The 50,740-nt window shown below is 61.2% G+C and carries 49 protein-coding genes and 2 pseudogenes; 25 read left to right on the forward strand and 26 right to left on the reverse strand.

Annotation, left to right across the window (positions count from 1 at the left end):
- On the forward strand, nucleotides 1-234 hold a 234-nt coding region (locus FGM15_08105; protein MBU3665820.1), incomplete at its 5' end, for a hypothetical protein.
- Here the strand turns inward: FGM15_08105 and FGM15_08110 are convergent.
- On the reverse strand, nucleotides 231-1,775 hold the full coding sequence (locus FGM15_08110) for a 2-isopropylmalate synthase (protein MBU3665821.1): 1,545 nt from the start codon (nucleotides 1,773-1,775) through the stop codon (nucleotides 231-233). The genes FGM15_08105 and FGM15_08110 overlap by 4 nt on opposite strands.
- 79 nt (nucleotides 1,776-1,854) lie before the next feature.
- Here FGM15_08110 and FGM15_08115 point away from each other — a divergent pair, with 79 nt between their 5' ends.
- Nucleotides 1,855-2,076, forward strand: coding sequence for a DUF2892 domain-containing protein (locus tag FGM15_08115; protein ID MBU3665822.1), 222 nt, complete (start codon nucleotides 1,855-1,857; stop codon nucleotides 2,074-2,076).
- Nucleotides 2,077-2,150: 74 nt separating this feature from the next.
- Here the strand turns inward: FGM15_08115 and FGM15_08120 are convergent, their stop codons facing one another.
- The 7 genes from FGM15_08120 to FGM15_08150 all read right to left on the reverse strand — a co-directional run bounded on the left by FGM15_08120 (nucleotide 2,151) and on the right by FGM15_08150 (nucleotide 9,098).
- Nucleotides 2,151-3,161 (reverse strand): YHYH protein, encoded by a 1,011-nt coding sequence (locus FGM15_08120; GenBank protein ID MBU3665823.1) that lies wholly within the window; start codon nucleotides 3,159-3,161, stop codon nucleotides 2,151-2,153.
- Nucleotides 3,158-5,047: a DUF4976 domain-containing protein gene (locus FGM15_08125; GenBank protein ID MBU3665824.1), complete on the reverse strand. Its 1,890-nt coding sequence runs from the start codon at nucleotides 5,045-5,047 to the stop codon at nucleotides 3,158-3,160. The genes FGM15_08120 and FGM15_08125 overlap by 4 nt, the downstream gene beginning before the upstream one ends.
- A complete protein-coding gene (locus tag FGM15_08130) occupies nucleotides 5,040-6,428 on the reverse strand; it encodes an arylsulfatase (protein ID MBU3665825.1) in 1,389 nt (462 codons plus the stop codon). The genes FGM15_08125 and FGM15_08130 overlap by 8 nt, the downstream gene beginning before the upstream one ends.
- Nucleotides 6,429-6,497: 69 nt before the next feature.
- A complete protein-coding gene (gene mnmA, locus FGM15_08135) occupies nucleotides 6,498-7,577 on the reverse strand; it encodes a tRNA 2-thiouridine(34) synthase MnmA (GenBank protein MBU3665826.1) in 1,080 nt (359 codons plus the stop codon).
- Nucleotides 7,578-7,584: 7 nt separating this feature from the next.
- The gene (locus FGM15_08140; GenBank protein ID MBU3665827.1) at nucleotides 7,585-8,382 is read right to left on the reverse strand and encodes a BtpA/SgcQ family protein; all 798 of its coding nucleotides are present in this window, start codon (nucleotides 8,380-8,382) and stop codon (nucleotides 7,585-7,587) included.
- Between the two features lie 15 nt (nucleotides 8,383-8,397).
- Nucleotides 8,398-8,916: a hypothetical protein gene (locus tag FGM15_08145; protein MBU3665828.1), complete on the reverse strand. Its 519-nt coding sequence runs from the start codon at nucleotides 8,914-8,916 to the stop codon at nucleotides 8,398-8,400.
- Nucleotides 8,880-9,098 carry a hypothetical protein gene (locus tag FGM15_08150; protein ID MBU3665829.1) on the reverse strand — a complete coding sequence of 73 codons (219 nt, stop codon included), beginning with the start codon at nucleotides 9,096-9,098 and terminating at the stop codon, nucleotides 8,880-8,882. Before FGM15_08150 ends, FGM15_08145 begins: the two co-directional genes overlap by 37 nt.
- A gap of 133 nt (nucleotides 9,099-9,231) precedes the next feature.
- Here FGM15_08150 and FGM15_08155 point away from each other — a divergent pair, with 133 nt between their 5' ends.
- The 9 genes from FGM15_08155 (at nucleotide 9,232) to FGM15_08195 (ending at nucleotide 18,560) form a co-directional block, all read left to right on the forward strand.
- Entirely contained in the window at nucleotides 9,232-9,747 is a 516-nt protein-coding gene (locus FGM15_08155; GenBank protein MBU3665830.1) for a sigma-70 family RNA polymerase sigma factor, read from the forward strand.
- A gap of 512 nt (nucleotides 9,748-10,259) precedes the next feature.
- On the forward strand, nucleotides 10,260-11,930 hold the full coding sequence (locus FGM15_08160; protein MBU3665831.1) for a VWA domain-containing protein: 1,671 nt from the start codon (nucleotides 10,260-10,262) through the stop codon (nucleotides 11,928-11,930).
- A gap of 226 nt (nucleotides 11,931-12,156) precedes the next feature.
- Nucleotides 12,157-13,632: a hypothetical protein gene (locus tag FGM15_08165; GenBank protein MBU3665832.1), complete on the forward strand. Its 1,476-nt coding sequence runs from the start codon at nucleotides 12,157-12,159 to the stop codon at nucleotides 13,630-13,632.
- On the forward strand, nucleotides 13,626-14,168 hold the full coding sequence (locus FGM15_08170; protein MBU3665833.1) for a hypothetical protein: 543 nt from the start codon (nucleotides 13,626-13,628) through the stop codon (nucleotides 14,166-14,168). The genes FGM15_08165 and FGM15_08170 overlap by 7 nt, the downstream gene beginning before the upstream one ends.
- Before the next feature lie 114 nt (nucleotides 14,169-14,282).
- Nucleotides 14,283-14,534, forward strand: coding sequence for a 30S ribosomal protein S15 (gene rpsO / locus FGM15_08175; GenBank protein ID MBU3665834.1), 252 nt, complete (start codon nucleotides 14,283-14,285; stop codon nucleotides 14,532-14,534).
- A 166-nt stretch (nucleotides 14,535-14,700) separates the two neighbouring features.
- Nucleotides 14,701-16,836 (forward strand): polyribonucleotide nucleotidyltransferase, encoded by a 2,136-nt coding sequence (locus FGM15_08180; protein MBU3665835.1) that lies wholly within the window; start codon nucleotides 14,701-14,703, stop codon nucleotides 16,834-16,836.
- Nucleotides 16,837-16,971: 135 nt separating this feature from the next.
- On the forward strand, nucleotides 16,972-17,208 hold the full coding sequence (locus FGM15_08185) for a hypothetical protein (GenBank protein MBU3665836.1): 237 nt from the start codon (nucleotides 16,972-16,974) through the stop codon (nucleotides 17,206-17,208).
- On the forward strand, nucleotides 17,205-18,170 hold the full coding sequence (locus FGM15_08190; protein ID MBU3665837.1) for a magnesium transporter CorA: 966 nt from the start codon (nucleotides 17,205-17,207) through the stop codon (nucleotides 18,168-18,170). The genes FGM15_08185 and FGM15_08190 overlap by 4 nt, the downstream gene beginning before the upstream one ends.
- A gap of 30 nt (nucleotides 18,171-18,200) precedes the next feature.
- Entirely contained in the window at nucleotides 18,201-18,560 is a 360-nt protein-coding gene (locus tag FGM15_08195; protein ID MBU3665838.1) for a translation initiation factor, read from the forward strand.
- A gap of 15 nt (nucleotides 18,561-18,575) precedes the next feature.
- Here FGM15_08195 and FGM15_08200 read toward each other — a convergent pair whose 3' ends face one another.
- Both FGM15_08200 and rpsN read right to left on the reverse strand, forming a co-directional pair.
- The gene (locus FGM15_08200; protein MBU3665839.1) at nucleotides 18,576-19,958 is read right to left on the reverse strand and encodes an HlyC/CorC family transporter; all 1,383 of its coding nucleotides are present in this window, start codon (nucleotides 19,956-19,958) and stop codon (nucleotides 18,576-18,578) included.
- A 95-nt stretch (nucleotides 19,959-20,053) separates the two neighbouring features.
- On the reverse strand, nucleotides 20,054-20,323 hold the full coding sequence (gene rpsN / locus FGM15_08205) for a 30S ribosomal protein S14 (protein ID MBU3665840.1): 270 nt from the start codon (nucleotides 20,321-20,323) through the stop codon (nucleotides 20,054-20,056).
- A 192-nt stretch (nucleotides 20,324-20,515) separates the two neighbouring features.
- Between rpsN and FGM15_08210 the strand changes: the two genes are divergently transcribed.
- From FGM15_08210 to FGM15_08220, 3 genes are read left to right on the forward strand one after another with little or no spacing between them, the layout of a single operon-like run.
- Entirely contained in the window at nucleotides 20,516-21,424 is a 909-nt protein-coding gene (locus FGM15_08210) for a hypothetical protein (protein MBU3665841.1), read from the forward strand.
- A 29-nt stretch (nucleotides 21,425-21,453) separates the two neighbouring features.
- Nucleotides 21,454-21,783: a thioredoxin gene (gene trxA / locus FGM15_08215; GenBank protein ID MBU3665842.1), complete on the forward strand. Its 330-nt coding sequence runs from the start codon at nucleotides 21,454-21,456 to the stop codon at nucleotides 21,781-21,783.
- Between the two features lie 14 nt (nucleotides 21,784-21,797).
- Nucleotides 21,798-22,808 (forward strand): DUF72 domain-containing protein, encoded by a 1,011-nt coding sequence (locus tag FGM15_08220; protein ID MBU3665843.1) that lies wholly within the window; start codon nucleotides 21,798-21,800, stop codon nucleotides 22,806-22,808.
- 40 nt (nucleotides 22,809-22,848) lie between these two features.
- Here FGM15_08220 and FGM15_08225 read toward each other — a convergent pair whose 3' ends face one another.
- Nucleotides 22,849-23,712 carry an alpha/beta hydrolase gene (locus FGM15_08225; protein ID MBU3665844.1) on the reverse strand — a complete coding sequence of 288 codons (864 nt, stop codon included), beginning with the start codon at nucleotides 23,710-23,712 and terminating at the stop codon, nucleotides 22,849-22,851.
- 213 nt (nucleotides 23,713-23,925) lie between these two features.
- On the opposite strand from FGM15_08225, the gene FGM15_08230 reads away from it, so the two are divergent.
- A complete protein-coding gene (locus tag FGM15_08230) occupies nucleotides 23,926-24,795 on the forward strand; it encodes a 1,4-dihydroxy-2-naphthoate polyprenyltransferase (protein ID MBU3665845.1) in 870 nt (289 codons plus the stop codon).
- The gene (locus FGM15_08235) at nucleotides 24,792-25,784 is read left to right on the forward strand and encodes a hypothetical protein (protein ID MBU3665846.1); all 993 of its coding nucleotides are present in this window, start codon (nucleotides 24,792-24,794) and stop codon (nucleotides 25,782-25,784) included. Before FGM15_08230 ends, FGM15_08235 begins: the two co-directional genes overlap by 4 nt.
- Before the next feature lie 84 nt (nucleotides 25,785-25,868).
- Here FGM15_08235 and priA read toward each other — a convergent pair whose 3' ends face one another.
- The 5 genes from priA to FGM15_08260 are packed head-to-tail and all read right to left on the reverse strand — an operon-like array spanning nucleotide 25,869 to nucleotide 31,806.
- The gene (gene priA / locus FGM15_08240) at nucleotides 25,869-28,094 is read right to left on the reverse strand and encodes a primosomal protein N' (GenBank protein ID MBU3665847.1); all 2,226 of its coding nucleotides are present in this window, start codon (nucleotides 28,092-28,094) and stop codon (nucleotides 25,869-25,871) included.
- Between the two features lie 46 nt (nucleotides 28,095-28,140).
- Nucleotides 28,141-28,560 (reverse strand): YjbQ family protein, encoded by a 420-nt coding sequence (locus tag FGM15_08245; GenBank protein MBU3665848.1) that lies wholly within the window; start codon nucleotides 28,558-28,560, stop codon nucleotides 28,141-28,143.
- Between the two features lie 26 nt (nucleotides 28,561-28,586).
- Nucleotides 28,587-29,735: a beta-lactamase family protein gene (locus FGM15_08250; GenBank protein ID MBU3665849.1), complete on the reverse strand. Its 1,149-nt coding sequence runs from the start codon at nucleotides 29,733-29,735 to the stop codon at nucleotides 28,587-28,589.
- On the reverse strand, nucleotides 29,735-30,199 hold the full coding sequence (locus FGM15_08255) for a tetratricopeptide repeat protein (protein ID MBU3665850.1): 465 nt from the start codon (nucleotides 30,197-30,199) through the stop codon (nucleotides 29,735-29,737). The genes FGM15_08250 and FGM15_08255 overlap by 1 nt, the downstream gene beginning before the upstream one ends.
- 17 nt (nucleotides 30,200-30,216) lie before the next feature.
- Nucleotides 30,217-31,806 (reverse strand): excinuclease ABC subunit UvrC, encoded by a 1,590-nt coding sequence (locus FGM15_08260; protein MBU3665851.1) that lies wholly within the window; start codon nucleotides 31,804-31,806, stop codon nucleotides 30,217-30,219.
- On the opposite strand from FGM15_08260, the gene FGM15_08265 reads away from it, so the two are divergent.
- Entirely contained in the window at nucleotides 31,805-32,605 is an 801-nt protein-coding gene (locus tag FGM15_08265) for a MotA/TolQ/ExbB proton channel family protein (GenBank protein ID MBU3665852.1), read from the forward strand. The two genes, FGM15_08260 and FGM15_08265, sit on opposite strands and share 2 nt — an antisense overlap.
- Before the next feature lie 325 nt (nucleotides 32,606-32,930).
- Entirely contained in the window at nucleotides 32,931-33,272 is a 342-nt protein-coding gene (locus FGM15_08270; protein ID MBU3665853.1) for a hypothetical protein, read from the forward strand.
- Here FGM15_08270 and rdgB read toward each other — a convergent pair.
- Nucleotides 33,269-33,871: an RdgB/HAM1 family non-canonical purine NTP pyrophosphatase gene (rdgB, locus tag FGM15_08275; protein MBU3665854.1), complete on the reverse strand. Its 603-nt coding sequence runs from the start codon at nucleotides 33,869-33,871 to the stop codon at nucleotides 33,269-33,271. The two genes, FGM15_08270 and rdgB, sit on opposite strands and share 4 nt — an antisense overlap.
- A gap of 42 nt (nucleotides 33,872-33,913) precedes the next feature.
- On the opposite strand from rdgB, the gene FGM15_08280 reads away from it, so the two are divergent.
- The 4 genes and pseudogenes from FGM15_08280 to FGM15_08295 all read left to right on the forward strand — a co-directional run bounded on the left by FGM15_08280 (nucleotide 33,914) and on the right by FGM15_08295 (nucleotide 38,589).
- Nucleotides 33,914-36,469: a leucine--tRNA ligase gene (locus tag FGM15_08280; protein MBU3665855.1), complete on the forward strand. Its 2,556-nt coding sequence runs from the start codon at nucleotides 33,914-33,916 to the stop codon at nucleotides 36,467-36,469.
- A gap of 139 nt (nucleotides 36,470-36,608) precedes the next feature.
- Nucleotides 36,609-36,871, forward strand: a pseudogene (locus FGM15_08285) (type II toxin-antitoxin system prevent-host-death family antitoxin).
- Nucleotides 36,868-37,136: pseudogene (locus FGM15_08290) on the forward strand (Txe/YoeB family addiction module toxin). Before FGM15_08285 ends, FGM15_08290 begins: the two co-directional pseudogenes overlap by 4 nt.
- Nucleotides 37,137-37,218: 82 nt before the next feature.
- The gene (locus FGM15_08295; GenBank protein MBU3665856.1) at nucleotides 37,219-38,589 is read left to right on the forward strand and encodes a carbohydrate porin; all 1,371 of its coding nucleotides are present in this window, start codon (nucleotides 37,219-37,221) and stop codon (nucleotides 38,587-38,589) included.
- Nucleotides 38,590-38,608: 19 nt separating this feature from the next.
- On the opposite strand, the gene FGM15_08300 is transcribed toward FGM15_08295, so the two are convergent.
- Genes FGM15_08300 through FGM15_08310 form a run of 3 tightly spaced genes read right to left on the reverse strand, consistent with a single transcriptional unit; the run spans nucleotide 38,609 to nucleotide 41,048 of the window.
- Entirely contained in the window at nucleotides 38,609-39,025 is a 417-nt protein-coding gene (locus FGM15_08300) for a type II toxin-antitoxin system VapC family toxin (protein ID MBU3665857.1), read from the reverse strand.
- Nucleotides 39,022-39,273 (reverse strand): type II toxin-antitoxin system prevent-host-death family antitoxin, encoded by a 252-nt coding sequence (locus tag FGM15_08305; protein MBU3665858.1) that lies wholly within the window; start codon nucleotides 39,271-39,273, stop codon nucleotides 39,022-39,024. Before FGM15_08305 ends, FGM15_08300 begins: the two co-directional genes overlap by 4 nt.
- Before the next feature lie 56 nt (nucleotides 39,274-39,329).
- Nucleotides 39,330-41,048, reverse strand: a complete 1,719-nt coding sequence (locus FGM15_08310; GenBank protein MBU3665859.1) for a 4-alpha-glucanotransferase — start codon at nucleotides 41,046-41,048, stop codon at nucleotides 39,330-39,332.
- 153 nt (nucleotides 41,049-41,201) lie between these two features.
- On the opposite strand from FGM15_08310, the gene FGM15_08315 reads away from it, so the two are divergent.
- Together FGM15_08315 and uvrA are read left to right on the forward strand one after the other, a co-directional pair.
- Nucleotides 41,202-41,522, forward strand: a complete 321-nt coding sequence (locus FGM15_08315; GenBank protein MBU3665860.1) for an integration host factor subunit beta — start codon at nucleotides 41,202-41,204, stop codon at nucleotides 41,520-41,522.
- A 168-nt stretch (nucleotides 41,523-41,690) separates the two neighbouring features.
- Nucleotides 41,691-47,198 (forward strand): excinuclease ABC subunit A, encoded by a 5,508-nt coding sequence (gene uvrA, locus FGM15_08320; protein ID MBU3665861.1) that lies wholly within the window; start codon nucleotides 41,691-41,693, stop codon nucleotides 47,196-47,198.
- 104 nt (nucleotides 47,199-47,302) lie between these two features.
- On the opposite strand, the gene FGM15_08325 is transcribed toward uvrA, so the two are convergent.
- Genes FGM15_08325 through FGM15_08340 form a run of 4 tightly spaced genes read right to left on the reverse strand, consistent with a single transcriptional unit; the run spans nucleotide 47,303 to nucleotide 49,216 of the window.
- On the reverse strand, nucleotides 47,303-47,542 hold the full coding sequence (locus FGM15_08325) for a CDGSH iron-sulfur domain-containing protein (GenBank protein MBU3665862.1): 240 nt from the start codon (nucleotides 47,540-47,542) through the stop codon (nucleotides 47,303-47,305).
- 46 nt (nucleotides 47,543-47,588) lie between these two features.
- Entirely contained in the window at nucleotides 47,589-48,584 is a 996-nt protein-coding gene (locus FGM15_08330) for a FolB domain-containing protein (protein MBU3665863.1), read from the reverse strand.
- A gap of 4 nt (nucleotides 48,585-48,588) precedes the next feature.
- A complete protein-coding gene (locus FGM15_08335; GenBank protein MBU3665864.1) occupies nucleotides 48,589-49,098 on the reverse strand; it encodes a DUF721 domain-containing protein in 510 nt (169 codons plus the stop codon).
- The gene (locus tag FGM15_08340; GenBank protein ID MBU3665865.1) at nucleotides 48,983-49,216 is read right to left on the reverse strand and encodes a ferredoxin; all 234 of its coding nucleotides are present in this window, start codon (nucleotides 49,214-49,216) and stop codon (nucleotides 48,983-48,985) included. The genes FGM15_08335 and FGM15_08340 overlap by 116 nt, the downstream gene beginning before the upstream one ends.
- 124 nt (nucleotides 49,217-49,340) lie before the next feature.
- Here FGM15_08340 and FGM15_08345 point away from each other — a divergent pair, with 124 nt between their 5' ends.
- A complete protein-coding gene (locus tag FGM15_08345) occupies nucleotides 49,341-49,646 on the forward strand; it encodes a hypothetical protein (protein ID MBU3665866.1) in 306 nt (101 codons plus the stop codon).
- A 272-nt stretch (nucleotides 49,647-49,918) separates the two neighbouring features.
- On the opposite strand, the gene FGM15_08350 is transcribed toward FGM15_08345, so the two are convergent.
- Together FGM15_08350 and FGM15_08355 are read right to left on the reverse strand one after the other, a co-directional pair.
- Nucleotides 49,919-50,305, reverse strand: a complete 387-nt coding sequence (locus tag FGM15_08350; protein MBU3665867.1) for a type II toxin-antitoxin system VapC family toxin — start codon at nucleotides 50,303-50,305, stop codon at nucleotides 49,919-49,921.
- Nucleotides 50,287-50,553 carry a hypothetical protein gene (locus FGM15_08355; GenBank protein ID MBU3665868.1) on the reverse strand — a complete coding sequence of 89 codons (267 nt, stop codon included), beginning with the start codon at nucleotides 50,551-50,553 and terminating at the stop codon, nucleotides 50,287-50,289. Before FGM15_08355 ends, FGM15_08350 begins: the two co-directional genes overlap by 19 nt.
- Between the last annotated feature and the right edge of the window lie 187 nt (nucleotides 50,554-50,740).

Here is a 50,740-nt window from a genome sequence, read left to right on the forward strand (position 1 = left end):
CGCCGTCCGCACGGAACTTTGCGCGCCTACCGCGGACAACAGCGCTTAAGCGGCACGGAAATCCTCGACCTGCCCGGACGTCAGGACATCACTGCCGACGTGAATTTTGACGATCTGCGGCAATGGGCGCGGGAACTCCGCTGGAGAACCGGCGAAATGAAACCTCTCGAAGATTTCGCGCCAGGCGCACCTGGAGCGCAGGCGTTCCGCTCGTTGATTTTCTCGCGCGACTAAACGCCTGCCGCCTGCTCGCCGAGTTCGCGGCGGATAAAGGTGCGGTTAATCGCGTTGAGGTAAGCGCGGGCGCTGGCTTCGACGACATCGGTGCTTGCGCCTTTGCCGGTGATGAGCCGTCCGTCGCCGAAATCGACCTTGAGCGTCACCTCTCCGAGCGCATCGTGGCCTTGGGTGACAGCCTGCACATTGTATTCCACAAGGTTGCCGGAACGTCCGGCCACGGCATCGATGGCGCGCATGGCGGCATCGACTGCACCATTGCCATCGGCCTCGGCCTGCTTGGGCGCCCCCCCCCGCACGAGCGAAACTTTGGCGTGCGGCTTTTTGCCCGACGCGACCGACACCTCGAGGCTTTCCAGCTGCCAGCCCTCCGACTGCGGCATCATGGAGTCATCGACGATGGCGGAAAGGTCATCGTCATAGACGAATTTCTTTTTGTCCCCGATGTCCTTGAAACGCGTGAAGACGGCACCGATTTCGGCGTCGCTCAATTTGTAGCCGAGGTGCTCGAGACGCGCGGCCATGGCGTGGCGTCCGCTGTGCTTGGTCAGCGGCAACTCCGTGCCGCCCCAACCCACCTCGACCGGGTCCATGATCTCGTAGGTCTCGCGCATCTTGAGCATTCCGTCCTGATGGATGCCGGAGCTGTGCGCGAATGCGTTCTCGCCCACGATGGCTTTGCTGCGCTGCACGTGCAATCCGCTCATGCGGCTGACGATGCGCGACGTTTTCAAAATCTCGCGCGTGTTCACATCCGTGCGCAACTTGCCGAAGACATCGGCCCGCGTCTTGAGCGCCATGATCACCTCTTCCAGGGCGACATTGCCGGCGCGTTCGCCGATGCCGTTGATTGTGCCTTCCACCTGGCGCGCGCCGTTTTGCACGGCGGCCAGCGAGTTGGCCACGGCAAGACCGAGGTCATTGTGGCAATGCACGCTGATGATGGCATCGTCGATGTTGCGGACATTGTCCCTCAGATACTTGATCAATGCTCCGAACTGCTCCGGCACGGCAAACCCGACGGTGTCGGGGATGTTGACCGTCGTGGCACCCGCCGCGATGGCGGTCTCGACAACCTGCGCGAGAAACTCGGGCTCGGTGCGCGACGCATCTTCCGGCGAAAACTCGACATCCTTGTTGTGCGACTTGGCCAGCTTCACGCCCTCGGCGGCAAGACGGAGGATTTCTTCGTGCGCTTTCTTGAGCTTGTGTTCGCGGTGGATTTTCGAGGTGGCGAGAAAAACATGGATGCGTCCGCGTTCGCCGGCGGGTTTGACCGCGGCAGCGGCCGCCTCGATGTCTTTCGTGACGCAGCGCGCGAGGCCGGCGATCACCGGCCCCTTCACCTCCGTGGCAATCCGCTGCACGGCCTCGAAGTCGCCCTCGCTGATCACAGGGAAGCCGGCCTCGATCACGTCCACGTTGAGCCTGGCGAGCTGGCGGGCCACCTCGAGCTTTTCGCGCAAATTCATCGAAGCGCCGGGGCATTGCTCCCCATCGCGCAGCGTGGTGTCGAAGATAATGACTTTGTCGGACATGGGCCCATATTATTAACAGCAAACCGCGCTGAGGGAAACTTGTTGTCACCGACGGCACCCTGCGCGTTAAAGTAAACGGGTGAAGATCGAAAACCTCATCCGTCTGCTGGCCGGCACCGTCGTTCTGGCCGGAACTGCCCTCGGCGCCTTCGTCAACCCTTGGTGGCTGCTTTTACCCGCCTTCGCGGGTTTGAATCTCATTCAATCGGTATTCACCGGATTTTGTCCCCCGAGCATTGTGCTCAGAAAGCTCGGATGGCTCGATGACAGCGGAATGATCCGCCCGGGCAGAACACGCTAAGTCGAAAATTTGGGGGTTACCTTAGCAACGCTCTTAGCGCACAGCGTCAAGGAGAACGCCAGCATTCTTACACGTCATTCGGTGGGTGGACGCGGCAGTCGATCTCCCGGACCTTCGCGACGGCTGTATGTTTCCTTGCGTCCGTCGGGAAACTCGAAGGTCACTGTTCCATCCTTGTTCACGGTGTAGACGATCCTCCGCTCGGGGCCGTTTTCTTCGTAAGTAAGTTCACTGCGGTTGCCTTCGCGAACGAAGTTAGTGATGCGCGCGCCGCGCAGGGGTTGCAACGCAGGACGCACGGGCCGGGCCCGCGGCTGCGGATCCACCTGGCCCTCGCGCTCGTTCACCTCGCCGTGGAACGCACCGATGACGTAGGGATATTTTTCCGACGCGTGGTAGTGGTAGCCAAGAGCCACGGTCGAATGGCCGCCGGCAGAATCGAGGCCCGAAGGCGTTGATCCATCCGGTTCCGCCAGTCCGTAAATCGGATAACCATCCAGCGCGAAGGCGATCGGTTTGCCGCGTCCGACTATCTCCTGCAAATGAAGCGGTGCGATGTGGTAGTGGTAATCGTCGGCGCGGCCGCAATGCCCGCCCCACTTGTCGAGTTCTCCGATCTCGTAGGAGAGCTCACCGCGGTTGTTCTGCGGGTTGAAGATCGGCACGCCGTTGACAGCGAGTGCGATGGCTCCGCGCAGGAAACGGTTCTCGACGGATATCGGTGTCGCGGCCGGAATGGGAGAGAGCGGGATCTGCCAGGCGTTGGCACCCGTGTAGTCCTGCGGCAGCGGCACTTGTTGTTGCCACGCGGTGATACCTGTCATCATGCCGTGTGCGGGAAGTCCGTCGCTCTCGACGAAAAGGAACTTGTCGTCCCAGCGCACTTTGACAGCGGGGGCGAAGGGCGCAAACGAGGCGGCTTGGGGCGGTGCAACAGACGTGATTTGCCCTGCTTCGCCATGTGCGCCCGCGGTGACGAACGCACTTGGATCATGCGCCCGCGCGGTGGAAAATATCAGCACGAAACAAACAAGGACTCTGCCAGGGGCGAATGGCGTGCGGTTTGCTGTTGGCGATGTTCTCATAGTGCGGAGGCGGGTCTTTCGTAGGTCACGCGCAGGGTCGCGCTACCCAAACTTTGTCCTTTCATCGCATCGAGTAGAACTTCCCTCGTTACTTCGTGAGCAGGTTTGTCGATGCCGATCATGGAGGAAAGCGCGTAGACGGTGATGACATAAGTTTTCGGTCCGGGCCCCTTCGAGTGCGGCGGCTCGTAGCCTTGGCGCCCCCGGAATCCAATGCCAACCATACCGGGTGCTTTGCCGTTCTTCTCCAAGCAGGTCACATCCGGAGGAATGTTCCAAATATTCCAATAACTTTTCACGGCGTCGGGCGCCTGGTGATCCATGATCAGGGCGAAGCTTTTCGTGCCGGACGGGGCACCCCTCCATTCGAGCGGAGGCGAAAAACCGCTGCCGTCGCCGGTGCACTCGGCGGGCAACTTGCCGCCGTCGGCGAAATCGGGACTGCTCACGACAAACAACCCATTGGAGGGCGGAACGGGCGATGCAGATGTGGCGCGTTCCGGTCTGCCTCCCCCGCGCGCGGGGGCCGCGGGATCGTAAGCCGGGTTGGGCTCGGTCGGACGCGGTGCCCAGAGCGAACTTTGCCATGCGTGCAGTTTGTCTCGCAATTCCTTGGCGCGCCCGGGTTCTGAAGCCGCGAGGTTCTGCAACTCGCCCGGATCACGCGAAAGATCGTAAAGCTCGCTCTGTCCCGACTCGAAAAATTCCAAAAGCTTCCAATCGCCGGAACGAATCGCGCTGCAGGGAGTTATCGGACCCGAATAAACAGGAAAGTGCCAGAACAGGTCGCGCGTGATGCTCTTTTCTTTGCCGCTAAGCAGCGGCACCAGACTCTTTCCATCGACGGGCATCGACGCGTCGGCACGGAGCCCGGCCCATTCCAGCACGGTCGGAAAAAAGTCCATGCTGAGCACCGGTGTTTCAATTTTTTGTCCGGCGGCGATGCCCGGACCGCTCAAGATGGCCGGAACGCGCAAACCGCCTTGGTAGAGCGTGCCCTTTCCTCCGCGCAATGGCGCAACCGCTTGGCGCACGCCTCCGTTGTCCGAGGTGAAGATGACATACGTGCGATCGGACAAACCCCAATGCTCAAGCCCAGCGAGCAGCCGGCCGATATTGGCATCCATAGCCTCGACTGTCGCGCAAAGGTCAGGCTCCGCTACGCTTCGACGCTGGCGGTATTTGTCGAGCAATTCGGGTTTCGGATCGAACGGCCCGTGCACATCGTGGAAGGCCAGATAAAGAAAAAACGGACGGTCTTTCTCGCGCTTGATCCAATCGAGCGCCGCATCGGTGAGCGCGTCGGAGGTGTAAACTCCGTCTTCGCGATGATAGGCCTCTTTGGCGAACCCCAGATCCGTCGGCTCGACGAAAAGATCGAATCCTTGACCGGTGGGAGCGGAAGGCCCGCTGCGTCCGCGTCCGAGGTTCCACATACCGAACAGGGCCGAGGTGTAGCCCGCCGATTTGAGCGCCTCGGCCAAGGTCACCGTGCCGTCCGGCAAATCGGGGCGCGTCTCGGTCGCGAGGATCTTGTGATGCGGCGATCCCGGCGCATGGCGCGGATCGACGACATTGTAAACTCCGTGCCGCGGCGTGTATTGGCCGGTGAGCAGCGAAGCCCGTGTCGGTGCGCAGGTCGGTGCGCTTGCGCATGCTTGCGTGAATACCGCACCGCTGCGCGCGAGCGCATCAAGGTGCGGCGTATCGACGTTCGTGTTGCCGCAGAAACGCGCGTCGTTCCAACCCATGTCATCGGCGAGGATGATGATGAAGTTGGGGCGCTCCCCCGTCGCACCCCGCGAGGAGCAGGCGAGAAGAAAAATCAGCGCGACCGGCGCGACAATGCGACGCAACGACAGAGGAGAATGGCAGCGGCTACTCATCGGCGGACGGTCGATCGAGTGCCGCCCCCGGCGCGGCGCCCTCCTGCGGCGCGTGCCTTCGCCCGCGGCCGCCCTCTCCACCTTGACCTCGACCGCCTTTGCCTCCCGCACCTTTCATTCTCCACGAACCAAGATTTTTTTTGAGGTCGGAAGTCATCCGTGTCACGCGCTCTGCATCCTGCATGGCCAAGTTGCGGGTTTCGCCCGGATCATCCGCGAGGTTGTAAAGCTCTGCTGGCCCGTCGGGCGACACGATCAATTTCCACGGCGGTTCAAACCACGCCATACTTTTGCTGCCGACGGCGAAGGGGGCCCGAGCCGCCATTCCATCCGCGGCGATCAAGGCAGGCCACATATTCACCCCGTCAAACGCCTTGGCCGGTTGCGGTTTTATACCCGCCGCCGCGGCCAATGTCGGCCAGACATCACCGGCCCACATCCATCCTGCGAATTCGCTGCCGGCGCGGATCGCCGGGGGGTAGCGCAAGGCCGCCGCGGAACGCACGCCTCCCTCGTAAGCCTCCCCTTTGAATCCGCGCAAGGGCGCATTGCTTCCCCCGCGGCCTTCCTGCGCGCCGTTATCGCAGAAGAAGAGAACGATCGTCGAATCGGCAATCTTTTGTTCGTCCAAAGTGTCGAGCACGCGCCCGATGGCGCGGTCCATCGCTTCGACCACAGCATGATAAGCGCCGCCTCGCCCGGCAACTGTCGCGGGCGGTTGCAGCGGGCCGTGCGCCGCGTTGAAAGCAAGATGCAGCAAGAAGGGTTTGTCCGGGTCGCGCTTCTTGATGAGGGAAATCGCCTCATCGGCGAGCAGCTCGGTGGAATATCCTTTTTCCACGACCGCTTGGCCATTGCGCCACCAATCCGGTTTGCCGTTCGCGGGATTCACATGGGCGAAATAATCCACGGCACCGGCGAGAAATCCGTAGAAATGGTCGAAGCCGCGCGAATCAGGATGATATTCGCGTCCGATCAACATGTTGTCGTCGGATCCGCCGAGATGCCATTTGCCGCACATCCACGTCTGGTATCCGGCCGCGCGGAAATCCTCGGGAAAAATCCGGTAATCGAGCGGCAAACCCGAGCGGTTGTTGACACCTGTGCGCGGACAAAACTGCCCCGTGAGGAACGACGCCCGAGTCAGACTGCAAATCGGGTTCACATAAAATCGATCCAACCGTGCGCCGGCCGCGGCGAGCTTGTCGATATTCGGGGTCTTGATCGAAGACCCGTGGAATCCAACGTCGTTCCAACCGATGTCGTCACCCGCGATCGTGATGATGTTCGGACGCTGAGCGGCCGGCGAATCGGAAGCCATCGCCGCGCGGCAGAAAAAGAGAAGAAACGAAACGAATACGATGAAAATTCCCCGTGGCACAAAATATTCAACCCCGCGCCTCGCCACTTGTTGCGAGCCAAAATGCTCGGGGAGAAGCGGAAAGAGTCTTCAACCAATTTCGGCAAACACCGCACCACCCAAAAGTCGCGGGCCTTCGTAGAGCGCGCATATTTGGCCGGGCGCGAGAGCGCGTTGGGGTTCGGAAAAAACAACTTCCGCCGCGTTGGCGCCGCGACGACTGAAATCAATGGCGGCACGCGGGGCGCGGTAGCGGGGGCGCGCTTCGATGCGGGCTTGCGCCGGAAGCTCCGGTCCAGCCGCGCTCAAGTTGGTAAGGATCGCACGTGTGGCATAAAGGCCCTCGGTGTCGGGACGGTCGTAGCCGATGACGAGTTCGTTGGTCGCGACGCGCTTCTCCACTACGACATAAGCAGTCTCGGGCTCGGCCGAGGCGACGCGGATGCCGCGGCGTTGTCCGAGCGTGTAATTGTGCAGTCCGCGATGCTCGCCGAGGACCTGGCCGCTGAGATCGACGATCGGGCCGGGCTTTTCCGGAAGATATTCTTTCAAAAAGTCCTGCATGCGCACCTTGCCGATGAAGCAGATGCCCTGGCTGTCCTTCTTGGACGCCGTGACGAGACCGGCAGTGGCGGCCTTGGCACGCACTTCGCTTTTGAGCAACTCGCCGACGGGAAACCACGCGCGCGCGATTTGCTCCGGCCGCAACATCGCAAGAAAATAGGATTGGTCCTTGCCCGGATCACGTCCCTCAAAAATGCACCGGGCATCGCCAGGACCATCCGCGATGCGCGCGTAATGCCCCGTGCCGATGCCGTCGAACCCTTCGCGCAACGCGAGATCGAGGAAAACACCGAACTTTATTTCGCGGTTGCAATATACGTCGGGATTCGGTGTCACACCCTCGGCGTAGCCTTTGAGCAAATAGTCAACCACGCGCTCGCGATAGTCCCCGATGAGATTCACCACACGGAAAGGTATGCCGAGTTTTTCCGCCACGGCACGCGCGTCGGCCACGTCCTGCTCCCACGGGCACTGACCGAGCGGATCCCACTCGGCCATCCAATTCTTCATGTAGGCGCCTTCGATCTCGTGCCCCTGCTCCTTGAGCAAAAGCGCGGCCACGGAGCTGTCCACCCCGCCCGACATGGCGACAAGAATCCGGGCCATGACGGAATCAGCGCGCCGCACGAACCGCGGCGGCAACGGCTTTAACGCGATCGAGATCGACCGGACCCGACCAGTGACCGCTCTTTTTCAATGCGGAACCCACGATAACAGCGTCGGCATGTTGCAACATTGTGGCCGCGTTTTCCGCGGTCACCCCGGAACCCACGATCACCGGCAATTCGGTCGCGCCGTGCGCCGACAAAAGATCTGCCTCCGAGGTTTCGCGACCCGTGGCTGCACCGGTGACGACCACCGCATCGGCTCCGAAAAATTCGGCGGCTTTCACTGTTTCAGCAAGGCTGACATCGGCGGTCATCGCGTGCGAGGCATGCTTCTTCTTTACATCAGTCCAGATGGCGATGCGCTCGGCGCCGATTTGCTTGCGGTAGCGCAGCAGCGGACCCGCGCAGGCGTCCATCCACCCCTCGTCGGCCACGTGGCCGAAGACGAATCCCTCGGCGCGGATGAAATCCATCCCGGCGACCAAAGCGACAGCCAGCGCCTCCTCGTTGGCGCCGGCCAAGATCTGCACACCACAGGGCAGATCAATTGCGTCTTGGATCGCACGGCAAACTGCGGTCATGGAAGCGATGACTTCCGGCCCGACCTCGCGCAGCAGGTAGGGAAGGTCATGCATGTTCTCAACGAGGATGGCGTCGCAACCACCCTCGGCCAGCGCCCACGTCTCCTGCACCGCCGCGCGGACCAGTTCGTCGACCGTTTGCGACGCCCGCGGTGTGCCGGGCAACGCCCCGACATGGACCATGCCAATGAGGGCTTTGGGCGGGAGTGTGACGGAGGCCATAAGAGTGAAGATTTTTTATTCTGGGGGGTTTCGACCCTCGGCCGCGAACAATTCGCGCAGAAAATACAAATCTCCCTGATCTTTGGGCCGCATCGAGCGACTTTTCATGCGCCATAGGAGGTCGGGGTTGGCGAAGGGAATTTTCACACCATCGAGTTCGCGCACATGGACGTGACCCTTCGCTTCCTCGTAGCTGATGCCGCTGGCTTTGGCCATGAGATCGACCAGAACTTCATCGGCAACACGAACCACCGTGAACTTTTCGACATCACCTGCGTCGAGTTCCCGCACCGCGCCATCCGGAAGCGTGGCCAGCGCCTCAAAAACTTTCACTTCGTTGTCGGCAGCAGAGTCAACGAGCAAGTCGATGTCGCCGGTAGTGCGGGAATAACCAGCCTCAATGACAGCAAATCCACCAACCACGACATATTTGGCCCCCAAACGGTTTAGCTCGCGGCAGAGGCTGACTACGTCCTCTTGTTGCGGAGGTCGCGGGATCAGCTCCGGGGCCTCGTCATGTAGTGCATCATCCATGCATCGGCCTCTTCGAAGGAGCGGAATTTGAAAACGCCCTTGGGAAAACGGGGAAACCCGGCCTCCTCGCGGATCCGGGCCAGCGACTTCTGGAGGCCGAGCCCGTAGACCAGAGAATCCTTGATCTTCCGCCGGCCCACGGTCTTGCCGATTTTTTCGTCGATGTTCACCACTGGATCCATGGATTCAGATTAAACTGGCGAATGCAGCGTGACAACCACCCTCATGAACGCTTCAAACGTGACACGTTCCGAACCCAGTAAAAAATTTTCCTTAAGAAATCCCGCCGTGAAGCGTTGACTCGGCAGAAACCGCATGTCCCCGGAAGAAATCATCACTGGTGCGCTGGACCGCTACGAGCGGCCGCTGATCAGCTATGCGAAGGAGATCACGGGTGATCTGGAGTCGGCGCGCGATGCGGTGCAGGAAACCTTCCTCCGACTAAGCCGGCAGGATGTGGCCAAGCTGGAACCCCGTTTGAGACCGTGGCTTTTCTTGGTCTGCCGAAACTGCGCTTTGGATCATCGGCGCAAGATTTTGAAGTTCAGTGCCGATCCTATCGAGGACAACGACCAAGCTAGTGATGATCCGGCTCCCGATATCCGGGTCATCGCTAACGAGGAAGGAAACCGGCTGCGAGAGTTGGTGGCGGGCTTGCCGCTCCAACAAAGGGAATTAGTGAAACTGAAATTCGAAGCGGGCCTCAGCTACAGGGAAATGGCCGAGGCGCTCAAAACCAGCGTGTCAACCGTTGGCGTGCAACTGCATGAGGCGATGCTGACGCTTCGGCGCCAATGGAACCGCGGAACCACGGAGACAGCGGCATCATGAACGATCCACGCATCACAGCCTATGCTCTCGGCGAGCTCGAGGGACGCGAACGCGAGCAATTCGAGCGCGAGTTGGCCCAGTCTGCGCAAATGCAAGAGGAACTGGCCACAGTCACGCAACTCACGGAGTCCCTCGGGAAATTGCCCGGAAATCAGGAAGAATTGGAGAGCGTCCAGCGAGCCACCCTGATCGCACGCTGCAAACAAAACCAGCAGGCACGGCAACGCCATAAGAAAATCGTGCGCGAGATCTTTCGATTCACACTCGGCGCCGCTGCAGCAATCGTGGCTCTTCCGGTTGGGTTTCTCCTCATTCTGTTGGCGCTGGCGCAATTTGGCGTTTTTATACCGATAGGAAGTTTTGGTCCCGGTCCGTGGGCGAATGCCTCATACTACCCCGGCCAAGATGAGCGGGGCACAGTGGACCAAATGGCACATGCCCAGCCGGAGCGTCTTGTCGCGCAGGCCGAGCTACTGGCAGCCAACGGGGTCGTGGTCAGCCCAGCATCGGAAATGTTCACTAACATGACCATTACTGTGACCAACATCTGCATCACTGACACTTTTGTAAGTGAGGAAGCGCAACAGGCTCCCTCCCCCAGAAGCGACGCTCTAATTGCCGGTGCCGATCCGTCATCTCCGAGGGTTATGAGGCAACGTGCCCTCAAGCCAGAGATAGCGCAGCAAGCGGCACTGCAAAGCAAAGTCGAGCAAGTCCGCGACCGCTCGGCCGAGTGGAACACCGAGGGCTACAACGCAATCAAAGAAAACGCCTTCCTCGACGCAAAGCAGAACCCGCTCTCGACCTTCTCGATCGACGTGGACACCGCGAGCTACTCGAACGTGCGCCGCTTCCTGCGTGAAGGTGCAACTCCCCCTGCCGGCGCAATCCGCACCGAGGAGTTAATCAACTACTTCACCTACAACTATCCGCAACCCACGGACAGCGCGCCGTTCTCCGTGAACCTCGAATTAGCGACGGCGCCGTGGGACACAAAGCGCGAACTGGTGCGCATCGGAATCAAAGGCAAAGCACTGCCGCCCAGCGAACGCGTTCCTGCGAACCTCGTTTTCCTCGTGGACGTGTCGGGATCGATGGACGAAGCGAACAAGCTCCCGCTCCTGCAGCGCAGCCTGCGCGCACTCGTTGAAAATCTGGCCGACAACGACCGCGTGGCAATCGTCGTCTATGCGGGGTCATCCGGGCTCGTATTGCCCTCGACCCCGGGCACGAAGAAGCACGATATCCTCGCTGTGCTCGACAACCTCAGCGCCGGCGGCAGCACGCACGGGAGCGAGGGCATCAAACTTGCCTACGAGACAGCGCGCAAAAACTTCCTCAAGGAGGGAACAAACCGCGTCATCCTTTGCACCGACGGCGATTTCAATGTGGGTGTGACCGACCAGAGCGAACTGCAAAAGCTCATCGAACGCGAGCGTGCGTCGGGCGTGTTTCTGTCCGTGCTCGGGTTCGGCACGGGCAATGTGAAAGACTCGACCATGGAGTTGCTCGCGGACAAAGGCAACGGCAACTACGCCTACATCGACTCGATCAACGAGGGCCGCAAGGTGCTCGTGGAGCAGATGGGCTCGACACTTTTCACCATCGCGAAAGACGTGAAGATCCAGGTGGAGTTCAATCCGGCGCGCGTGGCGGGATACCGTCTCATCGGCTACGAGAACCGGCTGCTCGCGAAGGAGGATTTTAACGACGACAAGAAAGACGCGGGCGAAATCGGCGCGGGACACACGGTGACCGCACTCTACGAAATCATCCCCGCGGGCCAGAAAATCCCCGGCGACCCATCGGTCGATCCGCTCAAATACCAAAAGCCCGAGCCTGTCGCGTCCGACGTGCCGGACTCCGGCGAACTCCTCACGGTCAAACTCCGCTACAAGCAACCGGATGGCGACAAGAGCCAACTCATCGCAGTGCCGCTACCTGCACCCGAACAAGTGAGAGCCTTCGACCAAGCCTCAACAGATTTCCGCTTCGCCGCCGCCGTGGCCGCCTTTGGCATGAAGCTGCGCGGCTCGCCCGATGCAGGAACCATCACATGGGACGAGATCCTGAAAATTGCGCGCGGCGCGCTCGGTGACGACCCCGGCAGCTATCGCGCCGAGTTCCTAACACTCGTGGAAAGCGCGAAGAAACTCTCCCCAGCGACTTCGAACAAGGAATAGACGCAAGCGAGCCTCTCCTTGTTGCGTGCCCGCGTTGAGGCCGCTTCGGATGGCCATCCCGAATAAGCTTTCACACAACGACGTCAATCTATGGTGCGTTTCGCAAGTGGATGACGTTGCACGGGTGAAATCCTCGGGACCAAAAGATTCGTCCTAAGAAAAAGGGCAGCCGGGCGTTGTTCTCTTGGAAGGCGGAAAGAACCGCTTTCATCAAAACAACCAACCCATGAAAAAAAATCTCGCTTTGCTGTTTCTGTGCCCGGCCGCCCTGTGGGCGAATCCGGGATTGACCATATACAACCAAGGCTTCGCCGCCGTGCGGGACTCGGTGGCACTGGACTTGAAGAAGGGCACAAACAGCATCGTTTATGACGGAGCCACCCTTCTGCTCGAACCCGATTCCGTGATCCTGCGGGGGAAGGCCGGCACGCCGCTGAACATTCTGGAGCAAAACTACCGGAATGATCCTGTCACCCAGAGACTGCTGCTTTCATTGTTCGAGGGGCAGGAATTGGACTTCATTGTCCGCGAAAACGAAAAACCCGATCGCGTGGTTCGGGGGAAGGTAATCCGATCGGGGTCCGGTGAGGGTGCGAGTTACTCTTACCGTGGCGACACAATCGCGCCGGTAGGCCCGAGCCAGCCGATTGTCGAGGTGGATGGCAAGGTCAGGTTCAGTCTCCCGGGGGAGCCTGTTTTCCCTTCGTTGGGCGACGACACGATCTTGAAGCCAAAGCTGGCTTGGCAGATCGAGGCAACAAAGCCGCAGCAGCTCGAGGCCGAGCTTGGCTATGTCACAGGTGGTCTGGCTTGGGAAGCGAGCTACAACATCGTTGCGCCGGAAAAAGGCAATGTGGTTGATGTGATCGGCTGGGTGACCATGCAGAACAACTGCGGTCGCGATTTCGCCGATGCCAGCATCAAACTTCTCGCCGGCGATGTGAACCGCGTCGGGCCTCAGTATGACACGCGCGAATGGAACCGACCTCGCATGATGGCAATGCAGATGGCCATGCAGGATCCGCAATATGTGAAGGAAAAGACATTCGACGAATACCATCTCTATACGCTCGAGCGGCCCGTGACGTTGAGGAACATGGAAACAAAGCAAGTGGAATTTGTCCGGGCCACGGGCGTCCAAACCGAGACGGTCTACATCTATGACGGCGTGATGACCGATTGGGACCGCTACAGAGGACACGGCAGCGCAAACCTGAGCGACAACGATGAACTGGGCGTTCAAAGTTCCACGACCGTCAAGGTCTTGCGCGAGTTCATGAACTCGCAGAAAAACAACCTCGGGGTCCCGTTACCCCGGGGAAAAATCCGCTTCTACCGGGCCGACGGCAGCAACCTCGAATTCACCGGCGAAAATCTCATAGGCCACACCCCGAAGGACGAACTGGTCAAAGTTTATACAGGCGAGGCTTTTGACATAACGGGCGAGCGGAAGCGCACGGACTTCAACGTGGATAGTGCCAACCACCATATCAGCGAGAGTTTCGAGATTGTGCTGCATAACCACAAAAAGGAACCGGTCAATGTGCGCGTGGTTGAGCACCTCTACCGTTGGCACAACTGGGACATCACGCAGAAGAACGCCGATTTCATCAAGATCGACCCGGGGCAAATCCAATTCCGCGTGGATGTTCCAGCAGAAGGCGAGAGGAAGTTGAACTACACGGTGGTTTACACATGGTAATTAAACCCTGCATTCGCACCGCCCTCTGCAGCTTGGCCGTTTCCACTGTCCTGATGGGGGCGGCCGCAGCATCGGAGGCAACCGGCATCAAAACGGATGCCGATCGTCCCCAAAACGTAGCAGACCAAAGCTCGGAACAATTACGATTCGGTCACGTCTTCCTAGCAAACGAAACCGGCAGAACTGTGCAATTTCCGAGAAGTGCGCATGGTTTGAGTCTGGTATGCGAGGCACTGGCTGCGGACGGACAATGGCACACGGTCGCCACCCTTGAAGCCCCATTGGCAACATCGAAGCCCGCATCGCTCCATCAAGGCGAAATCTGGCAATTCATTGTTCCGCTGCCTCAAGGACCGCTACACACCAAAGTGCGCTTTGTCACCAAAGGAATCGGCGCAACATTTTGCTCCGCACTGTTCGATGCGACTATCGACCCCTCCCTCTTCGACCGACCGTCAAGGAGCAGTTGCTACTTGGCGCGGTTACGGGTGCAACCCAACCAAAAAGCCACAAAAGCAACTCTTGCCCGAAAGTGAATTGCTCCTACCCATGTAGAAACCTTATTTGACCACCTCCTGCATGTGTGATGCGATCCGCCAACTTCCCCCTTGCCCTGCGGGCGCTTTCGGCTATGCTCCTCCGTTCCTGATATGACCAAGACAGCAGCAAGCAGCGTGGCGCTGCATGACAAAGACACCGGAAGCGCGGATGTGCAGATCGCGCGTCTGACCGAGCGCATCAATCTTTTGACCGAGCATCTGAAGGGGCACGCCAAGGACCATTCCTCGCGTCGCGGACTTCTGAAAATGGTGGCCCGCCGCCGCAGCCTTCTGGATTATCTGAAGGACACGGCCAGCGAGCGCTACGCCAAGCTCATCGACAGCCTCAATCTTCGCAAATAGCCGGCGCCTTCGCGCCGGTTATCTGCATGAACCAAAAGAAACGTCCGACCCCGCCCATCATGCCGCAGCCTGGGATCCAGGCCTCCATGTCCGGAGCCTTGTATCCTGTGCTTTGGGATGATGCGGGGCAGGCGGTTCGACCAACCAACAACCCGTAACACACCATATGTCACATACCATCGTCTCGGGCCAAATCGGCCAGAATGAGATAACGTTCGAAACCGGCAAAATCGCCAAACTCGCCGACGGGGCCGTCATGGTCCGCACCGGCGAGACCATCATCCTCGCCAGCGCAGTCTCCGCGACCAAACTCCGCGAGGGGCAGGACTTCTTCCCGCTCACCGTCGATTACAAGGAAAAGGCCGCGGCAGCGGGCAAATTCCCCGGCGGATACTTCAAACGCGAGGGACGTCCGACCGAAAAAGAAACCCTCACCGCGCGCATGACCGACCGTCCGCTGCGCCCGTTGTTCCCGAAGGATTATTTCTTCGAAACGCAGATCATCAGCCTTCTGCTCAGCGCGGACGGCGAGAATGACGCGGACATCCTGAGCATCAACGGCGCATCCGCCGCGCTCACCGTTTCCGACATTCCGTTCAACGGCCCGATCGGCGCGGTGCGCATCGGACGCGTCAACGGCCAGTTCGTCATCAACCCGACGCACGCGCAGCGCGAGCAGAGCGACCTCGACCTTGTCTATGTCGGCAAGGAAAACGAAGTCATCATGATCGAAGGCGCCTGCGACGAATTGCCCGAGGCCGACTTCAAAGCGGCCCTCGATTTTGCACAGGAGCCCGTCAAAAAGCTCATCGCCATGCAGCGCGAACTCGCGCAAAAAGGCGGCAAGCCCAAGCGCGACTACGCGCCGCTCAAGGTCGATGATGCGTTGCTCGAAATCGCCTACAGCGTGGCAGGCGACCGCATCGAGGCCGCTCTTTACACCAGCGGCAAAGTCAATCGCGCCAAAGCCGTCGATGCCCTGCGCAAGGAAGTCGAGGCCGCGATCAAAGAAAAATTCCCCGAAGCCACGCCGTTCGCCATCGGGCAGGCCTTCGATTACCTGCAGAAGAAAGCCTTCCGCATCAGCATCCTCGACCGCAAACAGCGCTGCGACGGACGCGGATTGCACGACCTCCGTCCACTCACGGCCGAAGTCGGGATGCTCCCGCGCGCCCACGGCTCCGCGCTCTTCGCCCGCGGCGAGACGCAGGCCATGGCCCTGGCGACCCTCGCGCCGGCCGACGAAGCGCAGAATCTCGACAACTACACCGGAGGCGACGCGATCAAGCGCTTCATCCTGCACTACAACTTCCCGCCGTTCAGCGTGGGTGAAACGGGACGCTTCGGCGGCATGAACCGCCGCGAAATCGGACACGGCGCGCTCGCCGAGCGTTCCGTCCTGCCGGTCATTCCGCCGGAAAACGAATTCCCCTACGCCATCCGCGTGACCAGCGAAGTGATGGAGTCCAACGGCTCGACATCCATGGCCAGCGTTTGCTCCGGCGTGCTCGCACTCATGGACGCCGGCGTGCCGATCAAGCGACCCGTGGCCGGCATTTCCGTCGGCCTCGTGACCGAGTTCGATGACAGCGGCGCGATGAAGCGCCACACCACGCTCACCGACATCCTCGGCTCCGAGGACCACTTCGGCGACATGGACTTCAAACTCTGCGGCACGGAAAAAGGCGTCACCGGCTTCCAACTCGACCTCAAACTTCCGGGCCTCAGCCTCGATATCCTCAAGAAGGCGATCGACGAAGCCACCGAAGCCCGCGGCAAAATCCTGCAGGTCATGAACGCGTCGCTCGCTTCGCATCGCACCGAAATGAGCCCGTATGCCCCGCGCATCGAAACGCTCAAGATCCCCGTCGACAAGATCGGTCTTCTCATCGGTCCCGGCGGCAAGACGATCAAGGGAATCGTTGCGGAGACCGGCGCCGAGATCAACATCGAGGACGACGGTTCGGTCCACATTTACTCGAGCAATGGCGACAGCCTGCGCCGCGCCAAGGAAATCATCTCCGGCATGACCAAGGAAATCGAAGTCGGCGAGACCTACCAGGGCACGGTCGTCACGATCAAAGACTTCGGCTGCTTCGTCGAGGTCCTGCCCGGCAAGGACGGCCTCGTTCATATCTCCGAATTGGCCGACTTCCGCGTGAACAAAGTCGAGGACGTCGTCAAAGTCGGCGACTCGATCTGGGTCAAATGCATCGGCGTGGACGACCGCGGCAAAGTCAAACTCAGCCGCAAAGCGGCGATGAAAGATCGCGACAACGGCGCAGTGCCGGCCGACGCGTAATTCCCGTTTGCAGCGGCGCCGCCCACGGCGCTCGCGGTTCAATTCACCAAGGGCGTTCCGCAAGGAACGCCCTTTTTGCTTTCTTCCGTCCAGATGTTGGGGCATTGCTTCGGGGTTCCCCCGGACGCACACGCCATGCCAGACAAGACGCCAGCGCCGGAAAAGAAACGACACGCTCTCGAGACCGAGGTCATCTGGGCGGTCATCGGTCTTTATTTGTTCATCGCCGGCGTCCTTCTGCTCATCCACCACCTTCAACCCGCCGGACAGGAGACCCAGACCTCCTCCCCGTCGCCAAGCCACGCATCGCATTACGGTGTTCCCGGGGGCGAGCCCCACGCTGTGCGTCCGGAAGAACCGACCCGGCCATGATTACCGCGTTTTTCAAGGACGGCGAAACATTCCGTTTCATCCGCGAAGTGCAGACGGTCGAGGAACTGCACGAGGCCATGTGGATCGATGTTCTGCGCCCCACGCCGGAGGAAAAAGACATCCTGCGTTCGGCCCTCGGCATCGAACTCACCCTCCAGCACCCGACGATCTACCACGAGGATGACACGCTGTTCATGACGATGGGGTTGGTCAGCAAGGACGAGGAGAACAACACGCGCGTCAACAAGCTCACATTCATTCTGCACGAAGAGTGCGTTGTCACGTTGCACGAGATCGAGCTGATGCCGGTGGCTGTTTTCGCCCAACGCATTCGCCGCAAAGCCCATCTTTATGGGACACCTCAGAAAATCCTCTGGGGCCTGCTTTTCTCGCTCAGCGAAACGGTCGCCGACCGCGTCGAGGCCGTCGGCACGGACCTCGAGCAATTGTCGCACAATATTGCCGAGATGCCGACCGAACTGGGGACCGGAAAGACCGGCACCATGACGGAAATCAGCGAACTCCTCGCCGAGCTGTCGCGCTACGAGGACTTCATTTCCCAGAGCGGCGAGAGCGTCCTCCAGCTTGCGCGCGTTGTCCGTTACTTCAACGCGGAGGTGGACGGATTCGCCGAGGCCGAGTTGCAGGCCCGCGTGAACGAACTGGCGGCCGACGTCGCCGGCATCAAGGACCACCTCGCTTTCGAACACGACAAAGTCCGCTATCTGCAGCAGGCATCGATGGGCATCCTCAACATGCAGCAGAACCAGATCGTCAAAGTCTTCACCATCCTCACCGCCGTGTTCCTCCCGCCCACGCTGGTCGGCACGATGTATGGCATGAACTTCGCCTACATGCCGGAGCTGTCATGGAAGTGGGGATTCCCCGTGACCATCCTGCTCACTTTCCTCTCGGCCATCCTCCCGCTTATCTACATCAAGAAAAAGCGCTGGCTGCGCTGATCACTCGTGGCGAGGGAGAAAAAACAGCGCATCGCCACGGAAGCCGCGCCGGAGCTGCGGACAAACCCCTTTGCCTCCCTCGATCTCGGACCGCTCCGTGATGCGCCGGCCGAATCTGCAACGCGCCCCGCACCGAAAAAGGAGCCGAAAGAGCGCCTGCTACTGCGTCGCGAAACCGCGCACCGCGGCGGCAAAACAGTCCTTGTACTCGAAGCATTTTCCCCTGCTTGGAGCACGGCGAAACTCGAAGACCTGCTCCACGACCTCAAAACAGCCCTCGGCTGCGGCGGAAAAACCTTCGGGCGCAAAATCGAAATCCAAGGCGACCAACCCGACCGGCTTCAACCGCTGCTCGAAGCCCGTGGATTCACCGTCAAACGCGGCTGGTGAGACAAACGTATTCGCTCAGGCATCCTTGCGGTCGCCGGCATCTTCCGCCGAATCCGGCAGAAGCTTCGCATGCACGGACAGCACACGCCGGTCGTCCGCCTGCCGCACCGTGAATTCATAGCCGTCAAAAACGATATTTTCGCCCTTCGCGGGAAGGTGTCCGAGTTCGTGCGTGATGTAGCCGCCGATCGTGCTGACCTCGGCACTCTCGACCTTGATGCCGAGAAGATCCCCGAGTTCATGCAGCGCCATCCCGCCATCGAGCAGGAATTCCCCTTCCCCGACTTTGCGATACTCCGCTTCGTCGGAGTCGAACTCGTCCTGGATTTCACCCACCAACTCCGCCAACACGTTGTCCAGCGTGACGATACCGACCGCCCCGCCGTATTCATCCACCGCCAGCGCGAGGTGCGCGCCCTTTCCGAGGAAAACCTTGAGCAATCTTTCCAAGGGCATCAGCTCGGGCACGTGGACAAGCTCGCGCTTGATCGACATCAGGTCGGAACGCTCCTCGTGCACCATCGCAATCAGGTCCTTGATGTGGATCAAGCCGACGGCTTTGTCCAGATGGCCGCGGCAAAGCGGGAACCTTGTGTGCCGCGACGTCATCGCGGTGCCGAGGTTGGCGTCGAAGCTCTCGTCCAGATCGAGAAAGACCACCTCGCCGCGCGGCGTCATGATGTCGCGCACCACGCGCTTCCGCATATCGAGAGCGTTGATGAGGATTTCCCTCCCAAGTTCGCTCACGGGCGCGTCCTCGCCCTCCACGCCCGTCTCGAGAATGGAACGCAGCTCCTCGGCCGTGTGGACCGTTTCGTGGCCCGACGCGGGCTTGAGACGGAACACCACGCGCAGCAGCCAGCCCGAGGAGAAGTTTATGACATGGATGAACGGACGGAAGATGGCGTAGAAAAAACGCATCGGCCACGCGCAGAGCAGGAGGATCTGGCGCGCCCGGCGAATGGCGAGAATCTTCGGGGCCTGCTCGCCCACGACAATATGAAGGAACGTGATGATACCGAACGCAAGGGCGAACGAGAGCGCCGCGAGGAGGTCCGGACGGCTGACGCCCAGCGATCCGAGGACGGGCGCCAACAACCGAGCCACGAACGGTTCGCCGGACCATCCGAGGCCGAGGCTCGTGAGGGTGATGCCTAGTTGTGCCGCCGAGAGGTAGGCCTCCATGTGTCGCAGGATCTCGCGCGCAGCCCGGGCACGGCGACGTCCGGGCAGCGACTCCGCGTCCAGCTGTGATGCGCGCACCTTGACGACGGCGAACTCGAAAGCGACGAAGAAGGCGTTGAGCGCGACCAGAATCGCAACGGCAAGAAGTTGGAACAATACCGTGTCAGGCTCGGCACGCTGCGCCGATGCTGATATCGGAAAAGTGGAATCCATGGGAAGGCGACAAGTGACGGGGGGTAATGTCCAGCGGCGCCCGCCTCAGGCCGCTTGAACATCTGCGGCACCGGAGCGGCGCCGCGCGCAACTCCTTACCAGCTTGCTTTTGTGACACCCGGGATGAGCCCGGCGCAGGCGAGTTCGCGGAAAGTCAGTCGGGACATCTGGAACTCGCGGATGAAGGCACGCTTGCGGCCGGAAACGCGGCAGCGGTTGGACAGACGGACGGGGCTGGCGTTGCGCGGCAGTTGCGAAAGGGCGAGGTAGTCACCCTTGGCTTTCAGTTCGGCACGCAGCTTCGCGTATTTCTCTACGGTTTGCCGCTTGCGCTTTTCGCGCTCTTTCCAGGAAGTCTTGGCCATGTTGGTAATTGATGAACTGTTCATAATGGGCATCCCATCGAGCCTTTGCAAGCCAGTTTTGGAAAAAGAGCCAAAATCCCGATTGCACGCTCGAAAGAATTGACACCACCGGGGGGAGCGACAATGCTACCAACTCTGTCGCTGGCGGGCCCATCATCGCCACGGCCCTAATGGAAAAGAAGTAACCCCGCCATGAACGAGCCCAAAAAGGAAACAGTCAGAATCGTCCTCCCGCCCCGGCGCGACGGCAAGCCATCAGCAGCCAATCCCCGCGAAGCCGCGATGATCAACCTTCCACCCAAACCCCTTCCCACTGCTGCCGGCGCTCCTCCGAGCATGCCCGCACCGCCCAAGCCACCGGGCATTCCGCTGCCGCCAAAACCAGCCGCCATCGGTGCACCGGTTGCTCCCAAGCCTCCGCTTCCAGCATCGCTTGGCACAACGCCGCCAGCAACCGCCGCAACTCCCAAGCCTCCTGTTGCCGCCCCTGTTGCTCCCAAGCCCGCTGCACCAACCGCCATGCCCGCGGTGCCCAAACCTCCCGGCGCCCAACCGGTTCCCACGCCTTCGGGAGCGGCCTCGAAACCTCCGATTCCCGCTCAGCCGGCCGCTGCAAAACCTCCTGCTCCGCCGGCTCCTGGGGCTGTTGCTGCTCCGAAGCCGCCTGTCCCTGCGCCGCCCGTTGGCGCACCGAAACCGCCCGCTCCAGCCATCGCACCCGCCGCTGCCGGCCCCGTGGTTCCCAAACCGCCCGGCGCCGTTGCCGCACCTCCGGCTCCCTTGAAGCCGGGCGCCCCGGTCCCCGCAGCAGCTCCGGCGATCTTGAAACCCGCGGCCGCACCTCCGCCAGCTGCGGCGGAAGCCAAAAAGAGCACCGCCAAGGTGGAAGCCATTCCGCCCGCGCGTCCGACGCCGCAAGCCACGGTCAAAATCGGCACAGCGAGCGCGGCGGCAACACCCGCTCCAGCCATAAAGACCGAGGCAAAAATCGAAGCCCTACCCTCGGTTGCGGCTCCCGACCAACTTACCGGCATTCTCGCAATCGCTGCCGTGGTGATGGCACTCGCCGCCCTCGGTATGCAAGTGTGGATGTTCCTCTGAAACAAATCCAAACAAACAAACCCACAAACATGGCCAGCGCCAACGTCCTGCAACTCGACGACAGCAACTTCGACAAGGAAATCAACAAAGGAGCAGCTCCCGTCCTCGTGGATTTCTGGGCCCCGTGGTGCGGCCCCTGCCGCATGATCGCGCCGGTGCTCGACAAAATCGCCGATGCCACCGTCGGCCAAGCCTACGTGGCCAAGGTCAACGTCGATGAAGCCCCCGGCGTCGCCAGCCGCTTCCGCGTCTCGTCCATTCCCACCCTGCTCTTCTTCAAAAACGGCGAGGTGCACGAACAGGTCGTCGGGCTTCAAGGCGAAGCCGACCTCATGGCGCGGCTCAAAGCCCTGATGTAGTTCATGGCCGAGCGATGACAGTTGAGGGAAAATCCAGCCCTCATAAGCGGGATCTCCCAAACCTCAGCCTTCAACCTGCCTCCTCTCGGGCCCTCCCCGCGGCACTCGCCCGGGAAACCGCGCATCTCGCACGCGACACCAACCTGTTCCTCGGCACCTCCTCATGGAAATACGAGGGCTGGCTCGGGCAGATCTACGACGAGCAGCGCTACATCGCGCGCGGAAAGCTCTCGCACAAACGCTTCGAGACGGGATGTCTTGAAGAATACGCCGAAATCTTCCCCACCGTCTGCGTCGATGCCGGCTACTACCGCTTCCCCTCGGAAAAATACCTCGCGAATCTCTGCGCGCAGGTGCCGGACAACTTCCGCCTGTCGTTCAAAGTCACCGACGAGATCACGGTGAAAAAATTCCCGAAGCTCGAGCGCTTCGGCGACCGCGCGGGCACGGACAACCGGCATTTCCTCGACGCCGGGCTCTTCGTCGACGCGTTTCTCGGTCCGCTTTCACCCCATCGAAAAAAGACCGGTGTCCTCATCTTCGAGTTCTCCGCGTTTTATCCGGCCCACTTTGCACGGCTGCGCGACTTCATTGTCTTGCTCGACGAATTTCTCGGACGCCTCCCCGCCAACTGGCAATACGGCGTCGAGGTGCGCAACGCCAAACTGCTGCGTCCGGAATATTTCGATGTCCTTCGCACGCACAACGTCACGCATGTCTTCAACAGTTGGACGCGCATGCCGCCCGTCGAGGAACAGATGGCAATACCCGGGGCCTTCACAACAGACTTTTTCACCGCGCGATTTCTCCTGAGACCCGGGCGTGCTTACGAACAGGCGGTCAAAGAATTCCAGCCTTACGCCGAGACGAAAGAAACGAACAAAGAAGCCCGTGCCGCCCTGCGCTCGCTCATCCAACGCAGCGTCGCGGCACCGACCGCGTGTCCTTCCTACGCCTTTGTGAACAACCGGCTCGAAGGCAATTCGCCCAACACCATCGCCGCCGCGCTAGACATCAAGTTGTAGCGGGCTCGTCCTCGTCGCCGGCCGTTTTGGAAATTCGTCACTACATTTTCGGGAGCAAAAACCTCAACGCGACCGGCAGGCGTCTGGCCCAAGCCTTCTCGTTGTGCCCGTCACCCTCACCCGGATTCCACAAGAAATCCCCGCCTTCGACATACCCCTGTTTGAGCAACGCCTCGCGGACGGCCAATGCGTCCTGCCAGTAGTCGCCCGTCAGATTGCCTGTTTCTTCCGTTCCCATGTCCATGTAGATGCGCAGGCTGTCCTTCTTGGACCCGGCCTTGACCGCTTCGGTGAAATTCGGACTCGTCCAAAACGCGGGCGAAAAAACGCCGACCGAGCCGAAAGCATCCGTGTTCAGCCCGAGCCACAGCGAAACAAGTCCGCCCATCGAAGAACCGGCAACGGCGGTGTTTTCTTTTTCCGGCAGCGTGCGGTATTTCCCATCGATCGCCGGCTTCACTTTATTGAGAAAAAACTTGGCGTAGCGATCGCAGATTCCGTTGCCGCGCGAAGCATCCCGCGGATTCACATCGGAAGGAGGTTGGTATTCCGTGATGCGCGCGTTCCCCGCATCTGCCTCGTTGTTCGGCACAGCCACAATGATCGCCTCGCGCAGTCGTCCGGCTTTCATTTCTTCCGCCGCGGCATCCTCCGCGAACCAGCAGCCGATTGGTCCGCCCGGGCGGAACACATTCTGTCCGTCGTGAAAATACAGCACCGGAAAGCGCGCTTCGCCGTCGTCATAGCCCGGCGGCAGCCAGACTCGCAACTCGCGCGAAGGAATGGCTGCGTCATCGGAGTCCACCCTCAAAGTCTCGATCCGTTCCCCCGCCAAAGCATTCGCCGCCAGCAAAACCATGAGGTGAAGCGTTGCCATGCTCCGCGGGGGCCGCTGCATCCTCATCACGGGTCTCCTCTGTGCCCCTTGCACTATCTGCGGTCAATCTCTTCTTATTGCGCACACACAAAGGACCCCGCACGTCACCGGCAGATGCCGCCGGAATACAGGGAACTAAGCGATTCCCAGCACACAAGGCGGAAGAGCCGTGCGAGACAAGCGACGGGAAAACACAGACAAAGATTGACCGGGACCCGCGATCCGCCTGCCATCAGAACGATGAATCCTTGGATCCTTGCCGCAAGGCCCCGCACTTTGGGTGCAGGCATTATTCCCGTGCTTGCCGGAGCGGCGCTGGCGTTCGCTGCGGGCATGTTTGATCCCGTCACCACAGCCTTGATTGTCGCGTGTGCCGTCCTGATCCAAATCGCGACAAATTACTTCAATGACGCCATCGATCATGCCAAGGGCGCCGATGCCTCCGGCCGCATCGGCCCGGTGCGGGTCACATCCGCCGGCCTGCTTCCGGCCCCGGACGTGATGCGCGCCGGCGCGGCGTGCCTCGCGCTCGCCGTGCTATTTTCCATTCCACTCGTCGTGCGGGGCGGATGGCCGATTGTCGCCATAGGCGCTCTTTCCATGCTTTTCGCTTACGCTTACACGGGCGGGCCTTTCCCGTTGGCCTACCTCGGGCTCGGCGAAATCTTCGTGGTCCTTTTCTTCGGCCTTGTCGCGGTGGCGGGCACCTTTTACCTCAACACGCTCGAACTTTCGCCCGCGGCACTCCTGGCCGGACTGCAAATCGGACTCCACTCCAGCGTGCTGCTCGCGGTGAACAACTTGCGCGACATAGAGTCCGATCGCGCCGCGCACAAACGCACATTGGCCGCGCGTTTCGGATTGGTCTTCGCCCGGCGGGAAAACGCAACGCTCATTCTCGCACCTTTTGTCCTCGGCATTCTGTGGCTGCCGCTGGGCTGCTTCTGGGCATTCATGCTGCCGCTGATAACCTTGCCGCATGCATGGTGGTTGACGCGCGCCTGTCTCGAAGCGCAACCCGATCGCAGCGTCAACCAACTCCTCGCCCAAGCTGCCGCGCTCCACGCGGTCTTCGGACTTCTCCTCGCCGCCGGATTCATCATCCCGTGAAAATCCGCGCGCACCATTACACGCTGCAACCCGGACCAGATCGCTGGCGCGCTGCGCACTCGCCACGCAGCGGCGCCCTGATCGAAGTCACCTTCGAAGATGCGGCAGTTGGCTACGCCGATCTGCATCCGTGGACCGAATTCGGCCATGCGCCGCTCGAAGAACACTTGGCATCGCTTTCCAAAGGCCAACCGACGCATTTGGCCAACCTTGCCCTCCGCCATGCGCGCACCGATGCGGCCGCGCGATGCGCGGGTGTTTCCCTTTTCGAGGGTCTGCCCGAGGTCCGAAGCCACGCCCTCTTTACGGAATGGGTGTCAGCCCCCCTCGACGTCTTCGAACAATGCGACGCGGATGGTTATGAGGTTGCCAAACTCAAGATCAGACGTGATCCGGCACGCGAATCGGATGCACTGAATGCCCTCGCGGATATTCCCCTGCGTTGGCGCCTCGATGCGAACGGTGCATTCGGCACCGGCAGCAATAAAACGGAAGCCTGGCTCTCCAAACTCTCTCCTTCCATCCGCCAAAACATCGAATTCCTCGAAGATCCTTGCGCTTACAATCCGGATAAATGGTCTGAGCTTTCGATACATGCAAAGCTGCCTCTCGCCCTTGACTGGGAACTCCCGCCATTCTCCGCAGCCCCATGGCCCGGCGCGCAGATCCTCGTGATCAAACCCGCCTCACAGGATGCTTTTTCGCTCGCCCTCTCTGCTGCTCACGCCGGCATGGAAATCGTCGTGACCCACAGTATGGATCATCCGCTCGGGCAAAGCGTCGCGCTCTGGACCGCGATGCGCCTGCGCCAGAGACACGGCGATCTCGTTCGCAACGGCGGGCTCCAAGCCACCGGTCTTTACGCGGCCGACACCTTCAGCGAACAAATCAAAACACGCGGCCCGCAAACTATACCGCCGCCGGGAACAGGCTTCGGCTTCGATGACGAACTTGCAGCTCTTCGCTGGTCCGACCTCGCGCGCGAATAACAGCGCGCCACGCACCTTGTGTCCGTAAATCGCCGGGGATAAACAACGAACCGCTGCGGACAGATGCCGAGGTCACTTCACGCATCAGAGCACCGCCATGGGATCGACGTCCACCACCACATGCGTGTCCTTGGGCAACTTTATCGCCTTCAATGAGTCTTTGATCGCTTGGGTGAGCGCGCGGATTTGCTTTCCGCGCGCCACGACTTGGTAGCGATACATCCCCCGGACCCGCGCAAGCGGCGCAGGTGCAGCGGGACTCACCATGACGGATGGCGGCACGGCTGCGGACAGCTTTTGCGCGAGCGTCCGTGAGGCGAACTCTGCTTTCTGTTCCGTGTCGGCCCGCGCGGTGATCAGCACGAGATGCGAGAACGGCGGATGCCCGAAATTTTTGCGCATCTCGAGTTCGTGCACGGCAAATCCATCGAAATCGTGCGACTTGGCGAATTGCAGCGAAGGGTGCGACGGCGTGAAAGTCTGCACGATCACCTCGCCCTCGGCATCACCGCGACCGGCGCGGCCGGCCACTTGGACGAGGAGCTGAAAGGTGCGTTCCCCGGCGCGGAAGTCGGGCAAATGCAGGGCGGAATCGGCGCTGATGATCCCGACCAAGGTGACCCCCGGAAAGTGCAGGCCCTTGGCGATCATTTGCGTGCCGACCAGAATGTCGATCTTGCGCGCACGGAAGGAACCGAGCGTCTCGTGATACGCGTTCTTCCGCGTCATGGTGTCGGAATCCATCCGTGCGACTCTCGCCTGCGGAAACATCTTGCGCACGGCGGCCTCGACTTTTTCCGTGCCCACACCGCTGAAAGCGATCTGCGGGTCATGGCACTGCGGACACCGCCGCGGCGGCTTCTCGGCGTAGCCGCAAATGTGGCAACGCGCGCGGTCCTCGGCACGGTGCAACGCCAATGACACACTGCAGTGCGGACACTCGATCTTTTTGCCGCAGGCCTTGCAGGCGAGGACAGTGAAGAATCCGCGGCGGTTGAGAAAAAGAATCGTCTGCTCGTTTTTTGCGAGGCGCGCCTCGACGGCGGACGCAAGCTTCGGCGAGATGAACTGGTCGCTGCGTTCGCCGTCCTTGCTGCGCAGACGCATATCGACGACCCGGAACACAGGCAGGACGCATCCGTCGTGACGGTGCGTCAGTTCGAGCAGTTCGTATTTGCCCTTGCGGCAATTTTCGAAGCTTTCAAGGGACGGCGTGGCCGATCCGAGCAGCACAGCGCACGGCTCCATGTTCCCGCGGACGACAGCCAAGTCGCGAGCATGGTATCGGGGACCTTCGTCCTGCTTGTAGGACGTGTCGTGCTCCTCGTCGACAACGATGAGACCGAGGTTTTCCAACGGGGCGAAAACCGCGCCGCGCGCACCGATGACGATGCGCGCCTTCCCGTCCCGCACGCGGTGCCATTCGTCGTGGCGCTCGCCTTCGCTGAGGTGGCTGTGCAGCACGGCGACTTCGATACCCTCGGGCGCAAAACGTGAACTGAAGCGTTCCACCGTCTGCGGCGTGAGCGAGATTTCCGGCACGAGCACAAGCGCGGTCTTTCCTGCGTCGAGCACCTCGGCGATGGCCCGGAGGTAAACCTCGGTCTTGCCGCTGCCCGTGATGCCTTTGAGGACGACCGGCTTGTGTTTTGCGGGATCGCAGAGGGCCGGACGCAGTCTTTCAAGTGCCTGCTCCTGCTCGGCGCTCAACTTCGGCGGTTTCGACGCGACGAAGTCGTGCGATGCGAGCGGAGCACGCCGCACTTCCTCGGACGTGATTGAGACCATGCCACGCCGCGCCAAGGCCCTTAGCGCGGCGTCGGAAGAACCTGTCTCGGCGGTCAGCTTCGCGACGGGCAAGGGTCCGGATGTTTGGAGATGATCGACGATTGCCGCCTGCCGCGGCGCCTTCACACGAAGCGCGGCTATTTCCTCGGCACTCACCTTCCGCGCGAGTGCGGCGAAGTTGCGTTTGAGCGGCGCATGACCCGTCTTGCGGACGGCGCGGGGCAAAATGCAACGCAAAGCGTCCTGCTCGTCACACGCGTAATAATCGGCCATCCACTTCGCCAGGCGCATCAGCACAGGCGTCATCTGCGGGCGCTCGTCCATCACCGAGGCGATGGGACGCACACCCTTGGCCGCAGTCGTGTCGGACACGGACATGACCGTTCCGATGACTTGGCGGTTGCGCAGCGGAACGCGCACCCTCGAACCCGGCGCGATGCGCGCCTCCCAACCCGCCGGAATTTCATAATCCAGCTCCTTGCCCGTCGAGCGGTCGAGGATCACTTGGGCGAATCGGGGCATTGCGCAATGCTAACCGGTCCGTCGGCCGCCTCAAGAAGCGCCGCGCTCAAACCCCGACCACGGCCACGGTGATTTCCCGCCGGTGGGGTGCGTGGCGGTGTTCAAGGAGGAAAATGCCCTGCCAGGTCCCGAGGACCATCCGGCCGCCCGCTACGGGTATTGTTTCGCTTGTGCGGGTCAGGGCCATGCGGAGATGACTGGCTGTGTCGTCGGGGCCTTCCATGGTGTGCACATGCCACGCTTCACCATCGGGCGCGATGCGGTCGAGAAACTCGTGCAAATCCTCGCGCGCGGAAGGGTCGGCGTTTTCGAAAATGACGAGACTGGCGCTGGTGTGGCGCACGAAGACAGTCACAATTCCCTCGCGCATTCCCGAGGAATTCAAAATGCGCGACACTTCATCCGTGATCTCGTAGCTGCCGCGGCCGCGCGTGCGGACTTCAAAGTTTGCGGTTTTGGCAATCATGCAAAAGAGCTTTCCGCATTCATCCGTCAACCCCCGACCCCGTAAAGCGCTTTTACCAGACGCGCGGGCCGCGACTCGCGCAGCACGCCGTTTTCCATGCGGTTCATCACGTAAGCGAAGCCTATCCGGTTTTCGGGATCGGCGAAGGCCAGGCTCCCGCCGGCACCGGGATGTCCGAACGCGTTGATCGAAGCCCCCAAAGTAAACCGCAGCTTCGCGCCGGATGCATCGACCGGGTCCATCATGAAGCCTGCGGAGAATGCGGTCGGCTGGCACAGAACAAGATCCGGTCCATTACTCAAGCGCGTCGTCAGCGCTTCGCGCCAAGGACCATGGAAAAACTTTCCGCATGCGAGGCTGTCGTAGAATTTCGCCAGGGCACAGGCGCTGCCGATCCCGCCAAACGAGGGATTTTCCACACGCCAAACCTCCGAGCGGTTGGTCGCGGCCGCCCCCGCCACCCCCGCCGGCTGTGCGAACGCTCGCGCGGTGAGTGAGGAGGGATCGGCCAGCGCATGTTCGAAAGGTCCGGGCTCTTTCAAATCCTTGAGACGTGCGGCCTGCAAACGCGCCATGCGCCCGTGGTATTCGTCAGGAAGACCGATCCAGAAATCCAAACCGAGCGGATCGGCGAAGTTCTCCCGCCAATACCGACCGAGGGACTTTTGCGCAAGGCGGCGAACGATGGCATCGAGCCAAAAACCCGATGTGCGCGGCGCGTAACCATGGGCTGTGTCCGGCGGCCAGTTTGGATGTTGCGCAGCCAGCGCGGCAGCAACGGCTTCAAGATCGGAAACATGGAGTCCCTCGCGTTCGAGCACCGCCATGCCGGCGCGGTGGGCGAGCAACTGCGCCAGAGTGATTTGTTCTTTTCCCGCGGCCCCGAACTCCGGCCACACCTCGGCCACGGGCGTCTCGAGACCGATGCCCGCCGTCTGCAGCGCATGCAGCACGCAGGCGGCAGCCGGGCCTTTCGTGGCCGACCAAACAAGCACGAGCGTTTTTCCATCCCACCGTTCCGCATGCCCCGCATCGCGCCAGCCGTCGTGCAACCGCAGCACCTCGTCACCGTCCTGCCAAACACAAACCTCGGCCCCCAACTCCTCGCCACGCACGAAGTTTTCCTCGAACGCCGCACGCACACGCGAGAGCGCCTGTTCATCAAGAGGCCGCATCAGAATCTTCCGCTCAAACCGGAAAGGTCGGGATCATGGCGCGCGACCTCGCGAAATTTCCCGTCCATGCCGAAGCTGGTGCGGAGACATTTCTTCGCTTCGTCCGGATCGCCCAGCACCGCGTGGTAGCAGCCGAGGTTGTAGAAATAGACCGGTTCCCGCTGCAGCGACTCGGGGCCCCGGTTCAAAAGTGCCACGGCCTCGGCCGTGCGACCGAGTTCATGCAGGCAAAAAGCGCCGTGGATGTAAGCAAGCGGGAATCCCGGGCGCGCAGCCCGCAGCTCCTCGCAAGCCGCCAAAGCCTGCTGCCAGCGCTGCGAGCGCATGAGAATGTAGACGCGCAGCTGCACGGCGTCTTCGCTGCCGCGCTCCCCGGAGGGAACACGCTCGAGTTCCGCCAGCGCTTCGTCGGGCATGCCCAACTCCATGTAGCCTTGGGCCGCGTTGATGTGGTGTTGCAGCACGAGGCGGTTAGCTAAGTTCAAACACGGCGCGTGTGCAAATGTTTCGCCCGGTCGCGCCCCAAAGCCCCCTTGATTTCCCCGGCCAGCCTCGGCCCCATGCCGGGCACCGCCGCGATCTCTTCCAGAGGGGCGCGGCGCAGACGCTCCACCGATCCGAACGCGCGGAGCAATGCCTTCTTGCGCGATGCATTGATTCCCTCGATATCGTCGAGCCGGCTCTCCGAAATCCGCCGCTTCATAAGCAGCCGGTGATAGGAATTGGCCACGCGGTGCGCCTCGTCGCGGATGCGTTGCAACATTTGCAGGGCACCATTGTCGTGGGGCAGGCGCAACGGCTGCGGATCGTGCGGGAAATAAATTTCCTCGCGCTCCTTGGCCAGGCCGATCACGGGTTGTCCGCGAAGGCCTAGGCGCGCAAGTTCGGCGCAGGCGCTGGAGAGTTGGCCCCGGCCGCCATCGACAATGATCAGGTCGGGCAAACGCATGGAATCGGGAAGGCGAAGACGCGCCACCGCCTCGCCCGGTTCCTCCTGCGAAAACTCGGCCTCATCGGACCCGACTTCGCGCGCCTGCGCCAGCAACCACGAATACCTCCGCCGGACAACCTCCGCCATGCTGGCGAAGTCGTCCTGACCTTTGACCGTCCTGATCCGGTAGCGGCGGTAATTCGTGCGGTCCGGCACGCCGTCTTTGAAACGCACCATCGAGGCCACGATGTGGGTCGCCGTGATGTTCGAAATGTCGAAGCATTCCATGACGGCGGGCGGGCGCCCCAGGCCGAGCGCCTCTCCGAGCGCCGCCAAATCCCCCTTTGGATCCTGGGTCGAAGGGAGGGAGTCTCCCCGCAGAAAACGACGGGAACGGGCCGCGGTGCGACGCAACGCGGTGATGAGATCGCGCAGCGCGGCGGCTTTTTCGAAATCATGTTTGGCCGCGGCGGCCCGCATTTCCTCCTCAAGCTCACCGGGGATTTCCTTGCTTCGCCCCTCGAGAAACGCGCAGGCCTCCAGCACGCGCGCGCGGTAGTCCGCCTCGCTGATTTTGCCGATACATGGCGCCGAGCAGTTTTTGATGATGTCGTCGTGGCAATGCCGGTAATCCTTTTCGCCGGGCACGCGCGGACGGCAGGAGCGCAGTCCGAATTTGCGCTGCAATATGGCCAGGGTCGCGCGCAGCGCACCGGAGTGCGCGTAGGGTCCGTAGTAGCGGGCACCGTCGTTTTTTTTGAGCCGCACAAGCGTGAAACGCGGAAACGGGTCGTCGAGATTGACTTTGAGCTGGAGGAAATTTTTGTCGTCGCGGAACGACACGTTGTATTTCGGGCGGTATTCTTTGATCAGCCTTCCTTCGAGCAAAACGGCTTCCGCGTCCGAACGAACGACATGCAGGCTGAAGTCCCAGACTGAATCCAACAGGGCGCGCGTTTTCAGGTCGGCCAGGCGCGAACGCGCCGGAGTGAAATATTGGGCCAGGCGCTTGCGCAGGTCGCGGGCCTTGCCCACGTAGATAACGCGGCCAAGCCTGTCCCGCATGAGGTAAACACCAGGTTTGTGCGGCACCTCGTGCAGGCGTGCGCGCAAATCGGGTCTCTCCTTGGCAGGCGGCATGGTGAATCCGAATATAGCCTTCATCGGGGGCTCCGCCATCCTTGCATCGCGGGCGACATCCTATAATTTGGACGGTCAGATGAGACCCTTCGTCCTGCTGGCCGCCGCGCCCTCCGTCGCATTTGCCCAAGCCGCGCCGTCTCCGGTGCCGCAGCCCGAGTCGAGCCTGTGGCAGGTGATCGTGTCGGGCGGTCCGGTCATGATCCCGCTCGGAATCCTGTCCGTCATCGGCGTAACGCTTGTCATCGTTTATCTATTCACGCTGCGGCGCGGTGCGATCGTGACCAAGCGCTACATGACGACGGCCGATGCGCTCTTGCGCAAGCGTGACTACCTCGGGCTGCTGGCCATCTCCAACCGGCATCGTGAAGCCGTGGCGGGAGTGATGCAAAAAACATTGGATTTCGTGACCCAGCACCCCGACGCGACATTCGCCGAAGCACGCGAAATCGCCGAGACCGAGGGCACCCGGCAGGCGGCCGCGCTCAACCAGCGCATCGCATACTTGGCCGACATCGGGACCATCGCGCCGATGCTCGGATTGTTCGGCACGGTGCTGGGCATGATCAAATCTTTCAGCGTGGTAGCCAGCGACATCGTCGCCTCGCGTCCCATCATGCTGGCGGAAGGGGTTTCCGAGGCACTCGTCACCACGGCGGCCGGACTTCTCATCGGCATCCCCGCCATGGCGGCTTACGCCTTCTTCCGCGGACGCGTGCAGGCCCTCATTGCCGAGTTGGAGGCTGCATCGACGCGCCTTGTCGCCCTGCTTGCCGTGGCCTTCTCGCGGGGGCACTAGAACCTATCCCAAAACCTCGCGGGGTGGCGCAGGGTCATAGCGGAGCGGATAGCAAGGCGCGAGCAAGGGAGCGATGCCTCTGCGCATCGTGACTGGCGAAGCAACGCCGCCAGACGCCCCGCCATGGCCCTGCCCGAGAGGGTTGCGGCGCTTTTCTTCCGTGGCTGCGTCGCGGCGCCCGGGACTGTATCGCAGAGGATACAGCCACATCGCTTGCTCCTTGCCACAAACGAAAATTATCCGCAACGCCACCGCGCCAGGTTTTAGGATAGGTTCTGGAACCGTTTTTGCTGGATTCCGCGGCGGCACAGGATAAGAGAGATCCGTGCGTCTGTCCCCTCTTCTGCCCCTCGCTTGCCTGGCAATCGCGGCGTGTGCCACGCCGGAAAACCGCCGGGAGCAATACGGTCCATTCTATTCCTACAAGCCGATGCCCTACAACGCGCCCGTGGCCGGCGAACCTTACAAGTCCCCCAACGAAACCACGGTCTGGTATGGGCCCGACGAGAGGCGCATGATTTTGGGGACTTGGGGCCAGGGCGGCCACCGTCCGTATTTGGACTACCCTTGCACGCCGTGGAGCGTCGATGAGCGGATCATCAGCCGCTTCAACACCAAGGGCCTGCGCGCACAGAAAATCGCCGACCGCGAACTTGCGCAGCGTTAGCCGCCGCGGAGAAAATCGCGCAGCAGGGCCAAGGCGCGACCACGGTGGCTGAGCGCGTGTTTTTCCGCAGCCGTCATTTCCGCGAATGTGCGCTCGCCACCCTCGGGCACAAACAACGGATCGTAGCCGAAGCCTCCCTCGCCGCGTTCAGTCTCCGCGATGATTCCTTCCACCGCACCGGAGAACGTGCGGACGACAGCGCCGCTTTTCGCCAGGGCCAGAACGCAGCGGAATCTCCCCCGGCGCCCTTCGCCGCCCAAGCCTTTCATTTTTTCCAACAGCAGGGCGCGGTTCTGCTCCATGCAGGCGGACTCCCCGGCAAAGCGCGCCGAGTGCACGCCGGGCGCGCCTCCGAGCGCGTCCACCTCCAGACCCGAATCGTCCGCCAAAGCCCACCCGTCGTAATGCGGCGATGCGGACAGCGCCTTGATGCGCGCGTTTTCCTCGAAGGTGGCGCCGCTTTCCTCGGCCTCCGGAACTCCGGCAAGGGCGGTCAGGTCATTCACTTCCCAGCCGTCCCCCAGAATCTCCCGAACCTCGCGTGTTTTGTGAGGATTGCGCGTGGCCAGAAGCAGGCGTTTCTTTGACACGTTCGTCATTCCCGGCAAAATGCGCGCTCACCGCCACCGGCGGCAAGCACCATGTCGAGCCAGCGCAAACAATATCCCTTCACCGAATTCGAACCCAAATGGCAGCAGCGCTGGGCCGAGTGCGGCGCTTACCGCGCACCGAATCCCGGCGATCCGGACTTCGATCCGTCAAAGCCCAAATACTACGTGCTCGACATGTTCCCCTACCCGAGCGGCGAGGGACTCCACGTCGGCCACCCCGAGGGATACACCGCCACGGATATCGTGGCGCGCCATCGCCGCATGCGCGGATACAATGTGCTGCACCCGATGGGCTGGGACGCATTCGGTCTGCCCGCCGAGCAATACGCGGTAAAAACCGGACAACACCCGGCCGTCACCACCGCGCGCAACGTGGAGCGCTTCAAAGCCCAACTGCAGCGCATCGGATTCAGCTACGACTGGTCGCGCGAGGTCAACACGACCTCCCCGGATTACGTCCGCTGGACCCAGTGGATCTTCCTGCAAATTTATAACGCGTGGTTCAACCCGGAAACGAACCGTGCCGAGCCGATCTCCACTTACCCCGGTTCCGATCCCGACAACGTGCGCTTGGCCTACGTCGCGGAAGTGCCGGTCAACTGGTGCCCCGCTCTCGGCACTGTCCTCGCCAACGAGGAGGTCGTGGATGGAAAGAGCGAAGTCGGGGATTTTCCCGTCGAGCGCCGCCCCATGCGCCAATGGATGCTGCGCATCACCGCCTACGCCGAGCGCCTGATGTCCGGACTCGACCGGCTGGACTGGCCGGAGTCCGTCAAGCTGCTGCAGCGAAACTGGATCGGGCGCTCCGAAGGCGCGCTCGTCGATTTTACCCTCGAGAAATCCGGCGGACGCCTGACCGTTTACACCACGCGGCCCGACACACTTTTCGGCGCAACCTACATGGTGCTGGCGCCGGAGCATCCCCTGGTGACCGAACTCACCACGGCCGCGCAGAAAAACGCGGTGGAAGCCTACATCGCAAAGGCTGCGTCGAAATCCGATCGCGACCGGCAGGATGCGTCGAAGGAAAAAACCGGTGTCTTCACCGGCGCTTATGCGATCAATCCGGTCAACGGCACGCACATCCCCGTATGGATTGCGGACTACGTCCTCACCGGCTACGGGACGGGGGCGATCATGGCCGTGCCGGCCCACGACGAGCGCGACCACGAGTTCGCGCGCAAATTCGATCTTCCCATCATCGAAGTGGTCCGGCCACCGGAACCCGAGGAAGGCTGTTTCACCGGCGAAGGAACAGCGGTTAACTCGGGCGTCCTCGACGGACTGCCCACTGCGGAAGCGAAGCGCAAGATCACCGCGTGGCTCGAAGAGCGCGGGCTTGGCCGCGCTGCCGTGCAATACAAACTGCGCGACTGGCTGTTCTCACGCCAACGCTACTGGGGAGAGCCATTCCCGGTCGTTTGGGAAAACGGGCGTCATCGTGCCCTGGATGACTCCGAACTTCCCGTGCACCTGCCCGAACTTGAAGACTTCAAACCGACCGGCACCGCCGATCCGCCGCTCTCCAAGGCAAAGGACTGGGTGAAATATTCCGAAAGTGCGACGCGCGAACTGAACACGATGCCGCAATGGGCCGGGTCGTGCTGGTATTACCTGCGATTCTGCGACCCGCGCAACGAACAGCGCTTCATCGGCGAGGCAGCCGCGCGTTACTGGCTGGGCGATGGCAAACAAACGCCCGGCAGCGTGGACCTCTACGTTGGCGGCACGGAACACGCTGTGCTTCACCTGCTTTACTCGCGCTTCTGGCACATGGTGCTGCACGACCTCGGACACCTCCCCACGCCGGAACCGTTCCAGCGTCTCGTCAACCAAGGGATCATCCTCGGATCGGACGGACAAAAAATGTCGAAGAGCCGCGGGAACGTCGTGAACCCCGATGAGGTGATCAATGACTACGGCGCCGACGCCTTCCGCCTCTACGAAATGTTCATGGGCCCGCTTGAGCAGATGAAGCCGTGGAGCATGAAAGGCGTCGAGGGCGTTTACCGCTTTCTCGCGCGCGTGTGGCGCTTGGCCATGACCGAAAACCAAGAGGGACAGTGGCAACTTTCCGACGCCTTGGCGGACATTCCGCCGAATCCGGCGCAACTCCGAGTGCTGCACGCCACCATTAAGAAAGTCACCGACGACATCGGCACGCTGTCGTTCAACACTGCTATTTCGCAAATGATGGTCTGCGTCAACGAGCTGACCTCATCCGACAAACGCCCCGTCTCTGCACTGCGCACTTTGCTCGTGTTGCTCAGCCCCTTCGCGCCGCACATGACCGAGGAACTTTGGGAGCAACTCGGCAAAAAGTTCGGCGGCTTCGATGGCAGCGCCCACGCACAACCATGGCCGACCCATGATGAAGCGCTGCTTGTCCAAAATGACGTGGAGATCGTCCTGCAGATCAACGGCAAGGTGCGCGAGAAACTCGTCGTGGCAAAGGATGCAACTCGCGAACAGCTCGAAGCCGCCGCGCGCGAACATGATAAATTTTCCGCGCACCTCGCGGACAAAGAAATCATCAAAGTCGTCGCCGTCCCGGGGAAGTTGGTGAATTTTGTCGTAAAGGGCTGAACAATTTACAACTGCCTTTTACTGGCAAGTAATATGCGACCAGTCGTAAAGCCCATTACTAACGAACTGCCGCCAATTTTACTTTCGAAATCCACCCGCCATTGACAGGTTAGGCAGACCTGTCCATGAGGCTGTCCACATGACAGCCATCACATACACAGCTGCGAGGGAGAATCTTGCTTCCACGATGGACCGGTTTGCGCGGACCATGATCGAGTCATCATCATGCGCAATCGCGATCAGGCGGTTGTCATGGTTTCGCTCGACGACTACGAATCGCTGCAGGGGACGGCTTATCTGCAGCACTCCCCCGCCAATGCAAAGCGGTTGCTCGCTTCGATCGACACCCTCAACAAGGGGAAGAAGCTCAAGAAAAGCATCAAAGACTCGGCGGAAGTATGAATCTTGTTTTCTCGCCGCAGGCTTGGGAGGACTGCCAGCACTGGATGAAGACCGACACGGAACTCGTCAGGCGGATCAACGATTTGATCAAGGACACTTTGCGAAGCCCTTACGCCGGGATCGGAAAACCGGAGCCTTTGAAGCACGCGCTGGCGGGCTGCTGGTCGCGCCGCACCATGGACGATCACCGCATGGCGTATCGCGTTTCGGCAAGAGATCTAACGATCTAGAGATCGAACAGCTCCGGTTTCACTACGAACAATAGTCCCGAAACTGCGCACCCCACGCTGCCATGAGCACACTTGATGTGGGGCCCCCGCACGCGATAGCGTCGCGAAATTCTCCCCATGAAGAACCCAAAGCACATTCTGTCCGCCGTCGTTGTCATGGCCGCTGCATCGGCACACGCGATGGAGGACCGTTTTTGGGACTACTACACGCCGTATCCGAGCAACTTCATCGGGTCGGCAGAATGGTGGCGAGGCGACGACATGACCGGTGACTGGTGGGGCATGCGCAATTGGCTCGATTCGGAAAAGGGCGTCGAGTTTTCCGGAACCTACACGACTGATCTCGCGGGGAATCCTGTAGGCGGGATGCAGCAGGGATTCACATATACGGACAACATCGCGTTCGGCGTGAAGCTCGACTTGGAAAAATTGGTCGGCTGGCGCGGGGCGACCTTCACCATCGCGGCGACCGACCGCAACGGCGACAGCCTTTCGCAGGACTTCATCGGAAACCAGTTCACTGTGCAGCAGATTTACGGCGGGCAGACGATCATCCTCACCGACGTCCATCTCGTGCAGAAATTCTGGGACGACAAGGCGAACATCAAAATCGGCCGCTTCTCGGCCGGCGACGATTTTGCCAGTTCGCCGCTCTACTGGCTCTACATGAACAACGGCATCGACGGCAACCCGCAGTCCATTCCAGTCAACGCCTCGTTCTCTGCCTACCCGTGGGCAAGTTGGGCGGCGCGTCTGCGCGTTGATCCCACGCCCGACTGGAATGCGCAACTGGGGCTTTACCAGGTCTCGAATCGCACTTTTTCGCGCAGTCTCAATGGACTCAACATGGGTATCGAGCCGACCGACGGCGTCATGTTCGTCGGGCAACTGGGATGGACGCCGGAATTTTTCAAAAGGCACGTCAAACGCGCCCCCACCGAACTCGAAGAAGTCGAAGGCACCGAGCAAGCGGAGAACGACGTGCACGGCCTCCCCGGGCATTACTGGTTCGGAGGCTATTACTCGACGTGGTCGTCATACGCGCAATTCGGTTCCACGCAGACCGCGCCGAATGCCTACGGATTTTACTGGCACGCCGACCAGAAAGTTTACGAGGAAACGCTGGGCAGCGACGAGGGACTCACGCTCTGGTCAGCCTTCGTTCTCTCGCCGCAGCAGAACATGGCCAAACTTCCGTTTCAGTGGAACAGCGGCATCGTCTACCAAGGACTGCTTCCCGGACGCGACAACGACTCGGCCATCTTCGGTTTGGCCTACGGCAATTTCAGCAGCGACTACTCGAACAGCGGCGGCGCTTACAACGGCGACCCGGCCAGCTTCGAAATGGCGCTCGAATGGGGCTACCACATCCAGCTGAATCGCTTCTTCTACGTGCAACCCGATCTGCAATACATCATCCAACCCGGCGGCACGGGGTCGACTCCAAACGCGCTTGTCCTCGGCGCACAGATCGGAGTGACGTTCTAGAATCCGCAGAGCAAAGACTCTAAAGCAGCTTGAGCTGCACCCCAGCGGCCCGACAAGCCGCGGCGAGTTCCTCGTCGAGGGTAGCAAGTGGAGCTCCACGACGCATTGCCAGCTCGAGATACGCCGCATCGTAGGCGGAGAGGCGATACTGCTGCGCCAGATCCAGCGTCTTGTCCCACGCGCGGTCCGAAGTCTCCGGATCGACGACAATCTCCAGATTCCCCAACCGCGATAAAAACGCCTCGACCCCAGCCTGATCGATTCGTTTTTTCCTCATCGCCCCCAGCAACACATTGCCCAACTCGAGATGCCAGATGGCGGGCACGGCGGCCTGCGCCCCGCGCGCCATCTCCTCAAGCAGTCGATCAGCCTCATCCGTCGCTTCGTCTGCGAAGACCCAAGGCAACGCAGCCGAGCAATCAAGGACGAAGGTCATGCGCGCCCCTCGTCCCGCAATTCGCGGATGCTTAATCCACCGAGTTTGTATTTCTTTCTCAGCTCGCGCATCTCGGCCACCACGCTTTTGCGCCGCACCACCTTGTCGTCACGATAGGCGGTCAGCCTCGCTACCGGTTGGTCATGCTTCGTGATGATAAACGACGCACCCCGCCCGACCCGCTCGAGCAAATTGCCCAGCTTGGTTTTCGCCTCGAAAGCGCCGACCAACACAGGTTGAGACTTCATGGCATTTAGACTAGTCGTTTCAACCAGTTCGGCAAGCCGTCGTGCTGAGCGGGGCCTCAAACTCCGTAACGACTTGTCTCGCGCATCATCTTTCCGATGTTCGCGATTTTGAGCGGCCAGTGCTTGTCCCACTCGGAAATCGTAACGGGAAAACGCTCGGTCCAATTCTGGTCGCCGATCGCACCCGGGACATTGAAACGCTCGGCCGTGCCGAAGACGTCGGTTATCAGGTTGACAGCGAGCCAGGAATTGCTGGCGAACAATCCGTGCAGCAGGCCCTCGTGGATCTCATCGCTCCACGGCGCGGGCAACGCGACATTCATCTCGGCAAAACGCGTGATCTCCTGCATTTGTCGCAGAGCAGCCGCGGCCTTTTGCGGATCCGGTGACTGCGAGTTGGCATACCACTCGTCCCAATAAGCACGCAGAGCCGGATGGTCATGCGTAGCATAGGTGACCAGCGAGAGACGCTCGTAATCGCGACCGGGAATCGGCCAGCCGTCCGGGGCGATTTCCCACAGCGGTATTTTGAAGCCGGGGATTTCCTGCTCCCTCAGCACAGGTCGCACATAAGGCGACATTTCGCCGAGGTCTTCCGCGATGAGCCGGTGCTGTCCGGTTTCCTCCACGATCATGCGGAAAAGGCGATCGCCCTGCGCGCGGTTGGTCTCGCGGCTTTGCTCAGTCGAGTCATCGCCCGGCACGAAACGCGGAAGTTCCCCGCCTGTCTTGGCGCGCGCCTCGTCCTCGGTGAGCGGCAGGAATTCCGTGTTGCGCTCCGGACGCCAAGGAAAGCTGTAGATGCGGAAGAATCCCAACGCGTGATCAACGCGCAAGAAGTGGAAAATCTCCATCGTGGTGCGCAGGCGCTGACGCCACCACGCATAGTCGTCTTTGGCCATCTCGCCCCAGTTGTAGAGCGGGAAGCCCCAGTTCTGTCCCCACTTCGCGGTGAAGGGATCGGCGGCGAAAACTTTTTCGGGCGGAGCACCGGCCGAGCGCGTGAGGTCGAAAATCTCCGGCCGCGCGAACACATCGGCGCTGTAGATGCTCACACCCACGGGAACATCGCCGACGATCGCCACGTTGCGGGCCTCCGCGTAGGACTTCAACCCGGACCACTGGGCGTAAGCGATCCACTGCACGTAGGCGAAATAGTTCCGCCATTCTTTCATCTTCCGCTTTTCCGCGGGCGAGGCGGACGCCAGCCACTTTTTCGCCGCGGCGAATGTCCGCTGTTTTTTCGGCCAGAGGCCGGTGTTTTCATTCTCGCCGTGCAACCGCACGAGCGCCCGGAAAAGAGTGTAGGCTTCGAGCCAACCGGCGTTCTCTTTGCACCACGCCGAGAACTGCTGCGCGCGCCGGGTTTTCTCTTTGAGTTGTTTGCCCTTGAATTTCTTCCAAGCGGCCTCGAGCAATTCGGTCTTCAGCGCACGAACACCTCGGTAGTTCACTTTTCCCTCGCGCAGGGCAGGCACGTCGTGGCGGGCGCAAATGGCTTTGAAGTCGCCGGAAGTCAGGTCTTTCAGAACTTCCGGTTGCGTCGCAACGGTGGCCGGGTCAATTGCGAGCGAACTGATGATGTTGTAGGGGCTGTTGTCGCCGCCCGGTTCGTTGATCGGGAGGACCTGAACGAGCCCGAAACCGTGCTCCGAGGCCCAGTCGATCAGTTCTTTGAGGGACTGCGTGTCGCCGATACCCAGGTCTTTTTCCGTGCGCAGGGCAAACAACGGGGCCAACAGACCCGACAATTTCCGGTCAGGGGAAAGGTTCATGGCGAAAAACGGTGATCATGCGTCCTGCCGCCGATGACATGAAGCCGAAAAGAGACGCGGGCCCGAATTCGCAGATTGGCTATTCTTTATCTTTCCTTCTTGATCCGCTGTCGGTAGCCTTGCATGAAGTTCTCCAACAACAATTTCCGTCATATGTCTAACCTCACGAAACGCGACATGGTCGTCAGCATTGCCGAGCAAGTCGGCATCACTCAGCAGCAGACTTTTGCCGTGATCCAAAAAACCCTCGACCACATCACCGAGAGCCTCGCCAACGGCAACAACGTGGAACTCAGAAACTTCGGCGTTTTCGAGGTGAAACTGACCAAAGAGCGCATCGGCCGAAACCCGAACAAACCCGAAAAGGATGTGGTCATTCCTGCGCGAGCGACAGTGAAATTCAAGCCCGGCAAAATTATGCGCCAACGCGTCCTTTTGCGCACCGAGCAACTGCGCCAGCAACCCGGCGCCTGAAATTCTTCGGTGGCGATGACCTTGCGGCATCGGACCACCTGAGGCCGAGTCGGCCGACTGCCCGCCCCCCGGGTGCAACACCCCCTCTTTGGCGCGTTGCCTGACGCGCACTTTGCACTATTCTGTGCGGTTCGCCGCCGGACACCGGCCGGTCGGCGTTTCCCAGTCATGTCCAAACGCAACCGCCCAACGAAAGATCGTCAGGTTCTCCGCATCCGCGGGGCGCGCCAGAACAATCTTCGCGGCATTGACCTCGATCTTCCGCGGGGATTGTTGCACGTCGTCACCGGTCCGAGCGGTTCGGGCAAATCCTCCCTCGCTTTCGATACAATTTACGCCGAGGGCCAGCGTCGCTATATCGAGACTTTCTCCCCCTACACAAGGCAGTTCTTCGATCGCATGGACAAACCGCGCGTGGACGCCATCGAAGGCATCCCGCCGGCCATCGCGATCGAGCAGTCGAACAACGTCAAAACCACGCGCTCGACCGTCGGCACCATCACGGAGATCAATGACTATCTGAAATTGCTCTTCCCGCGCCTCGCTGAGGCCTCGTGTCCGAAGTGTCATAAACCAATCCACCCCGAAACCGCCCGCTGCATCGTATGCGATGTCGCAAAGCGGTTCGCCGGGCGAACCCTGCTCGTGAGTTTTCCCGTGGGCACCGGGGACGTGGAAAAACGCGCGCCCGCGCAGTTCTTCGAGTTTCTCCGCCAGCAAGGCTACCTCCGAATCCTTGCCGGTAAAAAAATCCTGAGAGCCGACGAACCCCCGCCCGCCGCACTCCCGCCCGTCGTGCAAGTGATCCAAGACCGCGTCCCCGCATCGGACGAGCGCCGGCTCACCGAGGCTGTCGAAACCGCTTTGCGCCTCGGAAAAGGCCGGGTTCTCGTTGCCGATGCCGAAACCGGCGAAAGCGTCCCTTTTTCCTCGGGCTGGCATTGCGCATGGTGCGATCTCGACATACGCCCTCCGACACCCGGGCTCTTCAGCTTCAACCATCCGCTCGGAGCCTGCCCCGAATGCCGCGGGTTCGGACGCATCATCGGTCTCGACTGGCAACGAATCATTCCCGACCGCTCGCGCACGCTTGCCGAGGGCGTTGTGCGTCCTTTCCAAAGCGGGATGTCGCAGGAGTGCCAGAGCGACCTCCTCCGGCATGCACGGCGCCGCGACATCGATCTGCATTGTCCGTTCGAAGACCTCCCGCAGGCCGACCAAGACTGGGTCGTCAAAGGCGAGCGCCGCCCCGGGGAGGCGCTGCACGAAGCATGGGACAGCGACCGCTGGTATGGCGTGCAGGGCTATTTCGATTGGCTCGAAACCAAGACTTACAAAATGCATGTCCGCGTGCTGCTCAGCCGCTACCGCAGCTACAACGAATGCCCGAAATGCCGCGGCGGACGCTTCCAACCCGAAACGCTCAATTACCGCCTCGCCGGAGCCAACGGTGAAAAACTCGCCCTGCCGGAGATCGCCGGGCGCCCGATCCGCCGCCTGCGCGAATTTCTCGCCGGTATTGCGGTGCCCGACGCGGACCACACCACACAACTGCTTCTGGACCAAGTCACCTCGCGCCTGTCCTACCTCGAGGAAGTCGGACTGGGATATCTCACCCTCGACCGCCCGACTCGCACGCTCTCCGGCGGCGAAGTGCAGCGTGTCAACCTCACCACCTGCCTCGGCGCCTCGTTGGTCAACACCCTCTTTGTCATGGACGAACCCAGCGTCGGACTTCATCCGCGCGACCTCGGACAACTCCTCGGCATCATGCGCCGCTTGCGTGACAACGGGAACACACTCCTTGTCGTCGAGCATGAGGAAACGGTCATCCGCGCCGCCGATTGGCTCACCGACATCGGCCCCGGACGCGGCGAAACCGGCGGACAACTCATGTTCTCGGGTCCGCCGTCGCAAATCGCGGACAAAGCCGGTTCCCTCACTGCCGATTATCTTGTCGGCCGCCGAACCATTCCCGTGCCGTCCAAACGCCGTGCCGCGAAAAAGTTCCTCAAACTCCGCGGCGCATCGCTCAACAACATCAAAAAACTCGACGCGGACTTCCCGCTCGGTGTGTTCACCTGCGTGACCGGCGTTTCCGGTTCGGGCAAGTCCACCCTGGTCCACGGCCTCCTTCACCGCAACCTGCTCCGCGAGCGCGGGGAACCCGTCGAGGAAGATGCAGGCACAATCAAAAAGCTCACCGGCATCGAACACGTCGGCAACGTCGTGATGGTCGACCAATCGCCACCCGGAAAATCCTCGCGCTCCACGCCGGTCGTTTACCTCGGCGCTTGGGACCACATCCGGGACCTCTTCGCGCAGACGCCCGCCGCCAAAGGCGCCGGACTCGGAGCATCCGCCTTCAGCTTCAACTCGAATGCCGGACGTTGCGAGCGCTGCGCCGGACTCGGCTACGAACGCATCGAAATGCAGTTCTTGAGCGATGTTTCCCTCGTCTGCACATCCTGTGGCGGCAAGCGCTTCCAGCCCCACGTTCTTCGCGTCCTGCTCGAAGGCAAGTCGGCACATGACGTCCTCGAAATGACCGTCACCCAGGCCCTCGCGTTTTTCAAAAAATTCCCCAGGCACCGGAAAATCACCGGACCTTTGCAGACGCTCGAAGATGTCGGCCTCGGATATCTCCGGCTCGGACAACCCACCAGCTTCCTCTCCGGCGGGGAATCGCAGCGTCTCAAGCTGGCGGCCCATCTCGCCGACACCGAGGCGGAGTCCTCTCTCCTGCTCTTCGACGAACCGACGACCGGCTTGCACTTCGACGACATCGCGCGTCTCCTGCGGGTCTTTGAACGCCTCGTCGAGGCCGGACACACACTCGTGGTCATCGAGCACAACGTGGAAGTCATCAAATCCGCAGACCACGTCATAGACATCGGGCCCGAAGCCGGGGAAGAAGGCGGACAAATCGTCGTCGCCGGCACACCCGAAGAAGTCGCGCAGAACAAAGACTCTCGCACCGCCCCGTTTCTGCGCGCGGCGCTCGAGGAGCAAAAACACGAAGCCACACTCCGCGCGGCCGAACCGGTCGCACCGCTCCTTGCCGCGGACAACCATCGCATCCGGGTCACCGGCGCCCGCGAGCACAACCTCAAAAACATTTCTCTCGAAATTCCGCGCGACGAATTCGTTGTTGTCACCGGACTGAGCGGCTCGGGCAAATCCTCCCTCGCCTTCGACATCCTTTTCGCGGAGGGGCAGCGCCGCTTCCTCGATTGCATGTCCACTTACGCGCGCCAGTTCGTCGAGCAGATGGAAAAGCCGGATGTGGATCTCATCGACGGCCTTCCCCCGGCGGTCGCCATCGAACAGCGCATCTCGCGCGGAGGCGGCAAATCGACCGTTGCCACCATCACCGAGATCTACCACTTCCTCCGGTTGCTCTACTCCAAACTCGGGACGCAATACTGCCCGTCCTGCAACGTGCCGGTTGCAACCACGACTCTCGCCGAGGTGGCGGAAAAAGTCCGGACTGCGTCGCGGTCGGGGCCGGTCCAAGTGTTCGCCCCGCTCGTGAAATCGCGCAAGGGCTACCACAAAGAAGTCGCCGAATGGGCCCTGCGGAACGATTTCGACACCCTCTTGGTGGATGGCAAACTCATCAAAGCCGACAAGTTCCCCGAACTCTCCCGCTACCGCGAACACTCGATCGACGTTCTCGTCGGGCAAATCACCAGGGCCTCCGAGGAGGAGGCGCTCGAAATCGCCCGCCGCGCCCTCGAAATCGGCAAGAACACCGCCCGTCTGGTCCGGGGCAAGGACAGCGAACTGTTGAGCACCGAGATGTCTTGCCCCTCGTGCGCCCGCGCGTTCGAACCGCTCGACCCGCGGATGTTCTCCTTCAATTCCCCGCACGGATGGTGCGAAACATGCCGCGGGTTCGGGCTGGTTTACGACAGCGCCGTCAAAACCGATCAGGCGCGCACACAACTCGAGGCCGACCTCCAGGAAGAACAGGCCCGCGAGGAAACCGATGAAGAAATCGCCCGACCGTGCCCCGAGTGCGAAGGCATACGTCTCAATAGCGAGGCCCGTCACGTCCGGGTGCAAAATCATCCGATTGCAGACTTCACCCGCGCCAGCGCACGCGAGGCCGCACATCTGCTCGACCAACTTGCCTTCAGCGACCACGACGCCGCTTTGGCCGAGGATATCCTGCCGGAAATCCGCCAACGCCTCGGTTTCATGCAGCGTGTCGGACTCGATTACCTCACGCTCGACCGCCCGGCTACGAGCCTTTCCGGTGGAGAAGCCCAGCGCATCCGTCTGGCGGCGCAACTCGGATCCAACCTCCGCGGTGTCCTCTACGTTCTCGACGAGCCGACCATCGGACTCCACGAGCGCGACAACCGCAGCCTTCTCGACGCCCTCGACGAACTGGTGAGACAAGGCAACTCGCTTCTCGTGGTCGAGCACGACGAGGAAACCATGCGCCGTGCCTCGCGGATCATAGACCTGGGACCCGGCGCCGGATCGCGCGGCGGCGAAGTGATTGCCACCGGAACACTCGATGAGATCCGCAAATCCGGAAAATCTGTCACCGGACGCTGCCTTGCCAATCCTCCGTCACGCCCCTCGCGCGGCGCACGCCGGCCGCTCAAGGAGAAAGACCTGCGCTGGCTCGAACTCAGAGGCGCACGCTTGCACAACCTACGGAATCTCGATGTAAAAATACCCCTCGGGCGGCTCACTGTCGCCTGCGGCATCTCTGGCTCCGGAAAATCGTCTCTTCTCCGCGGCACCCTCGTTCCGGCGCTGAAAGATTCCCTGACACGCCGCGGACGCAAGCCGTCGCGTAAAGCCGCACCACCGCCCTACGACAAACTCCTGGGCGCCGAGAACATCGCGGCCGTCCATATGGTGGACCAATCGCCCATCGGCAAGACCTCGCGTTCCACGCCCGCGACCTACATCAAAGTCTTCGACGAAATCCGGCAGTTGTTTGCCGGGCTGCCCGCTTCGCGCATGCGCGGCTACACTGCCAGCCGGTTTTCGTTCAACACGGACGGCGGACGCTGCGAAACCTGCCTCGGCCAGGGTGCGATCAAACTCGAAATGAGCTTCCTGCCATCCAGCTGGCTTCCGTGCAGCGAATGCAACGGCAGCCGCTACAACCGCCAGACGCTCGACGTCACCTACAGCGGAAAAACCATCGCGGATGTGATGAAGATGACTGCTGCCGAGGCGGCCGGATTCTTCGACGCTCACCCGAAAATCCGCCACGCCCTCCGCCTGCTCGTCGAAACGGGCTTGGGTTATCTCACACTCGGCCAACCGAGCCCCACGCTCTCCGGCGGTGAAGCCCAGCGCATCAAACTTGTCACCGAACTGTCGCGCACGGGCGCGACCAAGGGACGCCGCCTGCGGGAAGACCGGCGCGGCAATTTTTATCTTCTCGAGGAGCCGACCATCGGCCTCCACATGGCTGACGTCGAACAACTCATCGGCATCCTCCACCGCCTCACCGATGAAGGCCACACGGTCGTTGTCATCGAACACAACCTCAGTGTCATCGCCGAAGCCGACTACGTCATCGAGATCGGACCCGAGGCGGGGGTGGACGGCGGGAATCTTGTGGCAGCAGGCACACCCGAGGACGTCGCCAAAGTCAAAGCCAGCCCCACCGCACCGTTCCTCGGGCCGCTACTTCGTTTGTAGCGAGGGTCGGCGCGTTGCGACGCAAGGATGATAACAAAAGCTTTTGGGCGGGGCAGATCCACCCCGAAACGCTTGTGGAAACCCAGGCCGGCGTGACCGAACCTCTACGCCAGCTTGGCGTGGGCGCCATCGCAAAACGGCGGGTTCGCCGTGTGCTTGCACATGCACCAAGCGACTTTGCGCTTCTCGGTGATCTCGACTTTCACGGGAGCGAAACCCTTGCCCTTGTGCGAGCCGTCGCAAAACGGCTGGGTGGACGAGAGACCGCAGGAGCACCACCAATATGTTCCGGGTTCGACTTCCTGGACGTCCGGCGCTTTGGCGCAAACATGGGGAGTGTTCATTCGAACTCTTGCTTACCGCACCGCAATTTCGCAGGCGAGTTCTAAATCAGGGTTCACGGGAGTCCCGCTGCCGTCGCACTCGCACGGCCGCATGACGGGCATCGGGCAACACGAATTTGCGAAGCTCGATCTCCACGGCCGAAACAAGCGGAAACTCCGCGAGCAAGCCGGACGCCAAATCTTCAGCCAATGTTTCAAGCAAGCGGAACTCCCGCGCCGCGCACACCGCTGCGACCCATGCGGCAACAGCAGCATAATCCGTCGTTCGCCCCACGTCGTCGCCGACCCCGGCGAAGTCGGCATCCATCCTCACATCGACCTCCAGGCGCTGCGCCTTGGAACGTTCCGCATCGGTCACGCCGATACGCGCAGTCACCGCGAGCCCGCCGATGAGAATCTGATCGCCGGCATTCCGCGCACTCGCGTGTTGCAGCAATCGGCGCAATTCGTGCAACGAGGAAACCACAACGTCGGGTTTGGCCGGCATGATTTTTCCCACCGGGTCATAGCCTGTGAGCACCGCAATGCTCATGACGCCGCCGTGCCGCGCCGTCTCGACGTCGTGGATCATGTCGCCGACGAACGCCGTCTCATCCGGATCGAGCGAGTGTGCCGCGAGGACTTCCCCGATTTTGGCCCGCTTGTCGAGCACACCGGCGTAAGGACACTCGAAGTAATGCAGCAGGTCGAGCTTGCGCGCCTGCGCCTCGAAATGCTCGTGTTTCACCGAGCTGAGCAGAAATAGCCGGCGGCCGTCCTCGCGGCAAAAATCCAGAAACTCACGCAATCCCGGAAGCGGAACGACTTCGTCTCGGATACCGGTGAAACGGTCGTGGAAAAGCGCGTCGAGTTCATCGAGCGGCACGTCGGGCAGGAACTCCCGGTAAAAGTCGGTGAAAGGCAGGCGGAAATGCTGCCGGAATTCGTCGCGCGTAAGCGGGGGACGCCCGTATGCCTCCAGCACATGGTTCGTGGCGCCGAGAACCGGCGCCAAGTCATCAACCAAGGTCCCCGACCAATCGAGCAAAAGATTGCGCAACATGGTCTCAGCCGAAGAATTTCACCTCGCGGATTTTTCCGGCACCGAATTGCGCGGCAAGCTTGGCCTCGATCTCGGCTTTCCAGGTGCGCTCGAGCTCGAAGCGCACGCTCGAATGATGCACGCGCACATGGAGAACACCGCCGCGAAGGCGGTCGGGCGCGGATTTCGATGCGATGAACGGCCCCACCAAATCGGCCCACACACGCCGCACTTCCTGCTCTTCCAGCGCATCGGAAAGCCCGAGCTTCGGAAGCAAAGCACGGAGCGCAGCGCGCACACCCGTGGTGCGTTCGGAAGGATCGCGGGGCTCGCGGTAGCGCCGCCACTCAGCCAGAGCGGTTTCGGCCCAGCGGCTCATCGGAATGAAAGGGCGGCCGACCGCAGACCCGCCTTTGATACTACGCGCCGTTGTCGCCGATGGCCTCGACGGGGCAGCCTTCCATGGCCTCTTTGCACTGCGCCTCTTCCTCCGGGGTGTCGGGCTGTTTGTAAACGTAGGAATACCCGCCGTCATCGTTGCGCTTGAAATTGGAAGGCGCCGTCTCGCGGCAGAGGTCGCAATCGATGCACTGGTCATCGACGTAAAATTTTCCGGTAACGTTTTCTGGATACTTGTTTTCGAGCTCGGCCATTGTGGTGGGTTAAATTTCCGTGACGATAAAAAGCCCTGCACGGCTTGCCAAGAAAAACCCACACCACTGACCCGGAGCTACCCCGCGGCCCCCACCATGTGCTAAATATGCAGGAATCCCCGCCATGATTATCGAACTCATCGAACGCCTCATGCTCGTCGATGATGCAACCTTCGCCAAATTGCGCGCGGATTCCATTGTGACTCAAGGCAGGCGAACACCATCTCCTCAACACATGGTCGCGCTGAAATTGCACGCCACGCGAAGCAGCGCGCGCGACCCCGACAAATCGAACCAAGACTGGATCGACATCCGCAAACTCATCGAGTTGCACAAACTCGACGCGCACGACGAGGCTTTCTCCTCTCTGATCCTTCGCTATGGCGAGGAGGAAGGATTGGAGCGCATCCGCCGGATGTGCCAAGATTGACTGTGCTCAGACCCGAAGACGACTTCGAACTCCCGGTCTTCGACCGCCCGATGGCGGACCCACCCAGCACCGTCCCCTACGAAGTCGCCGTCCGCGCTTTCGAAGAAATCATCATCGCCCTCAAACTCCGGGAAAAAGCCCCGCGCGTCGCCGAAGACATCCCCGAATTCAAAATGTAGCGTTGTCAGCCTGTCCGCCTTGTGCGAATCCCCGGCAACGGTCTTCGCCGATAAAAAGGCGTTCTCGCCTCCGCGATCTCCGCAGCCTCGTCCTCAGACAAGCTCGAGTCCATGTTCGAGAAAGGGCGCAAAGTCGTTGCGGTTGCCGGTGGCCAAGCGAGCCCCGGACACAATGGCTGTGGCTGCAATCATGGCGTCCACGCGCAGGCCGCGCTTGCGTCCGGTTGCATTGAGCAAACGCGATGCCTCCCGGGCCTGCTCCTCGTGGAACGGAATCACTTCCGCGAGGAAAGCCCGCACGATTTCCTCCTGCTCCGCCGTGATTGGACCGCAGAGGAATTCATACCACGCGGGCATCGGCGCGATGAGACGTTCTCCGCGGCGATACCAATCCGTGATGCGATTGGCCTCCTCTGAACCATCCTCGAGGCAGCGGATGAGGTAATTTGTGTCGAGGCAGATCACGACGAGGCGCGCCAGTTTTTGCGATCCTCATAGGTCTCGGCGATCCAGCGATCGGCCTCCGTTTTGGCAAGACCGGCTCCTTTGGCGTGCAGGTCGCGCAGCAATGCCACCGGATCATATTTCGTCGCTTGCGCTGTTCGCTCGGACCGCTCGACCGAGCGCCGGACCACTTCGGCTTGCGACACATTCCAGAGTTTTGCCAATCGCTTGAGGCGCTGTGCGGTCGTCTCGTCCAAAGCGAAAGTCGTGCGATGCGTCATCATTGGCATACCATCACCACATACCATCACTTTTCCATTGCCTCAAGAATTTCCCCAAAACTGCTAGTGCTCAGTAACAGCTACAATTTCGGATAAAGTCTGAGCAGTTTGATGCGGGCATCTTCGGTGGTGAAGCGCCAGTTGATAGGAGCGCCGCGGTTGTTGCGGTGGTTTTGCCAAGCGGAGATTT

The organism is Chthoniobacterales bacterium (assembly GCA_018883245.1).
Lineage (GTDB): Bacteria > Verrucomicrobiota > Verrucomicrobiia > Chthoniobacterales > JACTMZ01 > JACTMZ01.

Coding starts and splice junctions, on each gene's coding strand:
- FGM15_08125 (MBU3665824.1), bottom strand. CDS start 5,047: ATGAGTAGCCGCTGCCATTCTCCTCTGTCGTTGCGTCGCATTGTCGCG.
- FGM15_08325 (MBU3665862.1), bottom strand. CDS start 47,542: ATGAACACTCCCCATGTTTGCGCCAAAGCGCCGGACGTCCAGGAAGTC.
- rdgB (MBU3665854.1), bottom strand. CDS start 33,871: ATGACGAACGTGTCAAAGAAACGCCTGCTTCTGGCCACGCGCAATCCT.
- FGM15_08335 (MBU3665864.1), bottom strand. CDS start 49,098: ATGACGGCGGGTATTCCTACGTTTACAAACAGCCCGACACCCCGGAGG.
- FGM15_08110 (MBU3665821.1), bottom strand. CDS start 1,775: ATGTCCGACAAAGTCATTATCTTCGACACCACGCTGCGCGATGGGGAG.
- trxA (MBU3665842.1), top strand. CDS start 21,454: ATGGCCAGCGCCAACGTCCTGCAACTCGACGACAGCAACTTCGACAAG.
- FGM15_08355 (MBU3665868.1), bottom strand. CDS start 50,553: ATGATGACGCATCGCACGACTTTCGCTTTGGACGAGACGACCGCACAG.
- FGM15_08265 (MBU3665852.1), top strand. CDS start 31,805: ATGGTGAATCCGAATATAGCCTTCATCGGGGGCTCCGCCATCCTTGCA.
- uvrA (MBU3665861.1), top strand. CDS start 41,691: ATGTCCAAACGCAACCGCCCAACGAAAGATCGTCAGGTTCTCCGCATC.
- FGM15_08340 (MBU3665865.1), bottom strand. CDS start 49,216: ATGGCCGAGCTCGAAAACAAGTATCCAGAAAACGTTACCGGAAAATTT.
- FGM15_08220 (MBU3665843.1), top strand. CDS start 21,798: ATGACAGTTGAGGGAAAATCCAGCCCTCATAAGCGGGATCTCCCAAAC.
- FGM15_08260 (MBU3665851.1), bottom strand. CDS start 31,806: ATGCCGCCTGCCAAGGAGAGACCCGATTTGCGCGCACGCCTGCACGAG.
- FGM15_08190 (MBU3665837.1), top strand. CDS start 17,205: ATGATTACCGCGTTTTTCAAGGACGGCGAAACATTCCGTTTCATCCGC.
- mnmA (MBU3665826.1), bottom strand. CDS start 7,577: ATGGCCCGGATTCTTGTCGCCATGTCGGGCGGGGTGGACAGCTCCGTG.
- FGM15_08170 (MBU3665833.1), top strand. CDS start 13,626: ATGGTAATTAAACCCTGCATTCGCACCGCCCTCTGCAGCTTGGCCGTT.
- priA (MBU3665847.1), bottom strand. CDS start 28,094: ATGCCCCGATTCGCCCAAGTGATCCTCGACCGCTCGACGGGCAAGGAG.
- FGM15_08120 (MBU3665823.1), bottom strand. CDS start 3,161: ATGAGAACATCGCCAACAGCAAACCGCACGCCATTCGCCCCTGGCAGA.
- FGM15_08200 (MBU3665839.1), bottom strand. CDS start 19,958: ATGGATTCCACTTTTCCGATATCAGCATCGGCGCAGCGTGCCGAGCCT.
- FGM15_08230 (MBU3665845.1), top strand. CDS start 23,926: ATGAATCCTTGGATCCTTGCCGCAAGGCCCCGCACTTTGGGTGCAGGC.
- FGM15_08155 (MBU3665830.1), top strand. CDS start 9,232: ATGTCCCCGGAAGAAATCATCACTGGTGCGCTGGACCGCTACGAGCGG.
- FGM15_08165 (MBU3665832.1), top strand. CDS start 12,157: ATGAAAAAAAATCTCGCTTTGCTGTTTCTGTGCCCGGCCGCCCTGTGG.
- FGM15_08315 (MBU3665860.1), top strand. CDS start 41,202: ATGTCTAACCTCACGAAACGCGACATGGTCGTCAGCATTGCCGAGCAA.
- FGM15_08210 (MBU3665841.1), top strand. CDS start 20,516: ATGAACGAGCCCAAAAAGGAAACAGTCAGAATCGTCCTCCCGCCCCGG.
- FGM15_08345 (MBU3665866.1), top strand. CDS start 49,341: ATGATTATCGAACTCATCGAACGCCTCATGCTCGTCGATGATGCAACC.
- rpsO (MBU3665834.1), top strand. CDS start 14,283: ATGACCAAGACAGCAGCAAGCAGCGTGGCGCTGCATGACAAAGACACC.
- FGM15_08330 (MBU3665863.1), bottom strand. CDS start 48,584: ATGTTGCGCAATCTTTTGCTCGATTGGTCGGGGACCTTGGTTGATGAC.
- FGM15_08160 (MBU3665831.1), top strand. CDS start 10,260: ATGTTCACTAACATGACCATTACTGTGACCAACATCTGCATCACTGAC.
- FGM15_08150 (MBU3665829.1), bottom strand. CDS start 9,098: ATGGATCCAGTGGTGAACATCGACGAAAAAATCGGCAAGACCGTGGGC.
- FGM15_08305 (MBU3665858.1), bottom strand. CDS start 39,273: ATGAAGTCTCAACCTGTGTTGGTCGGCGCTTTCGAGGCGAAAACCAAG.
- FGM15_08250 (MBU3665849.1), bottom strand. CDS start 29,735: ATGCGGCCTCTTGATGAACAGGCGCTCTCGCGTGTGCGTGCGGCGTTC.
- FGM15_08180 (MBU3665835.1), top strand. CDS start 14,701: ATGTCACATACCATCGTCTCGGGCCAAATCGGCCAGAATGAGATAACG.
- FGM15_08145 (MBU3665828.1), bottom strand. CDS start 8,916: ATGGATGATGCACTACATGACGAGGCCCCGGAGCTGATCCCGCGACCT.
- FGM15_08245 (MBU3665848.1), bottom strand. CDS start 28,560: ATGATTGCCAAAACCGCAAACTTTGAAGTCCGCACGCGCGGCCGCGGC.
- FGM15_08295 (MBU3665856.1), top strand. CDS start 37,219: ATGAAGAACCCAAAGCACATTCTGTCCGCCGTCGTTGTCATGGCCGCT.
- FGM15_08300 (MBU3665857.1), bottom strand. CDS start 39,025: ATGACCTTCGTCCTTGATTGCTCGGCTGCGTTGCCTTGGGTCTTCGCA.
- FGM15_08310 (MBU3665859.1), bottom strand. CDS start 41,048: ATGAACCTTTCCCCTGACCGGAAATTGTCGGGTCTGTTGGCCCCGTTG.
- rpsN (MBU3665840.1), bottom strand. CDS start 20,323: ATGGCCAAGACTTCCTGGAAAGAGCGCGAAAAGCGCAAGCGGCAAACC.
- FGM15_08225 (MBU3665844.1), bottom strand. CDS start 23,712: ATGAGGATGCAGCGGCCCCCGCGGAGCATGGCAACGCTTCACCTCATG.
- FGM15_08140 (MBU3665827.1), bottom strand. CDS start 8,382: ATGGCCTCCGTCACACTCCCGCCCAAAGCCCTCATTGGCATGGTCCAT.
- FGM15_08280 (MBU3665855.1), top strand. CDS start 33,914: ATGTCGAGCCAGCGCAAACAATATCCCTTCACCGAATTCGAACCCAAA.
- FGM15_08185 (MBU3665836.1), top strand. CDS start 16,972: ATGCCAGACAAGACGCCAGCGCCGGAAAAGAAACGACACGCTCTCGAG.